This is a genomic window from Sphingomonas sp. J344, from assembly GCF_024700005.1.
GTDB lineage: Bacteria > Pseudomonadota > Alphaproteobacteria > Sphingomonadales > Sphingomonadaceae > Sphingomonas.
The window spans coordinates 1,132,493-1,187,608 of record NZ_JAJONB010000001.1; the positions used below are offsets into that span (position 1 = coordinate 1,132,493).

Below are 55,116 nucleotides of genomic sequence, written 5' to 3' on the forward strand. Positions count from 1 at the left end.
GCGCCCGCGCATCGGCCCATGCCGCCTTCAACAGCAGATGATCGGGCTCGTACTTGCGCAGCACGTCGTAGATCAGGTCGGTCGAGAAGGTGACCTGCCGCCCGGTCTTCTTCTTCCCCGGCTGCTGCCGCTCGACCAGCCCGCCGATGATCGCGACCTCGCGAAATGCGCGCTTGAGTAATGCCGATCCCTGCACCCAGTCGACAAACTCATGCTCGAGGATATCGGGCGAAAACAGCGCCGCCGGATCATCGATCTTCTCGAGCCCGTACACCGCCAGCGCATAGTCATTTGCGACGAAGCCGATCGGCTTGAGCCCCAGCGCCTCCATCCGCCGCGTCACCAGCATGCCCAGCGACTGGTGCGCGTTCCACCCCTCGAAACTGTACACCACCATATGGTGCCGCCCTTCATGCGGGAAGGTCTCGACCAGCAACCGCCCCGGCGCGGGCAGCTGCGAGCGGCGCTGCTGCACCTCGAGCCATTCGCGGACATCGTCGGGGAAGCGCGCCCATTCGCGCGGATCGGCGAGAAACCGCCGCACCCGCTCCGCCAGTGTCGAGCTGATCGACAGCCGCAGGCCCATATAGGACACGATCCGCGCCGGCTTTGCGGTCGCGCGCACGATCACATCGGTCAGCTCGATGCGCTCCACCTCGACCGCCAGTCCCGCGAAGAAGAAACTGTCGCCGGGCGAGAGCTGGCTTCCAAAATTCTCCTCGACCTTGCCGAGCCGCCGCCCGTTCCTGAACCGCACGTCGAGCATCGGCGCCTCGACGATGATCCCCGCATTCAGCCGATGCTGCGCAACAAAGGCCGGCTTGGTCACGCGCCACAGCCCGTCGGGCGTGCGCGTCAGCCGCTTGAACTTGTCATAGGCGCGCAGCGCGTAACCGCCATCGGAGATGAAGTTCAGCACGCGGTCGAACGTCTCGGCATCCAGCGCCGAATAGGGCAACGCCCCCTGCACCTCGCGCAGCAAGTTCGCGGCATCGAACGGCGCGGCGCACGCTACTCCCATCACATGCTGCGCCAGCACGTCGAGCGCACCGGGGCGGAAGATGTCAGTGTCCAGCTCGCCCGCTTCGACCGCATCGAGCGCCGCGCGCGCCTCCAGATATTCGAACCGGTTCCCCGGCACGAGCACCGCCTCGCTCGGTTCGTCCAGCCGATGATTGGCGCGCCCGATCCGCTGCAGCAGGCGCGACGATCCCTTGGGTGCACCCATCTGGATCACGCAATCGACATCGCCCCAATCGACGCCCAGATCGAGGCTGGCGGTGGCGACCAAAGCGCGCAGCTTGCCATCGGCCATCGCCTGTTCGGCCTTGCGCCGCGCCTCCAGGCTCAAACTGCCGTGATGCACCCCGATCGGCAGCTGCAGGTCATTGGCCTTCCACAGATTCTGGAACACCAGCTCGCACAGCCCGCGCGTGTTGCAGAACACGATGGTGGTGTTGTGCGTCTCGATCTCCGCCATCACCTGCGGGATCGCATAGACGCCGCTATGCCCCGACCACGGCACGCGTCCTTCAGGCAGCAGGATCGCGATATCGGGGTCCGCCCCCTTCTCCCCCACCACCAGCTCCACGCTGTCGATATCGCCATGCGGGGCGAGCCAGGCGCGATAGCCGTCCGGGTCCGCCACCGTCGCCGACAGCGCCACCCGCCGCATGTCCGGTGCAATCGCCTGCAACCGCGCCAGCGCCAGCGCCAGCAGGTCGCCGCGCTTGCCGGTGGCAAAGGCATGCACCTCGTCCACCACCACCGTCTTCAGCCCCGCGAACATCCGGAAACTGTCCTCATAGGACAGCAACAGGCTGAGCGATTCCGGGGTGGTCAGCAGAATCTGCGGTGGCCGTGCGCGCTGGCGCACCTTCTTCTCATGCGACGTATCGCCGGTCCGCGTCTCGACCCGGATGTTCAGCCCCATTTCGTCGATCGGGGTCAGCAAATTGCGCTGCACGTCCACCGCCAGCGCCTTCAACGGCGAGATATAGAGGGTGTGCAGCCCCTCGCCCGGCGCTTCGATCAGCTCGCTCAGCGTCGGCAGGAATCCCGCCAGCGTCTTGCCCGCCCCGGTCGCCGCGACCAGCAGCGCATGGCTTCCCCGCCGCGCCGCCGCCAGCATCTCCATCTGATGCCGCCGCGGTGCCCAGCCGCGCGCCGCAAACCAGTCTGCCAACGGGGCGGGAAGATCGCTCACACGCGGCGTCTTAGCGCAGGCTCAAGGCTCGCGTCGCGTGTCCTCTTCATTCTGCGCGTCATACATCGCGCGCGTCGCGTCTTCGGTACGCTCTTTCTCGCGCTTGGTCGTGCGGTTGTTGAAAATCGCCCAAAGGATCACCGCCGCCAGGATGATCGGGCCGAGGATCGTCATCACGCCCCACAGACCGCCGCCGCCAGTATCGACCATGTCACCATCTCCTTCACTGCCCCAACGAAAGGCGGGTGCGATTGATCCTCTGGAACCACGCGGCCCGCTCGCGCATATCGCATCCATGGCATTGGGCGACTGGATCACCCCGCATCCCGAAGGCATCCATGTCCCCGGCCCGGACATCTGGATCGATCCGTCACAGCCCAAGGCGCGCGCGTTCGTCACTCACGGCCATGCCGACCACGCGCGCGGCGGGCATGGCGAAGTGTGGGCGACCCCCGAAACGCTGGCGATCATGGAGGCGCGTTACGGCCCCCAGACCGCCCGCCCGGTCGCCTATGGCGAGACCGTGAAGGCCGGGGACGTCGACATCGGCTTCGTCCCCGCCGGCCATGTCCTGGGCTCGGCGCAGATCGTGCTCGATCATCGCGGCGAGCGGATCGTCGTCTCGGGCGACTACAAGCGCCGCCCCGATCCCACCTGCGAACCCTTTCGCCCGGTCAAATGCGATGTGTTCGTGACCGAAGCGACGTTCGGCCTCCCCGTCTTCCGCCACCCCGAAACCACCGACGAGATCGACAAGCTCCTCGCCGCGCTGCGCGCAGAACCCGAACGCTGCGTGCTGGTCGGCGCCTATGCGCTGGGCAAGGCGCAGCGGGTGATCGCCGAACTGCGCGGCATGGGGTTCGACGACCCGATCTACATCCATGGCGCGCTGCAACGGTTGTGCGACCTGTACATCGACCATGGCGTGCCGCTCGGCGAGCTGCGCCCCGCCACCGGCGTCGCGAAGAAGGAATTGCAGGGACGCATCATCCTCGCCCCGCCCGGCGCGCTCAACGACCGCTGGTCGCGCCGCCTGCCCGACCCGGTCACCGCGATGGCCAGTGGCTGGATGACCGTCCGCCAGCGCGCCCGCCAGCGCAATGTCGAACTCCCGCTGATCCTCTCCGACCATGCCGACTGGGACGAGCTGACCACGACGCTGCGCGAAATCGCCCCGAAGGAAGTGTGGGTCACCCACGGCCGCGAAGACGCCCTGGTCCACTGGTGCCGCACCCACCAGATCAAGGCGCGCGCGCTGGAACTAGCGGGCTATGAGGACGAGGATGACTAAGAATCCCTCTCCCATTGGGAGAGGGAGGGAGCCGACGCAGTCGGCGGAAGGGTGAGGGTGACTGCCCCACCCCCCCACTCACCCTCACCCCTCCCACGCGCTCCGCGCGCGGGCCCCTTCCCTCTCCCAATGGGAGAGGGAGATGGCTACACCACCCCCATGACGCACCCCCGCAACATCGTCATCCTCACTGGCGCAGGCGTCTCCGCCGAATCCGGCGTCGCCACGTTCCGCGGTCCCGGCGGGCTGTGGGAGGGGCATCGCGTCGAGGATGTGTGCACGCCGCAAGCGCTCGCGCACGACCCCGATCTGGTCCACCGTTTCTACGACGAACGCCGCGCCAACCTGGCGAAGGTCGAACCCAATGCCGCGCACCACGCGCTCGCCCGGCTAGACGCGGAGTGGCCCGGCGAGCTGCTGCTGGTCACCCAGAATGTCGACGACCTGCACGATCGCGCCGGATCGAGGCGCATGCTCCACATGCATGGCGAGCTGAAGTCCGCGCTGTGCGCGCTCTGCGGCGTGCAGAGCGAATGGCCCGACCCGCTCCCGCCCGGCACGTCCTGCCCATCGTGCGACGCGCCCGCGCTGCGCCCCGACATCGTGTTCTTCGGCGAGATGCCCTATCACATGGACGTGATCGACGCCGCGCTGGCCCGCGCCGACCTGTTCGTGTCGATCGGCACCTCGGGCGCGGTCTATCCCGCCGCCGGCTTCGTCCGCACCGCGCGCTACCACGGGGCGGATACGCTCGAACTCAACCTTGACCGCTCGGAAGGCAGCGCGTGGTTCGCGGAATCGCGCCTCGGCCTCGCCGGTACGCTAGTGCCGGAGTGGGTGGAGTCGTTGCTGGGCTGACCCAATCAATCCTCCCCCGCCAGGGGGAGGTGGCGCCGAAGGCGACGGAGGGGGAGGACGGCTATGTGCTCGAGCCTCTGGACCATCGTTTCCGCCCCCTCCGTCAGCTGTGCTGACACCTCCCCTGGCGGGGGAGGATTGAAGAAGCCTCAATCCACCCAATCCAGCCCGATCTCGCGGTACAGCGACCGATCCTCCTCCCAGCCCGGCCGCACCTTCACGTGCAGAAACAGCTGGACCTTGACCCCCAGCAGGTTCGCCAGCTCGGCCCGCGCGCGCGATCCGATCTCCTTGATCTTGGACCCGCCCTGCCCCAGCACGATCGCGCGCTGCGTCGGCCGTTCGACCAGGATCTGCTGGTAGATCTCGACCGACCCGTCGGGCTTTTCGGTATAGCGTTCGGTCTCGATCGCGGTCGCATAGGGCAGTTCGGCGTGGAGCAGGTGATAGAGCTGCTCGCGCGTGATCTCCGACGCCAGCATGCGGTCGGTCGCGTCCGACACCTGATCCGCCGGGAAATGCCACGGCCCCTCCGGCATGCGCTTCGCCAGCTCCGCCTTCAGCTCCGCCACCCCGTCCCCGGTCGTCGCCGATACAAAGAACGTATCCTCGAACGCCGCCAGCTCGTTGAGGCTCGCAGCATGGCCCAGCAGGCGCGGCTTGTCGGCGATATCGACCTTGTTGAGGATCAGGATCTTCCGCTCGCGCCGATCCTTCAGCCCCGCGACCACGCTGCGCACCTTCGGCCCGATCCCGCCCTTGCCGTCGACGACCAGCGCGATCAGGTCCGCCCCCTGCGACCCTTCCCACGCCGCCGCGACCATCGCGCGGTCCAGCCGCCGCGCCGGATCGAAGATGCCCGGCGTGTCGACGAGCAACAGCTGGGTCTGATCCTCGATCGCGATTCCCATCAGCCGCGCACGCGTCGTCTGCGCCTTGGGGCTGACGATCGCCACCTTCTGCCCGACCAGCGCGTTCACCAGAGTCGACTTGCCCGCATTGGGCGCGCCGACCACGGCGATCAGGCCGCAGCGTTGTTCATTCTCGCTCATCATCACTCCGTCGCGGCGTTCAGCCGCTCAATTTCGCCAGCAACGCCGCCGCCGCCGCAGTCTCGGCTTCCTGCTTGCTCGACCCCGCGCCTTCGGCCTCGGCCAGCTTGGCGATCTCCGCCTTTACCCGAAAGCGCGGCGCATGGCCCGGTCCCGATCGCTCGACCAGCACATAATCGGGTGCGCGGCGGTTGTTCGCCGCCGCCCATTCCTGCAACGCCGACTTGGGATGCTTGGGTGCCGCCGCCTGCGCGTCGATCCGGCTGTCCCACAATCGCCGCACCAGCGCGCGCGCCGCGTCGAACCCCTGGTCGAGGAAGGTCGCGCCGATCAGCGCCTCCATCACGTCGCCCAGCACATTGTCGCTGTCCGACGCGCCATCGTCACGCGCTTGTTTGCCGAGGCGCAGATGCGTCGACACGCCGATCTCGCGCGCGACCTCGGCGCACATCGCCCCGGTCACCAGCGCGTTGAAGCGGCGCGACAATTTCCCCTCGGGCTCACCGGGAAACCGTTCATACAGCCATTGCGCCAGCGTCAGCCCGAGCACCCGGTCGCCCAGAAATTCCAGCCGCTCGTAATTGTCCGCGCCCTGGCTGCCATGCGTCAGTGCGCGCCGATACACCGCCAGATCGTCCGGCGCATGGCCCAGCACCCCGGCCAGCCAGCCGGGCAGGTCTTCGCTCAAAAGCCTTCCCCGATCCGCTCGAACCGCGCCGCGCTGAACCAGGTCCAGGGCAGTGGCCAGCTCGCGCTGCCATCGGTCGACCAGAAGCTGACCACCGCCTTGCCCTGGATATTCTCCATCGGGACAAAGCGGATACCGCGCTTGTTCTCGCCCCCCACGATCAGCGGCTCGAACCGGCTGTCGCTCGAATTGTCGCGATTGTCCCCCATCAGGAAGACATGGCCGGCAGGCACGGTGAAGATTTCGGTATTGTCGCCTTCGCTCTCCCCGGCGTCGAGCACGTCATAGCTCTTCCCGCCCGGCAGCGTCTCGCGGAAGCGCGGGATTCGGCACACTGCGGTGCCGTCCGCCGCCGCCTCGAGCGTCCCGTCGCACGTGGCATTGGGCGTCATCGGGAGCACGAAATCCGCCACGCGCTGCTTGGGGATCGCCTGTCCGTTGAGGATCAACTGCCCGTCGCGCATCTGCACCGTGTCGCCCGGAACGCCGATCACGCGCTTGATCCAGTCGGTTTTGGCGTCCGGCGGCGCCTTGAACACCACCACGTCGCCGCGCGCCGGATCCTTGGCGAACACGCGCCCGGGGATCAGCGGCATGCTCCACGGCAGCGAATGCTTCGAATAGCCGTAATTCCATTTGGTGATGAACAGATAGTCGCCGACCAGCAGGCGCGGCAGCATCGACCCCGACGGGATGCTGAACGGCGCGAAGACAAAACTGCGCACGATGAACACCAGGATCACCAGCTTCACGAGGAAGCTGATCGTGTCGCGAAGCTCGGAGCGCGGCTTCAGGGTTTCGGTGGCGGCGGCGGGCTGGGCCGGGGCGGTATCGTCCATGGTGCTGCTGTGAATTGGGTGTGTGGCATCGTCAAGGCACCTTTGTTTGGTTTGCGGCACCGGCCCGCTCCCCCACCCGGCCACCCATCGGCAGGATATTCTGAAATGGGTGGCCGGGTGGAGGAACCGGCCGGTGCCGCGCTTCGGCGCAGCCGAAGCCCCAAAACAAAACTCCCCCGCTTTCACTCCCCCACCCATCACGCTACACGCCCCGCGACCCAAAAGGAGACAGGCACATGGCGACCCCCGACTGGAGCGCGATCGAATCGCTGCCGCGCACCCCGCTCAAGGACCTGTTCGCCGCCGACGCGAACCGCCTCGCATCGCTCAGCACCGATGTCGCGGGCATCCATTTCGACTTTTCCAAGACGCATCTCGACGCCGCCGCCCTCGACGCCTTCGCCGCGCTCGCCAAGGCGACCGACCTTGCCGGCAAGCGTGAGGCGCTGTTCGCGGGCGAAGCGGTCAACACCACCGAAGGCCGCGCCGCCGAGCACACCGCCGAACGCGGCGAGGGCGCTGAGGACAGCGTTGCCCGCGCTGCCGCCTATCATGCCCGCATGCGCGGCCTGATCGACGCGATCGAGGCTGAGGCGCTTGGCCCCGTCCGCCACATCCTGCACATCGGCATCGGCGGCTCTGCGCTGGGGCCGGAGCTGCTGATCGACGCGCTCGGCCGCGACATGGACCGCTACGACGTCGCCATCGTCTCCAATATCGACGGCTGCGCGCTCGAGGAGGCGATCGACGCCTTCGACCCCCACGCCACGCTGATCGCGGTCGCGTCGAAGACCTTCACGACCACCGAAACCCTGCTCAACGCCACCAGCGCGCTCGACTGGATGCGCGAACATGGGGTCGAGGATCCCTATGGCCGCGTCATCGCGCTCACCGCCGCCCCGGACAAGGCGGTCGAATGGGGCGTCGACGAAACCCGCATCCTGCCCTTCGCCGAGAGCGTGGGCGGGCGCTATTCGCTCTGGTCGTCGATCGGCTTCCCCGCCGCGATCGCATTGGGCTGGGACGCGTTCGAGGAACTGCTCGACGGCGCGGCGGAGATGGACCGCCATTTCCGCCTGACCGATCTGCGCAGCAACGCGCCGGTCCTCGCCGCCTTTGCCGACCTTTATTACACCCAGAATCGCGGCTGCGAGACGCGCGGCGTGTTCGCCTATGACGAGCGGCTGCGCCTGCTCCCCAGCTATCTGCAACAGCTCGAGATGGAATCGAACGGCAAGTCGGTCACCGCCGACGGCCAGCCCGTCGGCCGCGCCACCGCGCCGGTCACCTGGGGCGGCGTCGGCACCGATGCGCAGCACGCGGTGTTCCAGCTGCTGCACCAGGGCACGCACCTCATCCCGCTCGAATTCCTGGCGGTGATCGAGGGCGGCGACACGCTGGCCGAGGATCACCACCGCGCCCTGCTGCTCAACTGCTTCGCACAGGGTGCCGCGCTGATGGCCGGCCGCGCCAATGACGACCCCGCCCGCGCCTATGCCGGCGACCGCCCGTCGATGACGCTCCTGCTCGACGAACTCGACCCGCGCACGCTCGGCGCGCTGATCGCCTTCTACGAACACCGCACCTTCGTCAGCGCGGCGCTGCTCGGCATCAACCCCTTCGACCAGTTCGGCGTCGAGCTGGGCAAGGAAATGGCCAAGGCGGCCGAGCGCGGCGGACAGGAATTCGACCCGTCGACCGACGACCTGATCCGGCGGGCGTTCGGCTGATGTCCGACGAAGACTATGTCTATGACGAGGCCAGCGGCGAATGGGTCCCCGCCTCGCAGGTGACCGCGGCTCCGGCGGAGGACGTGGTCGAAGTCCGCGACTCGGTCGGCAATTTGCTGGCCGATGGCGATCAGGTGACGCTGATCAAGGACCTGACGGTCAAGGGCGCGGGGCAGACCCTCAAGCGCGGCACCCTCATCAAATCGATCCGCCTCACCGGCGACCCGCAGGAGATCGACTGCAAGTTCGACGGGATCAAGGGCCTCGTCCTCCACGCCGAATTCGTCCGCAAACGGTGACCCCCACCCCATCGTCACCCCGGCCTTGTGCCGGGGTCCACCGGGAGGCGGGGCGCGAAGCAAGAGGTTCAAGCGCTGGAAGCGCGGCACCGTTGACCCCGGAATAAGTCCGGGGTGACTAACTATGGTCTAACTTGGACCCAATCAGCGTCGCGTCCGAACCCTCTCGGCGCATCATCCTCTCAAGCTGGCGCTGGAACTCGGTGACCGAGGGATAGTCGGTCTGGAACCTGCTTTGAGCGAAATTGGCCGGCTCGTAATAGTTGGCGAGAAATACATCGGCGATCAAACCGCCCCTCACCCCAGCGGCACTGAGACTGAGTTTCGTGACCGGCGTAAACTTCGCCTCGTCACCAAAGCCCCATTCGCAGGCGGCTGGGTTCGCGGCATCAAACGGGTATCGCGACAACGACGCGGCAAACTCCGTCAGGTCCTGCCACTGTACCCACATCCCGTTGCGCCCGCTGAAATCGGGCGTTTGCAAGCGCGCGAGGAGCCACCCGAAATCGTCGTCGTCGCGGCTGAACTCATACTCAAAGGTCAGGGTGCAGTTCATCGCCAGGGAATGGCACGCCGATGGCACCTCCGCAATTGCACCACTCGCGTTGGCAATCCCACCCCAGCCCCCTATCTCCCGCTCCGACGACCCAACAGGAGCCCCAAATGGCCGATTACGACTACGACCTCTTCGTCATCGGCGCAGGCTCGGGCGGCGTCCGCGCCTCGCGCGTCGCAGCCGCGCACGGCGCGAAGGTCGCGATTGCCGAGGAATATCGCGTCGGCGGCACCTGCGTCATCCGCGGCTGCGTGCCCAAGAAGCTGCTCGTCTATGGCGCGCATTTCGCCGAGGATCTGAAGGACGCGCGCCGCTTTGGCTGGAACGTCCCCGATTGCGATTTCGACTGGGCGGTGCTGCGCGACAATGTCCTGTCGGAGGTCGACCGGCTCAATGGCGCCTATACCAACACGCTCGACAGCCACGGCGTGGAGATCGTCCACGAACGCGCCACCGTCTCCGGCCCGAACGAGGTCACGCTGGCGAGCGGGCGGAAAGTCACCGCCGGCAAGATCCTGATCGCGGTCGGCGCGCGCCCGCTGGTCCCCTCCTGCCCCGGCCACGAACATGGCATCACCTCGAACGAGGTGTTCCACCTCGACGCGCTGCCCAAGCGCGTGCTGATCGCGGGCGCCGGGTACATCGCCAATGAGTTCGCCGGCATCTTCAACGAATTCGGCAGCAAGGTGACGCTGATCAACCGCTCCGACGTCATCCTGCGCGGCTATGACGAGCAGATCCGCGACCGGCTGCTCCAGATTTCGATGACCAAGGGTATCGATTTCCGTTTCCACGCCGAGTTCAAGGGGATCGAGAAGCAGGCTGATGGCTCGCTCAAGGTCAGCATGACCAACCATGAGGATATGGAGGTCGACTGCGTCCTCTTCGCCACCGGCCGCGTCCCCAACACCGATGATCTGGGCCTGGCCGAAGCCGGGGTCGAGCTCGACGCCAAGGGGGCGGTCGTGGTCGATGCGGACAACAAGTCGAGCGTCGAGTCGATCTACGCGGTCGGCGACGTCACCAACCGCGTCCAGCTCACCCCCATCGCGATCCGTGAGGGGCAGGCGTTCGCCGACACCATCTTCGGCAACAAGCCGACGACCGTCGACTACAACTGCATCCCCGCTGCCGTGTTCAGCCACCCGCCAATCGCGGGGGGTCGGCATGACCGAGAGCCAGGCGAAGCAGAAATTCGGCGCGGTGAAGGTCTACACCTCGGACTTCCGCGCGATGAAGAACGTCCTCGCCAACCGCAACGAACGCGCGCTGTACAAGATGATCTGCGAGCCGACGTCAGGCAAAGTCCTCGGGCTCCACATGATCGGCCCCGACGCCCCCGAAATCCTTCAGGCGGCGGCAGTGGCAGTGAAGGCGGGCCTCACGAAGGACGATTTCGACCAGACCGTCGCGCTGCATCCGAGCATGGCGGAAGAACTGGTGTTGATGAAGTGATATGGCCTTCCCGCGCAAGCGGGAGCAATTCAGAACCCAGACAGCAGCATGTCGATCGCGTTGCCGATCGTCAGCGCCTCATCCTGTAGCGATGCGACACGCTCACGGCACAGCGACGCCGGGACCGCTGCCATGAACTGTGTCGCCATCACATGAGGCACCCCCGCAATCTCGAACACCGGGTTGAGCCGCGCCGCCGGTCGGGGCGCAGCAGCGAGCGGCAGCAGAGGCACAACCAGCCGCGTGTTCAGTCCCGACAACAGGTCGGTCTGGCAATCAAGCAGATAGGTTCCCGCCTCCGGGCCGACACACACGTCGTAGCGCGCCATCAGAACTGGCGATAACGCGCCAGCGGCAGGCCATGCGTCTCGACATGCCGGTTCGACGCCGCAATCGCCTCCGCATTCTCGGCCAGCCAGCGCTGCGCGCGGGTTTCCGCGATCTGTTCCGTCAGCCCGCGCTCGCACGCCCGCGATACGTTAATATCCAACGCGCGCGCGACTTCGAGCAGATCGGTGTCGAGTGAGATGTTGGTCGCCCTACGGCGGACAGCCTGTCGAGTCATATGCGCATCATATATGCGCATAAACCATTTGAGCAAGCCTTACCCCCCTCGCGCAGCAACGCATCCGCCTCGCTGTCGGCCTCGCCCTCGCCCGCAATCGCCCGCGTCGCGCCCACGTCCATCGCGACATTGCCCAACGTGCGGAAGATGTCCGGAATCGTCTCGACCGCGACCAGCAGCCCCAGGGGCGCGATCGGCACGCCCATCGCGATGGCGATCGGCGCGATCGACGAGACGAAGCTGATCGTCCCGGGCAGCCCCACCGCGCCCATCGTGGTGATCGCCGCCGCCGCCCAGCCCGCGGCGATCTGTCCCGCGGTCAGCTCCATCCCGAACCAGTGCGCGACATAGATGGCGACGGCAAAGTTCATCGCCGGCCCGGTCCAGCGGAACAGCGCCACCGCCAGCGGCAGCACCACGCCCGCCCGCGCCACCGGCACGCCGAGCGATTCGGTCGAGCGCAGCATCGCGGGCAGGCTGGCGAGCGAGCTCTGGGTCGATGCCGCCACCACCTGGCTCGGCAGGATCGCGCGCACGAACCGCCCCGGCGACACCTTCGCCACGCCCCAGGCGAACGGCACCGCGAGCAGCCACAGCACGATCCCCACCGCGCTCACGATCGCGACATAATGGAGCAGCGCCCCGAACGCCGACGTCCCCGCCCGCGCCCCGACGACATAGGCGAGCGCGCCGACCCCGATCGGCCCCAGCCACAACACCCAGTTGATCACGACCAGCATCGCATTGCCCAGCGCCTGGAAGAACCCGGTCAGCCGCGCGCGCTCCTCCACCGGCAACCGCGTGATCGCGAAGGCGAAGACGGTGGTGAACAGGATCATCGGCAGGAACGCGTCGTTGACCGCCGACGCGATCGGGTTGGACGGCACCAAGGCGACGAGGAAGGCGGAGAAGGGCGGCACCTCTCCGGTCGGCGGCGCGCTGCCCAATGCCTCGCGCAGCGCATTGGCGAGATCCGCGCCCAGCGGAAATGCCGACAACAGGCCCAGGGTCAGCGCCCCGCCCAAGGCCGAGCTGATCCACAACAGGATGATGAAGGTGATGAACGCCCGTGTCGCCAGCGTGCTCGCCCGCGCGGCTTCGGCAGTCGCGGCGATGCCGGTGATCAGCAGCGACACCACCAGCGGCACGATCGTCATCTGCAGCGCGTGGAGCCACATCGTCCCGATTGGCTGGACCCAGTCGGCGGCGATCAGCGCGCGTTCGGGGGCCAGCGCCGCGGCCGTGACGCCGATGACCAGCGCCAGGATGAGGGCAACAAAGATACGGGTTGCTTGCGACATGCTCGCCCTTGAGAAAAAGCGGCGCTATGACCGCGCCGAAGAGAGTGATGCAACGTCGCAAAGCGGATGAATATGGCAAGAAAATATTTCGGCACCGATGGAATCCGCGGCAAGACCAATGCGGGCCACATGACCGCAGCGATGGCGATGAAGGTCGGCATGGCGGCCGGCAAGCATTTCGTGCGCGGCGATCACCGCCACCGCGTGGTGATCGGCAAGGACACCCGCCTCTCGGGCTATATGATCGAAAACGCGCTGGTCGCCGGGTTCGCCAGCGTCGGCATGGACGTGACGCTCGTCGGCCCGATGCCGACCCCGGCTGTCGCGATGCTCACCCATTCGATGCGCGCGGACCTTGGCGTGATGATCTCCGCCAGCCACAATCCCTATGCGGACAACGGCATCAAGCTGTTCGGTCCGGATGGCTACAAGCTGTCAGACGAGGACGAGGCCGCGATCGAAGCGCTGATCGACGCGGAGGTGGACCTTGCCCCCTCGTCCGAAATTGGCCGCGTCCGCCGCGTCGACGATGTGAAGGGCCGCTACATCCACTTTGCCAAGGCAACCTTCCCCGCCGAACTCAGCCTCGACGGCCTCAAGATCGTGGTCGATTGCGCCAATGGAGCCGCCTATCAGGTTGCGCCCTCGGCTTTGTGGGAGCTCGGCGCCGAAGTCGTCGCGATCGGCGTGTCGCCCAATGGCAAGAACATCAATGACCAGGTCGGCTCCACCGCTCCGCTCACCTTGTGCGAGACCGTGGTCGCATCCGGCGCGCATATCGGCATCGCACTCGACGGCGACGCCGACCGGCTGATCGTCGCGGACGAACATGGCGAGGTGGTCGATGGCGACCAGCTGATGGCGGCGATCGCGGGCGGATGGGCGCGACAGGGGCGGCTCGCCGGCGGCGGCCTGGTCGCCACGGTCATGTCGAACCTCGGCCTCGAACGCCATCTCGCTGCGCAGGGGCTCGGCCTCGTTCGCACCAAGGTCGGCGACCGCCATGTCCTCGAAAAGATGCGCGCCTCGGGCTATAATGTCGGCGGCGAGCAGTCGGGCCACATCATCCTGTCCGACTATGCCACCACCGGCGACGGCCTGATCGCCGCGCTTCAGGTGCTCGCCGAAATCGTCCGCGCGGGTGCACCCGCGAGCGAGGTGCTCCACCGCTTCGACCCGCTGCCGCAGTTGCTCAAGAATGTCCGCTTCGCCGGGGGCAAGCCGCTGGAGCATGGTTCGGTCCAGGATGTGATCGCCGCCGCCGAGGCCGAATTGCAGGGCACCGGCCGCCTCGTCATCCGCCCGTCGGGCACCGAACCGGTAATCCGCGTGATGGCGGAGGGCGAGGACATGGCGCAGGTCACCGCAGTGGTCGATCGTATCTGCGACGCGGTACGCGCGGCGGCAGCCTGATCGCGGTGGCCGATCCCATCGCCCCCGGCACCGTGCACCACGTGTCGAGCGATGTCGCGGCGGCGCTGCGCAAAGACGCTGGTCTGCTCGCGCAATGGGAAGGCCTGACGCCGCTCGGTCGCAACGAGTTTCTCTGCTGGATCGACGATGCCAAGCAGGCGGCGACCCGCGCCCGCCGGATCGAACGGATGGGGGAGGAGCTGCGCGCCGGCAAACGCCGGCCCTGTTGCTGGGCGGGATGCATCCACCGCACCGACAAGGCACCGGGCAAATGGCAACAGGCCGTGCTGATCGACGGCAAGGCGGCGAAGCGACCATGAGCGCCCGCCCCGCATGGCTTTGCATGTGCGCCGCGCTGCCGTAAGGGTCGGCGATGCTCGAAATGCGCCCCGACTGCGAACGCTGCGGCAGCGATCTTCCCGCCGATCAGGGCGGGGCGTTCATCTGCTCGTTCGAATGCACCTTTTGCGCCGACTGCGCCGATGCGCTTGACGAAACCTGCCCCAATTGCGGCGGCGAATTGCTCGACCGCCCGGCGCGCGTCGGCGATGCGCTCAAGAAATATCCGGCCAGCACCGCGCGACGGTTCAGCGGCAACGACAATTGAGCGCAATCGCGGTCGTCGGCACCGGCGCGGTCGGGGCGAGCGTCGCCGCCTGGCTGATCGCCGCGCCGGACCATGACGTCACCCTGTGCGCCCGCACGCCGTTCGACACGCTGCGCGTCGAGACGCCCGACGGGGTTCTCGAAAGCCAGCCCCGCATCCTCACCGACCCCGCCGCCGCGCAGCCGGTCGACTGGGTACTGGTGGTGACCAAGACCTATGACGCCTCCGGCGCACAGCGCTGGCTCGACCATCTGATCGGCCCCGACACCAATGTCGCGATCCTCCAGAACGGGGTCGAACATCGCAGCCGCTTTCCCGGCATCGACCCCGCGCGCATCGTGCCGGTGATCGTCGATATCCCCGCCGAACGCCGCGCCCCCCGGCGATGTCGTGCAGCGCCGCAGCGGCAGCCTCACCGTCCCGAACGACCCCGCCGGAACCGCCTTCGCCGCGCTGTTCGCGCACAGCCCGATCGACACGATCCTGACCGACGACTGGCAAAGCGCCGCGTGGCGCAAGCTCGCGATCAATTGCGCGGGCGCGGTCAACGCGCTCACCCTCCAGCCGTCCGGCATCGCTCGCGACGCAGAAGCCGCCGAACTGATGCGCGCTCTGATCCGCGAATGCATCGCGGTCGGCCGCGCCGAGGGCGCGACCCTTCCCGACGACCTGCCCGACAGCATCGTCGAGGGCTATCGCAACAGCCCGCCGGATTCGATCAACTCGATCCACGCCGACCGCCTCGCCGGCCGCCCGACCGAGGCCGACGCCCGCAACGGCGTGATCGCGCGATTGGGGGCAAGGCACGGCATCGATGCGCCACTGAACCGCATGGCAGATGTGGTGTTGCGGAAGGCGACCAGCCGCTAACGCGCCCTCTCCCCTCCGCAGGAGGGGGAGAGGGATGCGCAGACTTGGGTCTTGCGCAGCAAGGCCCTTAGTCGGAGCTGGGAGAGGGGTGGGCGGCTACGCAGTAGCCGCGCGGAGCAAAGCTCCGCTCTACCCCTCTCCCAACCTTCGCTAGGCAGCACGCTGCCAAGCTGCGGTATCCCTCTCCCCTATCAAGGGGAGAGGGCAACAAGGACGCACCCACCCTTTCCTACAGCCCCCCGCCTGTGTCATGGCTTGACCACAATGTCCGCGACCACCCAACCTCGCCCCCATCGGCCCGACGCCCGCGTCGCGCTTCGGTCGCCCACCTGCCCAGCCACCGTCGCATTCCCGGCCCGGCCCGGTCGCCCACCCGTTGTCAGCCTGTCGCGCCGCCGTCGCGCACCTGTCGCCCCGATGTCGCGCGCGTGTCGTGTCCCCGTCGCGTCACAGCCGCAAACCCGCCCCGTCCCGGTCGCCTCGCCCCAATACACGCCCATTTTCGTCAGAATCGTCCGGACAGCCGCGCCATGAGCATCCCCCGCATCCTGATCATTGCCGGGTCCGACTCGGGCGGCGGGGCGGGCATCCAGGCCGATATCCGCACCGTCACCATGCTCGGCGGCCATGCCATGACCGCGATCACCACGATCACCGCGCAGAACACGCTCGGCGTCACCGCCATTCACCCGGTCCCGGTCGAGATCGTGCTGGCGCAGATCGACGCGGTGACCTCCGACATCGGCTGTGACGCGGTGAAGATCGGGATGATCGGATCGGCCGAGATCGCCAACGCGGTCGCCGATCGGCTGGAGGCGCTCGACTGCCCGATCGTGTTCGATCCGGTGATGATCGCCACCAGCGGATCGGTGCTCGCCGACCCCGAGACGATCGCCGCGTTCGAACGGCTGATGACCATCGCATCCGTGGTGACCCCCAACCTCCCCGAACTCACCGCACTCGGCGGGCGTCAGGCGGTGCTCGCCTATGGCTGCCACCTCGCCGAAAAGGGCGGGCACAAAGAAGGGCCGACGATCGTCGACCAGCTCTATGCGCCCAAGGACCGGCTGGTCATGGAGGTCGAGGCCGAGCGGATCGACACCCCCGACACGCACGGCACCGGCTGCACCTTCGCCGCCGCGCTCGCCACCGGCCTCGGCTCGGGCCTGTCGATCGGGGAAGCGTTCATTCAGGCGGTGCGCTTCGTCCGCCTCGCCATCCTCAACGCCCCCGGATTGGGCGAAGGCCATGGCCCGGTCGGCCATGCGCTCGGCATGGTCCCGTTCGATATCGTCGATGGCGAGGGTGACGACGACGATGCCTGATTTGAGCTACGAACTCCGCCATGCCGTCCGAGGTCCTGTGGCCGGGGTGGACGAAGCAGGTCGCGGCCCGCTCGCCGGGCCGGTGGTCGCCGCCGCAGTCATACTCGATCCCGCCTGCATCCCCGACGGGATCGACGATTCAAAGGCGCTGGCCGCCGCCAAGCGCGCTGCCCTGTGCGAAGCGATCCTCGGCTGCGCCCGCGTCGGCATCGGTATCGCCAGCGTCGAGGAGATCGACCGGCTCAACATCCTCTGGGCAACCATGCTGGCGATGACCCGCGCCGTCGCCGCGCTCGACCTGCCCCCGCCTATGTCCTGGTCGATGGCAATCGCTGTCCCGACTGGCCCCACGCCAGCGAGGCCGTCATCGGCGGCGACGCGCTGTGCCTGTCGATCGCCGCCGCCTCGATCGTCGCCAAGCACCGCCGCGACTGCATCATGGCGGAACTGGACACACTCCACCCCGGCTATGGCTGGGCTAGCAACAAGGGCTACGCCGCCCGCGTCCATCAGGAAGCGCTGAGAACCCTCGGCCCCACCCCCCACCACCGCCGCAGCTTCGCGCCGGTGGCACAGGCGGAACTGGATTTCGGACCGGTGGTTCAGTGCGCCTAGGAGAGTGTGGATGGAAACCCAGCAGCTTCATCGTGGCCGCCTGATCGACCATATCCACCTCGTCGTTGCCGATATCGAGGCGTGCCGCCGCTTCTATACCGCCGTGTTGGGCGTGCTCGGCATCCCGATCGGTGGCGGCGGCGACGACTATTTCTGGGCGGACGAACTGTTCGTCTCGACTGCGGATAGCGAGGCGGCGCTCGGCAAGCTTACCGGCCGCCACCATATCGGGTTTCAGGCAGCCGATCGGGCAGCGGTCGACGCATTCCATCAGGCCGGCCTCGCCTCCGGCGGCACCGACAATGGCGCGCCGGGCAACCGGCCCTATCACCCGGGCTATTACGCGGCGTTCCTGCTCGATCCTGCGGGCAACAACATCGAGGCGGTCCATCACGGTGAAGCACGCAAAAGCGCATCGTCGGTCGTGGTCGAATTTGAGGAATGACGGGACGGAGGTCCCCGCTCTTTGACATGAGGGAAAAGGCCCGCCGCCACGCCAAAGCGTGACGACGGGCCTCCTTTCCTCCCCAGGAAATGTGGAGCGCGAGCCTCAGCGGCTACGCGGCAAATTGATTCATCGTATTGTGGACCCCGCCGGCCTTCAGCGCGGCCTCACCGGCGAAATACTCCTTGTGATCGTCGCCGATGTCGGAACCCGACATGTTCTGGTGCTTCACACAAGCAATGCCCTGCCGGATCTCCTGCCGCTGCACGCCCTTGACGTAGCCGAGCATCCCCATCTCGCCGAAATACTCCTTCGCCAGATTGTCGGTCGACAGCGCCGCGGTGTGATAGGTCGGCAAGGTGATCAGGTGGTGGAAGATGCCGGCCCGCGCCGCCGCGTCCTTCTGGAAGGTGCGGATCTTCTCGTCCGCCTCCTCCGCCAGCGGCGTGCCGTCATACTCCACGCTCATCAGCCTGGCCCGGTCATAGGCCGAAACGTCGAGCCCCTGCTCGCTCCACCGGTCGAACACCTGCTGGCGGAAGTTGAGCGTCCAGTTGAAGCTGGGCGAGTTGTTGTAGACCAGCTTGGCATTGGGAACGACCTCGCGGATCCGGTCCACCATCGACGCGATCTGCTCGATATGGGGCTTCTCGGTCTCGATCCACAGCAGGTCGGCACCGTTCTGGAGCGACGTAATGCAATCGAGGACGCAGCGATCCGCCCCGGTCCCCTCGCGGAACTGGAACAGGTTCGACGGCAGCCTTTTGGGCTTCATCAGCTTGCCGTCGCGGTTGATGACGACATCGCCATTGACGCCCGACAGGTCGGTGACCTCCTCGCAATCGAGGAACGCGTTATACTGGTCGCCCAGATCGCCCGGCTCCTTGGAGTAAGCGATCTGCTTGGTCAGCCCGGCACCCAGCGAATCGGTCCGCGTGACGATGATCCCGTCATCGACCCCCAGTTCCATGAAGGCGTAGCGGCAGGCGCGGACCTTCGCCAGGAAGTCCTCGTGCGGCACGGTGACCTTGCCGTCCTGATGCCCGCACTGCTTCTCGTCGCTCACCTGATTCTCGATCTGGAGCGCGCAGGCCCCGGCCTCGATCATCTTCTTGGCGAGCAGATAGGTCGCCTCGGCATTGCCAAAGCCCGCGTCGATATCGGCGATGATCGGCACGACATGCGTCTCGTAATTGTCGATCGCATTCTGGATTCGCGCCGCCTCGACCGCATTGCCGGCATCCCGCGCCGCATCGAGATCGCGGAACATCATCCCCAGCTCGCGGGCATCGGCCTGTTTGAGGAAGGTGTAGAGTTCCTCGATCAGCGCCGGGACGCTGGTCTTTTCGTGCATCGACTGGTCGGGCAGCGGCCCGAAATCGCTGCGCAGCGCGGCGACCATCCAGCCGGAGAGATAGAGGTAGCGCCGCTTGGTGCTGCCGAAATGCTTCTTGATCGCGATCATCTTCTGCTGCGCGATGAAGCCGTGCCAGCAGCCGAGCGACTGGGTGTAGGCCGCCGGATCGGCGTCATAGGCCGCCATGTCGCGGCGCATGATCCCCGCGGTGTACTTCGCAATGTCGAGCCCCGTGCGGAACCGGTTCTGCAACCGCATCCGCGCGACCGATTCGGCGTCGATGCCGTTCCAGCGGCCGTTCTGCGCATCGATGGGGGCAGCGGCCCGGGCGATCTCGTCGATATAGGTCATTGCGTCACCTCACTGTATTGCGAGTATGACTATTCACTTTGATCAACGATTTCCGGCCAAATCGCGCCGTGCTGCGGTTGCGAAGTCGTTAGATCGGCCCGACAGTTCTGTTTTTTTGTAAATTTATGACTGATGGCAACGAGCCGGAATCGCCCCCGGCGAGTCTTTTCGCCACACCCCAAACCTTGTGCCTGTGGATAACTTTGGGACTCAATATGTGGACCAGTGCCGAAATGTTCCGCCAAGTTAACGGAATCCCAAGCCTTTTCGTTAACCAATGTTCGCTTGACGGAGTCCAGCGTTCGTGGCGTTTCACCGGTTCAACGGGGTTTGGAGTGGTTAATGGGGGTCATCGAAAAGGTCGCTGAGGCGACACGGGCAGCGGTCGAGGTGCGCACCCGCAACTGGGTCGACGTGCTCCCGCTCGATTCGATCATCCAGCAGGATTGTATCGAGGCGATGCGCGCCCTTCCCGCCGCGTCGGTCGACATGATCTTCGCCGACCCGCCCTACAACCTCCAGCTCGGCGGCGATCTCAACCGCCCCGATGGCAGCCATGTCGACGCGGTCACCGACGATTGGGACAAGTTCGATTCGCTGTCCGCCTATGACGCCTTCACCCGCGCCTGGCTGGCCGAGGCGCGCCGCGTGCTCAAGCCCAACGGCACGATCTGGGTGATCGGCAGCTACCACAACATCTTCAAGGTCGGATCGGCGATCCAGGATCTCGGCTTCTGGATCCTCAACGACATCATCTGGCGCAAGGCCAACCCGATGCCCAATTTCAAGGGCACCCGCTTCACCAACGCGCACGAAACGCTGATCTGGGCGTCGATGGGCGAAAAGTCGAAATACACCTTCAACTACCGCAGCATGAAGACGCTCAACGACGAGCTTCAGATGCGCAGCGACTGGGAATTCCCGATCTGCGGCGGGCAGGAGCGGCTGAAGAAGAACGGCACCAAGGTCCACCCGACCCAGAAGCCCGAAGCCTTGCTGTATCGCGTGATGCTCGCTTGCACCAAGCCGGGCGACATCATCCTCGACCCGTTCTTCGGCACCGGCACCACCGGCGCCGTGGCCTGGCGGCTGCGCCGTCACTGGATCGGGATCGAGCGCGAGGGCAATTATGTCGAGGCGGCGCAGGAGCGCATCGCCGCCGCGCTGCCGCTCGACGAGAGCGCGGTCACGACGATGATGGCGCCGCGCCAGGCGCCGCGCGTCGCGTTCGGCACGCTGATCGAGACCGGCTACCTCACCCCCGGTACCGTGCTGAGCGACGCCAAGCGCCGCTGGCGCGCGACGGTGAAGGCCGACGGATCGCTGCTCACCGATTGCGGCGTGGCGGGATCGATCCACAAGGTTGGCGCGACGCTGCAGGGCGCGCCGTCGTGCAACGGCTGGACCTTCTGGCACCATCAGGGCGCCGATCGGCTCGAGCCGATCGACACGCTGCGCCAGACCTATCTGCTCGCGACGCAACCGTAAGTCCCATTGCGCTCCTGCGAAAGCAGGAGCCCAGGGTCACACGCGCTGCCCTTGAAACTCTGGGCTCCTGCTTTCGCAGGCGCGCTGATATGGCTGCGCGATGAGCGAAATTCCCCCCGCCGCCCGCCTCTACCTCCGCCCCGTCGCGCCGGTCGACAGCCCGATCGGTTACGATGGTCAGGTCGCGCGGCTCGCCGGGGGGCTGGGCTGGTTCGCCGCCTATGAGCTGATCGCGGTCGAGAGCGGCCGCCGGGTCGCCCAGCGACTGCTACCCGTCGAGCAACTTCCCGCCCTGCTTACCCAGCTTCCGGACACGCAGGCCGAGCGGCTCCGCACCCTAGCCACGGCCATCTCCGCGCCGCGTCCGGTGATCCGCGCCGGCGAGCGGACCTTGCGGCTCGACCAGCCCTTGGTCGCCGGCATCCTCAACGTCACCCCCGACAGCTTCTCCGACGGTGGCAAGCATGGCGGCGATCCCGAAGCGATCGCACAGGCCGGGTTCGACATGGGGCTCGCTGGCGCGTCTTTGGTCGATGTCGGCGGCGAATCGACCCGGCCCGGGGCGGAGGCGGTGTGGGAGGGCGACGAGATCAAGCGCGTCGTCCCGGTGATCGAGCGGCTCGCAAAGGCCGGGGTCCCCGTCTCGATCGACACGCGCAAGGCAGCGGTGATGGAGGCGGCGCTGGCCGCCGGCGCACATATCGTCAACGATGTCGCCGCGCTCGCCTATGATCCGCGCGCGATTGATGTGGTGGCACGGGCGGCATGTCCCGTGATCCTAATGCACTCGCCCGACCCCGCGCAGTCGCCGCATGGCGGAAGCGGCTATCGCGACCCGCTGATCGACGTGTTCGACTGGCTTGAGGCGCGGGTCGATGCGGTGGTCGCGGGCGGGGTCCAGCGGAGCAACATTCTGGTCGATCCGGGCATCGGTTTCGGCAAGTCGCTCGCCGACAATCTCGCGCTGATGAACGGCCTGACGCTGTTCCACGGCCTGGGCCTGCCGATCATGCTGGGCGCGAGCCGCAAGCGGATGATCGGCGCGCTCGACCATGAGGCCCCGGTCGAACGGCGGCTGGGCGGCTCACTGGCGCTGGCGATGAAAGGGGCGGAGGCGGGCTGCCAGCTGTTGCGCGTCCATGATGTGCCCGAAACGGTGCAGGCGGTACGCGTGTGGCGCGGCATGAAGGATCACGGGCTGGTCGGCCAGCCGGGATAACGCTCAGTTCAGCGGCCCGGGCCGCGTGCGCTGATCGACATAGGTGCGCTGAACGTTGAACGCGCTGGGGCGGGTATCGCGAAACCGGTCGCGGCGGCGCTCCGCCTCGGCCCCGATCTTTTCGAGGCTGTCGACCAGATCCTCCAGATTGCGGCGGCGTTCGCTCGCGGTCGCATCGCGACACTCGTCCATGCAGGCGGCGACCAGATCGGGCACGCGACGGCGGATGACGTTCGCCCAGTCGACCGCATCGGTCGCCAGCGGATCGCCATCGGCGACGGCGAGCAGCCGCGCACAGCTGGTCCGTGCCGCCGCGACGCGGCTGACCGCCCAGTCGGCCTCGGTCGCGGTCAGCGTCCATGCCGCCTCAAGCGGGTCGCCCGGATCGGCGGCCTGCCCGCGGCGCAGGCGATAGCGATCAAGCTTCGCGCGCAGTCGCCGAATGCCGAACCACGCGCCAAAGGCCGCCGCACCAGCGGTGACCAGCATCACGGCGATTACCGCAAGCGCGAGGAAGGCGGCAGCGAAGACGAGGAAGCGCAGCATCGCCCGACTATATGGGAAGCAGCGCGCGCTTCGCCAGCCTCACAATGTGTAGCCGCCGTCGGCAAGCAACGTCGTACCGGTAATCAGCGCACCTTGGTCGCCGAGCAGGAACCCGATCTGCGCCGCCACCTCTTCCGCCTTGGCATAACGACCCAGCGGGGTCGCCATCGCTGCCAACTCGGCAAAGGCGGCATCGCGGCCGATTTCCGCCGCACGCGCCGCGAACATCGGCACGGCATCCCACACGGCCGTCTCGACCCCGGCAGGCGCGATGGCGTTGACGCGGATGCCGTCAGCCGCCCCCTCCTTCGCCGCGACCTTGGCGAGGTGGATCAGCGCAGCTTTCGAGCAGCCATAGGCGGCGACCCCTGGCTCGGCCTTGATCCCCGCCGCCGACGCGGTCAGCACGATGCTGCCTCCGCGCCCTTCCATCGCCCGCATCGCCGCCCGCAGTGTCAGGAACGCGCCGTCGAGATTGACCGACAGGATGCGCCGCCACTCAGCGAAATCGAGCGAGGCGATCGGCCCCGCCCCGGCGACCCCGGCATTGATCACCGCATGATCGAGCGCGCCAAGATCGACGCGATCCCAAAGCGACTCATCGGAAACATCGCCCGCGACACGAATCACCTCGCCCGCGACCCTCAGCGATTCCAGCGCAGCAGCGTCACGATCGACCAGAATCAGCCGCGCCGCACCCGCATCCGCCAGATATTGCGCGACCGCCATCCCGATCCCGGACGCCGCCCCGGTCACCAGCGCAGTCCGCCCTTCAAACCCGTCTCTCATGGGTGTAGCATGCCATGGTTACGACCACAGAGTCGAACCTGGTTTGGGAGGTAGCGATGCGCGAGGCCTATGACCGTTACTCGAACATATCGATCCTGCTCCACTGGCTGATCGCCGGGCTGCTGGTGGCGAACGTGATCATCGCGATTGCCATGAACAGCGACCCCGCCTGGTTCGTCTGGCACAAGTCGATCGGCATTTCGGTGCTGCTGCTGACATTGGTGCGGGTCGCGTGGCGAGTCACCCATCCCTGGCCGCGCTTCCCCGATACGATGCCGAACTGGGAACGCGCCGCGTCGCGCGCAACGCACATCGCGTTCTATGTCCTCCTGCTGGCAGTACCGCTGCTGGGGTGGGCCGCAGTATCCGCAGGCACGCGCGGTACGGGCATGTTGTTCGGCGTAATCCAGTGGTTCGACCTGCCGGTAGGCAAGTCAGTCGAGCTGCGCACGATGTTCGGCGACCTGCACGAACTGGTCGTCTATGCGACCCTCGCGCTGATCGCCGCGCATATCGGCGGGGCGCTCAAGCACCAGTTCTTCGACGAGGATGTGGTGTTCCACCGCATGCTGCCGGGGCTCAAGCAAAGCCACCAGGACGACGAGATCTAGGGCGCTTTTGTTTGGTGCGGGACCGGCCTGCTCCCCCACCCGACTACCCACCGAGTGTACCGTCGGGGTGGCCGGGTGCGGGAGCGGGCCGGTGCCGTGTCCCAACAGGCTACGCGGCGTTCTGGTCGATTCCCAGCTCGCCGAGCTTGCGGTAGAGCGTCGAGCGCCCGATACCGAGCCGGCGGGCGACTTCGGTCATGCGCCCGCGATAATGGCCGATGGCGAGGCGGATGACATCGGCCTCGATCTCCTCTAGCGCGCGCAGATTACCGTCGGGCTTGAACAAGGTGACCCCAGCCCCCCTGCGCCGCGCCGCCATGCGACTGCGCGCCACCCGCAGGACGTCCGCCGGCCAGCTGCGCGATCTGCGGGAAATCGGCGCGGGTCAGCGCGTCGCCGTCGCACAGCACCGCCGCGCGGAACAAAGCGTTCTGGAGCTGGCGGACATTGCCCGGCCAGTCATAGCCGCCGAGCAACGCCAGCGCGTCGTCGGTAATGCCGAGCGGCCGCAGCCCCGGCTGCTCCGCGATCCGCGCGAGCAGATGGCGGGCGAGCGGCGCGACATCGCCGGCGCGGTCGCGCAGCGGCGGGATCGTCACCTGGACGACGTTGAGCCGGTAATAAAGGTCCTCGCGGAAGCGCCCCTGCTCGACCTCGGTCAGCAAGGTCTTGTTGGTCGCAGCGATGACGCGGACATCGACCTGCGAGGCGTGGCGCGCGCCGATCGGCTGGACTTCGCCCGACTGGACGACGCGGAGCAGCTTGACCTGTGCTTCCAGCGGCATCTCGCCAATCTCGTCGAGGAAGATGGTGCCGCCATCGGCCTCCTGAAACCGGCCGATCTTGCGTTCGAAGGCGCCGGTGAACGCGCCCTTTTCATGGCCGAACAGTTCGGATTCGACCAAGTTGGCGGGGATCGCGCCGCAATTGACGCGCACAACCGGCTTGGTGTGGCGCGGCGAAGCGGCGTGGATCGCCTCGGCGACCACTTCCTTGCCCACCCCGCTCTCGCCCTCGATCAGCACGGGCACACGCGCGCGCGCCGCTTTGGCCGCGATCGCCAGCGCGGCGCGGAATTGCGGCGCGGACCCGACGATCTCGTCGAAGGCGAGGTGTGCCGACATCTTCTCGGTCAGCGGGCGCAATTCGCCCCCAACCTTGGCCCCGACCGCACAGTCGAGCGCGGCGAGCAGCCGTTCGGCGGCAAGCGGCTTGACGAGGAAATCGGTGGCACCCGCGCGCATCGCGCTGACCGCCGCCGCGACCGAGCCATTTGCGGTCAGCAGCAGGATCGGGAGCATCGGGCGGTTGAGACGCAGCTCGGCGATCAGCGACGCCGCATCGAAATCGGGCGCCCAATGATCGAGGATAATCGCGTCGAGCGCCATCCCGTCGGGCGTGCCCAATGTCGCCACCGCCGTCTCATGGTCGCTGGCAAAGATTGTGCGCCAACCGCGACGCGCGGCGATGGCCGCGATCAACCGGCGCTGTGCCGGTTCCTCGTCGATCAGCATCAGCTGGCGCTGTCCGTTGCGCGTCATCTTTGCGTCCTCCGCCTGTCCCGGCTGTCCCAACTTCGGTCACCCAGCATAGAACGGTCGGGTAAAGACGGGCTTAAGGCTGCCTAAAGCGCACAGGGGTTGAGGGGCGGGCGAGCGCTGTCTAAGACGGGCCGCAACGAAGCGTGTTTAGGGGAAGACGCATGGCCCAGAGCGGTGACATGAAGGCACATGAAGCGACCTATGGCGGGTTCATGCGCCTGTTGAAGGTCGGCACGATCATTTCCGTGATCCTCGCCGCGATCGTCGTCTGGCTGATCGCCTGACGTGAAGATCGCGGTCCTCAAGGAGACCGCCGCCGGTGAGCGGCGGGTCTCCGCGACGCCGGAAACCGTCAAGAAATTCGTCTCGCTGGGTGCTGCTGTCGCAGTCGAACTCGGGGCGGGTGACACCGGTTTCCTATCCGATGCAAGCTTCGAAGCTGCGGGCGCGACCATCGGTTCACGCGCGCAGGTGCTGGCCGATGCCGATATCGTGCTGGGCGTGCAGGGTCCCGATCCAGCGACGCTGGCGGGGATCAAGCCCGGTGCTTGGCTGGCGGCTGGCCTCAACCCGTTCGGTGAGCGCGCCCGCGTCGATGCTTATGCGGCGCTGGGGATCGAGGCGCTGGCGATGGAGTTCATGCCGCGCATTACACGCGCGCAGTCGATGGACATCCTCTCCTCCCAGTCGAACCTCGCGGGATACAAGGCAGTGCTCGACGCCGCGTCCGAATATGGCCGCATCTTCCCGATGATGATGACGGCTGCAGGCACCGTGTCCGCGGCCAAGGTGTTCGTCATGGGCGTCGGCGTCGCCGGGCTTCAGGCGATCGCCACCGCCCGCCGCCTCGGCGCGCAGGTGTCGGCAACCGATGTGCGCTCGGCCACCAAGGAACAGATCCAGTCGCTCGGCGCCAAGCCGATCTTCGTCGAAAATGTCGCGGGGATCGAGGGCGAAGGCTCGGGCGGTTACGCCACCGAGATGAGCGACGAATACAAGGCGGCGCAGGCCGAGCTGGTCTCGTCGCACATCGCCAAGCAGGACATCGTCATCACCACTGCGCTGATCCCGGGCCGCCCGGCCCCGCGCCTCATCACCGACGCACAGATCGCGTCGATGCGGCCGGGCAGCGTCATCGTCGACCTAGCGGTCGAAGCCGGCGGCAATGTCGAGGGCGCGGTCGCGGGTGAGGTGGTTGAGCGCCACGGCGTCAAGATCGTCGGCCACCGCAACGTGTCCTCACGGCTGGCGAGCGATGCCTCGGCGCTGTTCGCGCGCAACCTCTACAACTTTCTCTCGGCCTTCTGGGACAAGGAATCTGGCAAGCCGGTGCTCGATGAAGAGATCGGCGACGCGATCCGGCTGACCAAGGATGGCAAGGTAGTGAACGAGCGTCTGCTCGCCTGATTTTTGCGCAAGGGGGCGCTGACATGGACTTCATCTCGATCCTGTCGATCTTCGTGCTGGCGTGTTTCGTCGGCTATTATGTCGTGTGGTCGGTGACCCCGGCGCTGCACACGCCGCTGATGGCGGTCACCAATGCGATTTCCAGCGTCATCATCGTCGGCGCGCTGATCGCTTCGGCCGCTGCCGGCAGCCCGACCGCCAAATGGCTGGGGCTGATCGCGGTGGCACTGGCCAGCGTCAATATCTTCGGCGGGTTCGCCGTGACCGAGCGGATGCTCGCCATGTACAAGAAGAAGGGCTGAGCCGATGCATGAAGTTGCTCCGCTGAACCCCTGGGTCGCGCTCGCCTATCTGATTGCAGGCGTGTGTTTCATCGTCGCGCTGCGCGGCCTGTCCTCGCCCGCGACTAGCCGTCGCGGCAACCGTTTCGGCATGGCGGGCATGCTGATCGCGGTGGTGACCACGCTGGTCACGCATACCCCGACGCTTTCGGACGGCATCGGCCGCACGATGTTCGAACTTGATGTAACAACGCTCATCGAGATTTTGGCAGCGATCGCGATCGGCGGCGGGTTCGGCTGGATCGTCGCGCGCAAGATCAAGATGACCGACATGCCGCAGCTGGTGGCGGGCTTCCACTCGCTCGTCGGCCTTGCCGCGGTGCTGGTCGGCGTCGCCGCCTATCTCAACCCCGAAGCGTTCGGCATCGTCTTTCCCGCCGGATCGCCCAATGCCGGCCTGATCCTGCCGGTCAGCCGGATCGAGCTCGGCCTGGGGGTCGCGATCGGTGCGATTACCTTCTCCGGATCGGTCATCGCGTTCCTGAAGCTCAACGGGAACATGGGCGGCGCGCCGATCATGCTGCCCGGGCGCCATGTCATCAACCTCGGCACGCTCGCCGCGATCCTCGGCCTGATCGCGTTCCTGACGATTGAGCTGCGCGCGCCCGAATGGGTGTTCTGGACTGTGCTGGTCCTGTCCTTCGTCATCGGCTTCTTGCTGATCATCCCGATCGGCGGCGCCGACATGCCGGTCGTGGTGTCGATGCTCAACAGCTATTCGGGCTGGGCCGCCGCCGCGATGGGCTTCACGCTCGGCAACACCGCGATGATCATTACCGGCGCACTGGTCGGCAGCTCGGGCGCGATCCTCAGCTACATCATGTGCAAGGCGATGAACCGCAGCTTCATCAGCGTGATCGCGGGCGGTTTCGGCGGCGACAGCGGCGGTGGCGCTGCTGCGGCCAAGACCGATCGTCCGTGGAAGCGCGGCTCCGCCGAGGACGCCGCCTTCCTGATGCAACAGGCAGAACAGGTCATCATCGTCCCGGGATACGGCATGGCGGTGGCGCAGGCTCAGCACGTCCTTCGCGAAATGGGCGACAAGCTCAAGGAACATGGCGTCCGCGTCAAATACGCGATCCATCCGGTCGCGGGCCGTATGCCCGGTCACATGAACGTGCTGCTCGCCGAAGCCAACGTCCCCTATGACGAGGTGTTCGAGCTGGAGGACATCAACAGCGAGTTCAGCCAGACCGACGTCGCCTTCATCATCGGCGCGAACGACGTGGTCAATCCGGCGGCGAAGACCGATAAATCCTCGCCGATCTATGGCATGCCGGTGTTCGACGTGAACAAGGCCAAGACGGTGTTGTTCATCAAGCGCAGCATGGGCGGGGTCGGCTATGCCGGTGTCGACAACGACGTCTTCTACCAGGACAACACCATGATGCTGCTCGCCGACGCGAAGAAGATGGTGGAAGAGATCGTCAAGTCGCTCGACTGAATGTGTCTGATTCCGGACGCCCGTAATCGCTTGATATCCGGGCGCGATCGGGACAGCATCTCCCAGCAATCATTTGGGGGGATGAGCAATGCTGAGTGTCGGGCGGATTCTGGAGGGCGCGTTCGGGCTGGTGCGCGAGCGTTTCGTCGCCGTCGCGGTGTGGATCGGCATCTATATGGCCTGCAACATCGCGTTCATGCTGACATTGATGCCGATGATGGGAGCGGCGATGAACCCCGCTGCGGCGTCCGATCCCGGCGCGATGCTCGCGGCGATGCTGCCGATGTTCGCGATGATCCCGGTCTTCCTGCTGATCGCGACCGTGCTCTACGCTGCGGCGATGCGTGCCGTGCTTCGGCCCGACGCGGGCGGGCTCGCCTTTCTGCGGTTGGGGATGGATGAGCTGCGCCTGATCGGGTTGTGCATCATCTTCGCTATTGTCGGGATGGTGCTGATGTTCGGTATTTCGATGGCGTTCGGCCTTGTCAGCGTGGGCATCATGGCAAGCACCGAAGCCGGGATGGGTTCGGTGCTGATGAGCTTCCTGCTCATGATCGCAGTGTTCGCGATCTTCATCTTCTTCATCGTCCGCTTCTCGCTGGCCTTTCCGCTCACATTGTACCGCGGGAAAATCGTGATTGGCGAGGCGTGGACGCTCAGTCGAGGGCGGTTCTGGAGCCTGTTCGGAGCGACGTTCGTCATCACGCTGATCCTGGTGATCCTCAACATCGCCGTCTCGGTCTTCACCATGGGCAGCTATTTTTTCGACCTGATGGGTGCAGCAGGCAACCCTGAGGCCGTGGCCCTGGCGGCGGAGGCGCAGGCGCAATCCTATGCGCAGTTCAGTCCGGTGATGATCCTGTCCTCGCTCGGCACGGCGATCGTGGCAGGACTTGGCGTCGCGCTGACCGGCGGGAGCGTCGCTACTGCCGCGAAGCTGCTGCTTCAGGACGAAATGGACGACGCCGAGGACGTGTTCGGCTGAGGCCTTGCGTTCTTGATCCGTTCTGGAGATAACTGGCGGCAGGCCGGTTGATATCGGAGCCACCTTGTGCTGACGCGCCACCTCGCCCCGCGATTACATCCGCATTGCAGCGCAAAGCGGAGGGATTGCGATGAATGACGCCATGCCGGTTGCCGAACCTGCCATCGCCCGCGCGCTGATCGTCGCGCCGGTTGCCGCGCAGGATCGGCATGCCACAGCACTCGCAGCAGGCGGAGCGCGGGTGTTGCGCACAGTCGTTCCAGATGGACTGGAGGTGGCGCTCGAGTCGCTGATCGTCGTCGAGCTGATCCTGATCGACGGCGTCGGTCTCGCCCCCGATCGCGCGGCGGCGAGTGCAGAGCGGATCGTCGACTGGGCGCGAGGCGGAGATTGCAGGATCGTCGCCCTGCTCGATCGGGACGCGCTCGACCTCGCCGCGCCGGTATTGCTGGATGCGGGCGCGATGTTGCTGTGCGATCCAGCCGCATCGGACTATGCCGCCGCGCTGGCCCTGGCGACGGTGCCGCCGGGTGCCCGACTGTACGACGCGACGCGTGAGCGCGAGACGGAGCGGTTGCGGTTGCTCAACGAGGAAGTCGCGCGGCTCGCCGCCGTATTGTCCGATTTCGCCGCCGACCCGGTCCGACGCGAACTGCGCGAACGCGGTCCCAGTTTTCGCGCGGAGCCGAGCGCAGTCCCCGATCCCGATCCGCGCACCGTTCGCGCCACGATCCGCGCTCGGCGGCTGCGCGACCAGCATTTCGCGCCCGAGCTGTTCGCCGATCCCGCCTGGGACATGCTGCTCGACCTTTACGCCGCGCGGCTGGAAAGGGGCCGGGTGTCGGTGTCCAGCCTGTGCATCGCCGCGTCGGTCCCGCCGACCACTGCGCTGCGCTGGATCGGGACGATGCACGATGCGGGGCTGTTCGAGCGCGAGGCCGATCCCGGCGATCGGCGTAGAGCGCACATCATGCTGTCGGCGCGGGCGGCGGATGCAATGCGGGGATATTTCGCGGCGGTCGCGCGGCTGGGGCTGATGCCGGCCTGAACTGGTGAGCCCTGATGGATTCGAACCATCGACCTACTGATTAAAAGTCAGTTGCTCTACCGACTGAGCTAAGGGCCCCCATGCTGGGTCAGGCGCTGCACCTAGGGGCGCGGACGCGGCGGGTCAACCGGGGAGGCGGGCCGCAAGCTGGCGAATGGTGCGCGCCGTCAGCGGATCGCGCCACTCGGGGACGATGCTGGCGAGCGGGTGCAGGACGAAATCGCGCTGGCGGAACAGCGGGTGCGGGACGGTGAGGCCGGGGCTGCTCCACGCGCCGCCCGACCAGAGGATCAGGTCGAGGTCGATCACCCGCGCGTCCCAGCGACGACCGCGGCGGCGGCCGAAGCTGCGCTCGATCTGCTTGAGGCGGGCGAGCAGTTCGGTCGGAGATTCGGCGGTCTGGATCAGGATCGCGGCATTGGCGAAGCGGCGGCGGGAGGGGCCGAGCGGGGCGGTTTCGATCACGGAGGAGCGCGCGACCACCCCGCCGATCGCCGCGACCGCCGCCGCCAGTTCCTGACGCGGCGAGCCGTGGCGGCCGCGCCGGTTCGATCCCAGCGCAATGACATAATGGTGGGTTGAGGCGCTCACCTGCCCCGCCTATCCCGGCTGCATGATCCCGCCAAGCCCGTTGCCCGATACCGAGCCGCCCCGCGATTGCCCGCGCTGCCCGCGCCTCGTCGCGCTGCGGCAGGAGTTGCGGGCGGAGTATCCCGACTGGTGGAACGCGCCGGTCCCGGCGTTCGGCGATCCGACAGGCTGGCTGGGCATTATCGGCCTGGCCCCCGGCAAGCATGGCGCGAACCGGACCGGGCGGCCCTTTACCGGGGATTTCGCGGGCGACCTGATGTTCGCGACGCTGGCCAAGTTCGGGTTCACCAGCGGAACCTATGAGAGCCGCGCCGATGACGGCTTGCAGCTGAACGGCGCGATCATCGTCAATTCGGTCAAATGCCTGCCGCCCGAGAACAAGCCGACGCCCGAGGAAGCACGAACCTGTCGCCCCTTTGCCGAGGCGCAGGTCGATGCGCTGCCCAATGCCCGCATCTTCATCGCTTTGGGCCAGATCGCGCACCAGAGCGCGGTCAAGATCCTCGGCGGCAAGCTGCCCAAGTGCCGCTTCGGGCATCTGGCGGAACATCGCATGCCGGATGGGCGGGTGCTGATCGATAGCTATCACTGCTCGCGCTACAACCAGAATACCGGGCGGCTGACGGCGGAGATGTTCGAGGCGGTGTTCGCGCGGGCGCTCGAGTTGCGCGGAACGGTGTGAGCGTCCGACGAAGCTGACGTTTTCGATGGCGTTTCCGGCTGAGGCGACCGTGAAGCGACCGGTTCGAGACTGCAACGCGACACCGGCGCGACGGCTGCGCGACGCCGGGTGGCGGGGTGTCAGGCTGTTAGCGAAGGGCATGGTGGCTGTCCCCGAGTGTCGAAGGGGCAGATGAGATATGCCTGATCAGGGTCTGTAGGAAAGCGGGTTCTGGGGGCCACAGCAGCGAAGTCTGGCCCATCATGCCTCCCCTCCCTGAAAGGGAGGGGTCGGGGGTGGGTTGGCGGGCGAAGCACGCCATTCTACGCTCACCCCATGCGACGCCGGATCGACCCAGAGCTGACCCGAAGGGCACGTGAGCTGCGCAACAATCCGACGTCCGCAGAGAAAGCGATCTGGCACCGTATCGCGCGCTATCGCCCCGCCTTCACGCGACAGCTGGTCGTCGCGCCGTTCATCATCGACCTGGCCTGCCGACAGGCACGACGTGGCATCGAGTTCGACGGCAGCCACCATCTGGATGCGTTGGACGCCGATGCGCGGCGGACGCAGTATCTGGAAACCCAGGGCTGGCGCATCATCCGACTGTGGAATTCGGACGTGCTGGCGAACCCCGATGGCGCGGCCCTGCATATTCTGGCGACAGCCGCCGAGTGCCTCGGCGGCACCCACCCCCAACCCCTCCCTTCCAGGGAGGGGAGAGAAAGACGCCGCCGCTTCGACTGATCAGACGTCCTCGACCATGCGCCGGTACAGCTCCGGCCGGCGGTCGCGGAAGAAGCCCATGCCGGCGCGGTGCTTGCGCGCGCGGTCGAGGTCGAGCGTGGCGGTGAGGACGCCGGTTTCCTCCGCGCCGAATTCGGCAAGGATGTCGCCCCATTCGTCGCAGATGAAGCTGTGGCCGTAGAAGCGCTGGTCGCCCTCGGTGCCGATGCGGTTAGAGGCGATGACGGGGACGACGTTGGACACGGCATGGCCGATCATCGCGCGGCGCCACATGCGGCTGGTGTCGAGATCGGCGTCATAGGGCTCCGACCCGATCGCGGTGGGGTAGAACAGCAGCTGCGCGCCCATCAGCATCATCGTGCGCGCGGTTTCGGGATACCATTGGTCCCAGCAGATGCCGACGCCGAGCGCCGCGTCCTCCGCGGGGCCGTCCCACACCTTGAACCCCGTATTGCCGGGGCGGAAATAATATTTCTCTTCATAGCCGGGGCCGTCGGGAATGTGGCTCTTGCGATAGACCCCCGCGACCTTCCCGTCGGGTCCGATCATCGCGAGGCTGTTGTAGAAATGCGGCCCGTCCGCCTCGAAGAAGCTGGTCGGGATGTGAATCTGCAGCTCCGCCGCGAGTTTTTGCATCGCGGTGACGGCGGGGTGGCTGGCGAGCGGTCTGGCGGTCGCGAACAGCGCCTCGTCCTCGACCCGGCAGAAATATTCGCCTTCGAACAATTCGGGGGGAGGACGACCTGCGCGCCCTTCCCTGCCGCCTCGCGCACGAGGTCGGTGACGTTGGCGATGTTCTGCGCCGTGTCGGTGGTGAAAGCGAGCTGGAGCGCGGCGACGGTGATCTGGGTCATGCGGGGGTATTTAGGGCGTGGGCCTCCCTTCGTCACCCCGGACTTGTTCCGGGGTCCACCGGGCGGCGGGCGCATCGGCATGACGGCGAGCGGTGCGCTGGCGGCGGGGTGGACCCCGGCACGGGGGCCGGGGTGACGATTGTGGGGAAGGCCGCCCTCTACCATCGTCGTCCCGGGCTTGACCCGGGACGGGGCTGTTCTTCTCTCCCGTAGCGCGAAGAAGAAGCCTTGGCCCGGCTCAAGGCCGGGCTGACGAGCGGGGTTGGGGATCGCCTAAACGCGAGCGCCCGGCACGATAGCCAACCAGCGCAGCACCGACCCACAGCATCGTAGGGACACTGATCAAGGCGAGCCCGGCCACATACCAAGAGAACCAAGACGGATCAGCAACCCGTGCGGCCAAGAAGACAGTCGTGTAGATCGTCAACGGAGCCACAGCCAGCGCTGCCAGCATCGCCCGCCGGGTCCGACGCATCCGAAGCTGCGCCAAAGCGAAACCCAATATGGCGGGCCCTAGGAGGATCGTCGCCCAGAACCACCAGTCAGCGTAAAGGCCGCCGTCCGAGTTCACTTCGGAATCTGCTGCGAGATGCAGTGGAAACTCCCGCCGCCGGTCAGGATATGGTCCGCGCGCAAGCCCACTGCCTCGCGGCCCGGGAAGAGCGCGCCGATCGTTTCCACCGCCTTGCGGTCATTGGGTTGGCCGTAGACGGGCACGACCACCGCGGCGTTGCCGATGTAGAAGTTCATGTAGCTTGCCGGCACCACCTCATCGCCATGGATGACGCGGCCGGGCGAGGGGATGGGGACGACCTCGACCCCGAAGGCTTCGGCGCGGCGTTTGGCGTCGGCATAGACCAGCCAGTTGGGGTCGTTTTCCTCCGGCACCGGGATCGCCAGGCGGTTCTCGCCGACGAAGCGGGCGAGATTGTCGACATGGCCGTCGGTGTGATCGTGGGCGAGGCCGTTGCCGAGCCACAGCACGCGATCCAAGCCGAGATCCTCGCGCAGCCGCCGCTCCGCCTCCCATTGCGACAGGCCGGGGTTGCGGTTGCGGTTGAGCAAGCACTGTTCGGTGGTGACGACGAGGCCCGTGCCGTCCCAGTCGATCGATCCGCCCTCGAGGATCCAATCATGCTCGACCGTGTCGATCCGGCGCTTCGCGGCGAGGCGGCGGCCGATATCCTCGTCGCCGTCATATTCATATTTCCCGCCCCAGCCGTTGAAGCCGAAGGCGTGGCCAACGCCCTTGTCGTCGACGATCACGCCCGTGTCGCGCAGCCAGATGTCGCCGAACGGGGCGACCACGACCTTGGCGGTATCGCCCACGAGCAGGGATGCGGCCCCCGCCGCTTCGTCATCGGCGGCGACCAGCAGCACCTGTTCCCCCGCCCCATCGGCATGGACCGCGCGGGCGAAGGCCGCGACCTCGGCGCGCGCGGCGCCGAGCGAGTCCCAGAGTTCGGGATGGCTGGGAAAGCCGATCCACACCGCCTTGTGCGGTGCCCATTCGGGGGGAAGGTGCGGGGTCGTCACGTGTTTACTTGGCTCCTGCGCGGGATTTGTCGCGGGCGGCACGGAATTCGTCGCCCTCGACCCAGTTGGGCCAGGCGGCGCTCATCGCGAGCATGCGGCCGACCGCGTAATAGATTTGCAGGTCCTTTTCCGCGCCCGCCCAGTTCCAGTTGGGATCGAACTCATCCTTCGGACCGTGGTACTTGTTCTTCTCATAGTCCGCGGCGGCGGCGCGGCCCGCGTCGCGCCCGCCCTCGATCAGGTCGTCGCCCGCGTCGAAATAGAGCATCGGCACGCCATGCTTGGCGAGCATGAAATGGTCGGAGCGATAGTAGAATCCCTTTTCCGGGGTCGGTTCGGCATTGGCCATGCGGTTCTGCTTGGCGAGCGCGGCCTTGAGATAGGTGTCGAGTTCCGACTTGCCCATGCCCATGACGACCACATTCTTTGCAGGCGGCGTCAGGTTCATCGCGTCGATGTTCACCCCGCCCACGGTCTTGGCGAGCGGATAGACCGGGTTGTCGCCATAATATTTGGAGCCGAGCAGGCCCGATTCCTCGGCGGTGACGGCGAGGAAGACGAGGCTGCGGTCCGGCGCACCGGCGTCCTTGTTCGCCTTTGCGATCGCGATCAGCGCGGCGGTGCCGGTGGCATTGTCGATCGCGCCGTTGCAGATGTCGTCGCCATCGGGCGCGGCCTGGCAGCGACCGAGATGGTCCCAGTGCGCGGTGTAGAGGACATATTCGTCGGGCCGCTTGGCACCGGGGAGGATGCCGATGACATTCTTCGACGCATGTTTGCGGATGCTGTTGTCGAAGCTGACCGATGCCTTGACGTCGCCCAGCGGCACGGCCTTGAAGCCCTTGACCTTCGCGGCGGCGGACAGCTTGTCGAAATCCTGGCCCGCGCTGGCAAACAGCGCCTTGGCCTTGTCGAGCTGGATCCAGCCATTGGCGGCGGTCTGGTCCATATGGCCGTTGGCGGCGTCGGCGACCTGCTGCTCGCCGGTCCAGCTCGATTCGACGACATTCCAGCCATAGGCCGCGGGCTGGGTGTCGTGGACGATGATCGCGGCGGCGGCACCCTGACGCGCGGCTTCCTCGTACTTGTAGGTCCAGCGGCCGTAATAAGTCATCGCCTGGCCGCCGAAATCGCCCTGAAGCCCCGCAGTCTCCCAGTCGGGATCGTTGACGAGGATGACGACGGTCTTCCCCTTCACGTCCACCCCGGCATAGTCGTTCCAGCCCTTTTCCGGCGCGTTGATGCCGTATCCGACGAACACGACGGGGCTGTCCTTGACCGCGATCCTGGGCGTGACGCGATAGGTGCTGACGACCATTTCGGAGCCGTATTTCAGGCTGATCGGCGCGGTGCCGCCGGTGAAGCTCAGCGGCGAGACATTCTGCGCAGTGATCGCGACCAGCGGCACGTCCTGAAACCAGCTGCCGTTGTTGCCCGGCTGAAGCCCCGCCTTCTGGAACTGGTCGACGAGATAGGCGAGCGTCTTTTCCTCGCCCGGCGTGCCGGGGGCGCGGCCTTCGAACTCATCCGACGACAGCGTCTGGGTGGCCGCCTTCATCAGGTCCATCGGCATGGCGGGCAGCGCGACGTCCGGCACCGTCGCGGTGTCGGAAGCGGTCGAACAGGCGGCAAGGCCCAGCAGGGCGAGCAACGCGAGGCGCATGGGGCATCGTCTCCACAGATACTTGTGATGCGGGGACTATTGGCAGGGGGCGGCAGCGGGGGCAAGCGGCGGGTGCGACGCGCCCGCGCCGTGCCAATCGCCGCAATCTCCGGCTGCCATCACCCGGCTTGCCGAATACTCAAACCGGCAATAGCCTGACCCGGCAAAGGGGGTATTATGCGATTTTCGATTATTCTGGCCGCGCTTGCCGTGGCTGCGTCTCCGGCTGCCGCGCAGAATTTCGACGCCGCGAAGGCGTTCGGTGCGCGCGAATCGGTGAGTCAGGTCAGCCTGTCGCCCGACGGGACACGCATCGTCTATGTCGCGCCCCATGCTGGCCGGGGATCGGCGGTCTATGTGGCAAAGCTCGACGGCTCTGCCCCGCCGGTGCGCGTCGGGGTCACCGACGGCAAGCCCGATCGCGTCGGCTATTGCCGCTGGGCGAGCAACACGCGGCTGCTGTGCAGCGCCTGGGGGATCATCGCCAATCCGCTGTTGATGACCGTCTCGCGCCTGATCGCGATGGACGCGGACGGGAAGAATGTCGGGGTGATCGAACAGCCGGGTACCGGACGCGAACTGCTGGGCGATACCAGCTATGGCGGATCGGTCATCGACTGGAACCCCGGGACCGACGGCAGCGTGCTGATGATGCGCGGCTATGTCCCCGAATATGATACCGGCACGCGGCTGGCGCAGACCAGACGCGGGGTGGGCGTCGACCTGATCGACGTGACCACGATGAAGGTGCGCAATGTCGAGCGGCCCGCCGAGGACGTGACCCGCTACATCACCGATGGGCGGGGCAATGTCCGCATCATCGCGCGCGTGGTGCTGCGCGACGGCTATTCGACCGGCCCCCGCCTCTATTCCTTCCGCCGCAAGGACAAGCAGCAATGGGAGGCGCTGAGCCGCACCGATTCGACCGACCAAACCGATCCGGCATTCATGCCCCAGGCGGTCGATCCGACGCTGGACATCGCCTATGGCTTCAAGCGCCACAACGGACGGCTGGCGGTGTTCAGCAAGGCGCTGGACGGGAGCGGGACGGAGACGCTCGTCTATGCCCACCCCGCAGTCGATGTCGATGGGCTGGTCCGGATCGGTCGTAACCGCCGCGTGGTCGGGGTGAGCTATTCCACCGACAAGAGCCATGTCCATTATTTCGACAAGGACGTCGCGACGCTGCGCACGATGCTGGCCCGGGCGCTGCCCAAGCTGCCATTGCTCGACATCGTCGATTCGAGCGAGGACGAGAAACGGATGCTGGTGTGGGCCGGCAGCGATACCGATCCGGGCCGCTATTTTCTGTTCGACCGCACGACCAAGCAATTGTCCGAGGTGATGCTGACCCGCCCCGAGCTGGAAAATGTCGCGATGGGGACGATGCGGCACATCAGCTACCCCGCCGCCGACGGTACGATGATCCCGGCCTATCTGACTTTGCCGCCGGGCAGCAGCGGCAAGAACATCCCTGCGATCGTGCTGCCGCATGGCGGGCCAGGCGCACGCGATTATTGGGGCTTCGACTGGCTGTCGCAATTCTATGCCAGCCAGGGTTTTGCCGTGCTGCAGCCCAATTTCCGCGGGTCGGCGGGCTATGGCGATGCCTGGTTCCAGCGCAACGGATTCCAGGACTGGAAGGTTGCAATCGGCGATGTGTCCGATGCCGGGCGCTGGCTGGTCAAGCAGGGGATCGCCGATCCGGCACAGCTCAACATCCTTGGCTGGTCGTATGGCGGCTATGCGGCGCTGCAATCGGCAGTGGTCGATCCCGACCTGTTCAAGCGGGTGGTGGCGATCGCCCCGGTAACCGATCTGGAAAAACTCAAGTCGGACAACGAGGGTTATTCAAGCTATGTCGTGGTGTCGCGCTTCGTGGGATCGGGACCGCATGTCATCGAAGGGTCGCCCGCCCGGCAAGCCGCGAAGATCAAGGCACCGGTGCTGATGTTCCATGGCGATCAGGACCTGAATGTCGCGATCGGCCAGGCGCGGCTGATGCAGGACAAGCTGAAGGCCGCAGGTGCCACCAGCGAGCTGATCGAGTATCCGGGCCTCGACCATTATCTGGAGGACAGCGCCGTGCGCGAACAGATGCTGCGCAAGACGGCAGCGTTCCTGAAGGCACCGGTGAAGTGAATTCGAGGGCGGAAGGGGCCGGCGTCGCGCCCCTTCCGCCCCGGCCCGATCCGGAACGATCCACACAACGAAAAAGGGCGGCCCTTGCGGACCGCCCTTTTGCTTGTTCAGCTGACGCCGAAACTTAGCGCGAGTAGAATTCGACGACCAGATTCGGTTCCATCTTCACCGGATAGGGCACCTCGTCGAGGGTGGGCACGCGGGTGAAGGTGATCTTCGACGCGCCATCCGGAGCGATGTAGTCGGGGATGTCGCGCTCGGCCAGGCTCTGCGCTTCCATCACCAGCGCCATCTCGCGCGCCTTGCTGCCCAGCTCGACGGTTTCGCCGACCTTGATGCGGCGCGAACCGATGTTGCACTTCTCGCCGTTGACCTTGACGTGGCCGTGGTTGACCAGCTGGCGCGCGGCGAAGATCGTCGGCGCGAACTTGGCGCGATAGACGATCATGTCGAGGCGCATTTCGAGCAGGCCGATCAGGTTCTGACCGGTATCGCCCTTCATGCGCGACGCATCTTCATAGGCGCGCTTGAACTGCTTCTCGGTCACGTCGCCGTAGTAGCCCTTGAGCTTCTGCTTGGCGCGCAGCTGGATGCCGAAGTCCGACATCTTGCCCTTGCGACGCTGACCATGCTGGCCGGGGCCGTACTCACGCTTGTTGACGGGCGACTTGGGACGACCCCAGATGTTCTCGCCCATCCGGCGGTCGAGCTTGTACTTGGCGCTGGAGCGCTTCGACATGATAAATTCCTAACAATTGCTACGACGTTGACCCGGCAGCGAACTGCCTGATCGCGATTCCGGTATCGCCTGTGCATGCGCACAGGGCCGCTGCTTCACCGGAGTGCAGGGCCGATTGCGAAGGCGCGCGCTTAGCTGCGGCGTGGCGGCGAGTCAATCGGGCTTGGTCCGACGACGCTCCTTGCGTTCCTCGACCATGCCGGTCGGATCCTCGAGCGCGCGCCATTCGGCCGCGGTCTTGCAGATCTTGCGCACGCCCATGCGACTGCCGGTTTCCTCGTCAATGCGGCAGATCTTGGGCTCTTTGGTCGGCTTGGGTGCCGGTGCCTTGGCCTCATCGATCGGGGCGGCGGCAAACAGGGCGAGAATAATGGCGCCGAACATGGCAAACTCCTGCTACAGATCAACGCCTTGTACCGCGACATTGACGCGCTGCAACCCGTCAGGCGCGGCTGCGCTTCTTCCCCTCCAGCGCCGACAGCACGCCGCGCATCGTGCGCAATTCCTGTTCGGTCCAGCCCGGCTTGGTCAGCAGGTTGCGCAGCGTCAGCCGCGTCACGCCGACGCGCTCGGGCGGGTAATAATAGCCGCTGTCGGCGAGAAGCCGTTCGAAATGACCGATCAGTCCCTCCAACTCGGCCTGCGGAGCCGGGACGTCGAGGTCGGTGCGCGGCGGCTGGGCGAGACCTTGCGCCTTCGACCATTCATAGGCGACGAGGATCACCGCCTGGGCAAGGTTGAGCGAGCCGAACTCAGGATTGATCGGCACGGTCAGGATCGTGCGGGCGAGGTTGACGTCTTCGGTCGCGAGGCCCGAACGCTCGGCACCGAACAGGATCGCGCTGCGACCCGGCGCGGCGTGGATTTCCGCCGCCGCCTCTGCCGGGTTCACCACCGGCTTGGTCACCCCACGCTTGCGCACGGTGGTGGCATAAACATGCGGGCAATCGGCGACGGCCTCCGCGACACTGTCGAACATCTGCGCCTTTTCAAGCACGATGTCCGCGCCGCTCGCCGCCGGACCCGCCGATGGATTGGGCCAGCCATCGCGCGGCGTCACCAGGCGCATTTCGGTCAGCCCGAAATTGAGCATCGCGCGCGCCGCCTTGCCGATATTCTCGCCAAGCTGGGGCCGCACCAGAACGATGACCGGGTTCACTGCTTCCCGACCTCGCTGATATTGCTCGCGAATTCCTCGAAATCCCTGGCCTCGCGGAAATCGCGATAGACGCTGGCGAAGCGGATATAGGCGACCGAATCGAGGTGCTTGAGTCCCTCCATCACCATCTCGCCGATGCGCTGCGACGGGATTTCGGGGTCGCCCAAAGTCTCGAGCTGGCGCTGGATGCCCGAGACGAGCTTTTCGACCTGATTGGCGTCGATCGGCCGCTTGCGGCACGCGAGCGAGACCGACCGGATCAGCTTGTCGCGGTCGAACGGCTCGCGCTTGTCCTCGGACTTGAGCACGAACAGTTCGCGCAGCTGGATGCGTTCGAACGTCGTGAAGCGGGCGGCGCACGCCTCGCACTGGCGCCGACGACGGATCGCCGCCCCGTCTTCGGTGGGGCGGCTATCCTTTACCTGTGAGGCTTCATGTCCGCAGAACGGGCAGCGCAATCCTCACGCCTCCGGGTAGATCGGGAAGCGTTCGCACAGGGTGCGGACGCGCTGACGGACATTCGCCTCGACCTCGGGGTCGCCGCCCTCGCCCTTGTTCCGCAGGCCGTCGAGCACGTCGGCGACCATGTTGCCGATCTCGCGGAATTCGGCCGGGCCGAAGCCGCGGGTGGTGCCGGCGGGCGATCCGACGCGGATGCCGCTGGTCTTGACCGGGGGAGCGGATCGTTGGGGATACCGTTCTTGTTGCAGGTGATCGCGGCGCGTTCGAGCGCCTCGTCCGCATCCTTGCCGGTGACGCCGAGCGGGGTGAGGTCGATCAGCGCGAGGTGGGTGTCGGTGCCGCCCGAGACGACCGCTGCGCCACGCTCGGTCAGCGTCGCGGCGAGCACCTTCGCATTTTCGACCACCGCGGCGGCATAGCTCTTGAACTCGGGGCGCAGCGCTTCGCCAAACGCGACCGCCTTGGCGGCGATCACGTGCATCAGCGGGCCGCCCTGCAGGCCGGGGAACACCGCCGAGTTGATCTTCTTCGCGATGGCTTCGTCATCGGTCATGATCATGCCGCCGCGCGGCCGCGCAGCGTCTTGTGCGTGGTGGTGGTGACGACATGCGCGTGGCCGAACGGGGTCGGGTGGACGCCGCCGGCGACGAGCCCCGCGAAATGCGCCATGTCGACCATGAACAGCGCGCCGACCTCATCCGCGATCGCGCGGAACTTGGCGAAGTCGATATGGCGCGGATAGGCCGATCCGCCGGCGATGATCAGCTTGGGCTGATGTTCCCGCGCCTTGGCCGCGACCTCGTCGAAGTCGATCAGGTGGGTAACCGGATCGACGCCGTACTGGACCGCGTTGAACCACTTGCCGCTCATCGCCGCCCTGGCGCCGTGGGTCAGGTGACCGCCCGAGTCGAGGCTGAGGCCCATGATCGTATCGCCGGGCTTGGTCAGCGCAAGCATCACCGCACCATTGGCCTGTGCGCCCGAATGCGGCTGGACGTTGGCGAAGCCGCAGTTGAACAGCTGCTTGGCGCGGTCGATCGCGAGCTGCTCGACTTCGTCCGAGGGGTGGCAGCCCTGATAATAGCGCTTGCCGGGATAGCCCTCGGCATATTTGTTGGTGAAGACGCTGCCCTGGGCCTCCAGCACCGCCTTCGACACGATATTCTCGCTGGCGATCAGCTCGATCTGATACTGCTCGCGCTCCAGCTCGTGCGCGACGCCCGCGAATACGGCGGGATCGGCATCGGCAAGCGCGGTGGTGAAGAAGCCGTCCGAGCGGATGGCGCTGATTGGATTGGTGCTCATAGTCTGGTCCTTCAGAGAGCCGGGGACGTCAGCTTGTCCACGCGGCGCTGGTGCCGGTCGCCGCCGAATTCGGTGGCGAGAAATGCGGTGATGCAGGCCTTTGCCATCTCGACCCCGATCAGCCGGGCGCCCATGGCGATGACGTTCGCATCATTATGTTCGCGCGCGAGGGTGGCGGAGAGCGGCTCCGAAACCAGCGCGCAGCGCGCAGCGGGGTTGCGGTTGACCGCGATCGAGATGCCGATGCCGCTGCCGCACAGCGCGATGCCGCGTTCCGCACTGCCGTCGGCAATCGCCGAAGCGAGCTTGTAGCCGAAATCAGGATAATCGACGCTGGCGTTGCTGTCCGGGCCGAGATCGGCGACGTCATGGCCCGCGCCGCGCAACCAGTCGGCAAGCGCCGCCTTGAGGTCGATGGCGGCGTGGTCCGAAGCGATGGCGATACGCATGGGAAGAGCGGTTCGACCCTTGAGCTGAATGGATGACGCGCTCTCTAGGCGTTCGCCGCGGCGATGGCTACACCGGATCGCACGATTCAAGCTGTGGAGGGTGCAAGTGCGGCTTTTGCTGTGGATGGGTGCAGTGGCGTTGTTGTCCGGATGCGGCGGGGAGTTGAGCAACGATCAGCAGGCGGCCCTAGTCGAGAATGCCATCGCCAATGCGGAGGCGGCGGCGCAGAATGTGACGCGCGAGGCCCGGCGCGACCGACTGGCCGAACGGGCGCCGCAGCGCGATGCGTGGATCGGCAAATGGGTCGGCGTCGAGGGGTTGGTGCTGGAAATCGCCAAGGGCGACGAACCGGGCCGCTATCGCATCACCAACAGCTGGAGCCTGGACGAAGGCGATACAGGGACATTCGACGGCCGCGCGAGCGAGGACGGCATCGTGTTCCGGCGCGGTGAGACGCGGGTCGAGCTGGTCGCGGGCGATGGCGACGCGACCGGCATGAAGTGGCTGGCGGGCAAGAAGGATTGCCTGATCGTCGCCCCGGGCGAGGGTTATTGCCGGGATTGATCCGTGACGGTTCGGTTACGGCGGCGGTCACGTAGCTGACACGCAACCACCATATGCGCGCCCCGGAGGGAAGCCGGTTTCCCGGGGAGCCGATCGCATGGGTTCAACTGCCAGCCAGCCGCGCAACGAGGCTGTCCGCAATGCCGTCCACCGCCATGAGCATCTGAGCAAGGAAGGGCTGCTCGAGCGCGCCTTTACCTTCGCGTTCCGGGGGCTGGTCTATGCGCAGATCTGGGAAGACCCCGAGGTCGATATGGAGGCGCTGGCGATCACGCCCGATTGCCATGTCGTCACGATCGCGAGCGGCGGGTGCAACGTCCTGTCCTACCTGACCGCGAACCCGGCGAAGATAACGGCCGTCGACCTCAACACCGCGCATATCGCGCTAAACAAGCTGAAGCGCGCGGCGGCGATTCACCTGCCCGATCATGCGACGTTCCATCGATTCTTCGCGCAGGCCAACCGGCCCGAGAATGTCGCGGCGTATCAGGAATGGCTGCGTCCCCATCTCGACGATGCGACGCGGCGCTACTGGGAGGGCCGCGACCTGGCCGGGCGGCGGCGGATCCGCGGCTTTGCCGGGGGCTTCTACAAGCGCGGGCTGCTCGGCGGATTCATTGGCGCGGCGCATCTGCTGGCCAAGCTCTATCGCATCGACCCGCGCGAATTGCTCGCGGCGAAAAGTGTCGAGGAGCAGCGCGCGATCTTCGAGACGCGCCTCGCCCCGGTGTTCGACAAGAAGTTCGTGCGCTGGCTGATCGACCAGCCGGCGTCTTTGTTCGGCCTGGGAATCCCGCCCGCGCAGTACGAAGCGCTGGCCGGGGACGATCCGCGCGGAATCGGCGCGGTGCTGCGCGCGCGGCTGGAAAAGCTCGCCTGCGATTTCGACCTGTCGGACAATTATTTCGCGTGGCAGGCATTCGGGCGTGGCTATGGCGCGGGCGAGAATGCGCCGCTGCCGCCCTATCTGCGCGCGGCGAATTACGACATGGTCCGCGACCGGGCGGAGCGGGTCGAGGTGCTGCACCAGAATTTCGTCGAGTATCTCGACTCGATGCCGGACGGGTCGCTCGACCGCTATATCCTGCTCGATGCCCAGGACTGGATGACCGATGCGCAGCTGACGCGGCTGTGGGATACGATGACGCGGACGGCTAAACCGGGTGCGCGCGTTCTGTTCCGGACCGCCGCCGCGCCGACCCTGTTGCCGGGGCGCGTGCCGGACGCGATCCTCGATCGTTGGGACTATGCAGAGGCGGAGTCGCGCGACTTTACCGCGCGCGACCGTTCGGCCATTTATGGCGGCGTGCACCTCTATCGCCTCAAGCCGTGACAGCGAATTCCGGTCATGCCGGGCGCATGGACGCCGTCTATGCAATGCAGCGGCACATTTATGACGCGACGCGCAAATATTATCTGCTGGGGCGCGACCGGCTGATCGAGCAGCTCGCGCCCCCGCCGGGCGGGACGGTGCTGGAGGTCGGGTGCGGCACCGCGCGCAACCTGATCGTCGCGTCGCGGCGCTGGCCGCAGGCGCATTTCTTTGGGCTGGATATTTCCGAAGCGATGCTGGCGACCGCGCGGGTGAAGGTGGCGAAGGCCGGGCTGGCCGACCGGATCACGCTGGCGCAGGGCGATGCGACGGCGTTTGATCCGCAGGCGCTGTTCGGGCGCGACGGGTTCGACCGGGTGTTCCTGTCCTACACGCTGTCGATGATCCCCGATTGGGTCGGCGCGATCGAGCAGGGCGCACGCGCGCTGGCACCGGGCGGGCAGCTGCATCTGGTCGATTTCGGGCAGCAGGAGCGGTTGCCGCATTGGTGGCGCACCATGCTGTTCGGCTGGCTCGCCCGGTTCCACGTCACGCCGCGCCGCGAGCTGCCGGTCGCGCTACGCCATGTCAGCCGCGAACAGGGGCGCGAGTTCGGGTTCGAGACACTGCTGCGCGGCTATGCCTGGGCGGGGACGATCCGGGCCTAGTCGGTCCAGCCCCATGGCATCGGCGGCGGCGCGACCGGCCGGGTCAGATCGAACTCCACCCGGAAATGGCGGCCGGGGCGGCGCAGTTCATAGGCGAAGCGGGTCGGCGTCACCTCCATCGCCCAGACATTGGTGACCGACACCGCACGATCATTGGCGCGGAACAGCGCGATCGAGTCGGCATCGACCGGGAAGTCTTGCCGTTCCGCCGTGCCGGGCGTGGCGGTGTCGCCACCGTACATCGTCAGCACGTCGCTCGACCCGTCCTTGTGCCGGTGATCGTGCTTCAACCGAACGCCGTCCGCGGTGCGGGTAAGCACCCAAGTGCGCGAGCGATCCTCGCCGACATGGAAGGGGATGCGGACACGGTCGGATTCGCAGGATGCGACATGCATCACCAATGGCTGGCTGGCGAAGCTAGCATCAGCCGCGTCGGTGGTGACGACACGCCCGGCATAGGCCTTGCCACAATGCGCGGCGATGGCGCGCATGAAACCGTCCTGCGGGTTGGGCGGACGATCCTGTCCGGCACAGCCCGTCAGCGCGAGCGCGGCGGTGGCGAGCAGCGCGGCCTTCACTTGCCACCTCGCGCCTGTTTGCGCATCGACCCGCGCATGAAGCGCGACGCGAACCACATGCGGCGCGCAGTCTTGCCGACCAAGGTGTGCAGCTGGTCGCCATGCACCGCTTCCCAGGCGAGCCGCGCCGCCTCTTCGACGGGCGTGAATTCCAGCCGTGCCGCCTTGACCCGTTCGCGCATCGTCGAGTTGCTGCCCACCGGCATCCCGTCGAGGATCGCGGTGTCGATGAAGCTGGGGAGCAATGCCCGCACACGGATGCCGTCGGCGACCCATTCGGCGTCGAGCGATTCGGTGAAGCCGCGCACCGCGAATTTGGTCGCCGAATAGATCGCCACCCCGCCCGTGCCATAGATCCCCGCCGCCGAAGCGGTGTTGAGCAGGCAGCCCCCGCTGGCTTTCAGATATTTGTACCCGGCATGCGCGCCCCACACGACGCCCATCAGATTGATGTCGACGCAGCGTTGCAGTTCATCCACCGGCGTATCGGCGAACACCCCGCCGACGCCAATCCCGGCATTGTTGAACAATACGTCGAGCCGCCCGCCGCTCGCCGCCGTGAAGTCCGCGAGCGCGCCGTCCCATGCCGCACGGTCGCGCACATCGAGCTTGTGGGTCGTCACCGGCGCATCGCCGAGCAAGGCCGCGGTCTCCGCCATCCCCGTCTCGCTCACATCCGCCAGCCCGATCCGCCAGCCACGCGCCGCGAAGTAGCGGGCGACCGCACGACCGATCCCCGATCCGCCCCCGGTGATGAAGATCGCCTGCATACCCACTCCCCCATGTTTTGACCTTGGCGCGATCATTCCCCATCATGCCCGCCGATGCCAGCGCAAACCGGTCCTTCGGTCGCCCTTGCGGGCGTGACCAAAAAGCTATGGCGTGACACGGGCGCTGGACGGGGTGTCGCTGGAGATCGCGGCGGGCAGCTTCGTAGCGTTGGTCGGGCAATCGGGGTCGGGCAAGTCGACCCTGCTCAAGACGATCAACCGGCTGGTCGAACCCGATACCGGGCGGGTCGCGATCGGCGGTGCGGATGTACGTGACGGCGCGCCACATCTGATGCGCCGCCGGATCGGTTATGTGTTCCAGAATGTCGGGCTGTTCCCGCACATGAATGTCGCCGAGAACGTCGCGATCGGGCTGCGCATCGCGGGTGAGCTCGACAGAACAGCGCGGGTGGCGGAATTGCTGGCGCTGGTCGACCTGCCCGGGGATGTCGCAGAGCGGATGCCCGATCAGCTGTCGGGCGGGCAGCGCCAGCGGGTCGGCGTCGCGCGTGCGCTGGCGACACAGCCGGGCCTCATGCTGATGGACGAGCCGTTCGGCGCGCTCGATCCCGTGACCCGCGACGAACTGGGGCGCGCGGTGCGCGCATTGCACGACCGGCTTGGCCTCACCACCCTGATGGTCACGCACGACATGGCCGAGGCACTGTTGCTGGCCGAGCGGGTGCTGGTGATGCAGGACGGGCAGATCGTCGCCGATGCCACGCCGACGGTGCTGGCGCGCGGCGGCGGCGGGGCGGAGGCGCAGGCGCTGATCGCAGTGCCGATGGCCCAGGCCGACGCGCTCGAGGCGCTGAAGGGATGAGCGACGCCTTTGCCCGCGTGCCCGAACTGATGGCGAGCCATTTGCTGCTGGCGATGGCGGCGATGGCGCTGGGGATTGCGATCAGCCTCCCGCTGGCGGTCGCGGCGGCGCGGCATCCGCAACTGGGGCGCGTCGTGCTGGGCGCGGCGAGCCTGATCCAGACGATCCCGTCGCTCGCGCTGCTCGCGCTCTTCTATCCGGTGCTGCTGGCGTTGCGTGGAGTGGTTGGCGACTGGCTGCCCGCGCTCGGCTTTCTCCCCGCCCTGCTTGCGCTGACGCTGTACGCCATCCTGCCGGTGCTGCGGAACGCGGTCACGGCGCTGACGACGCTCGACCCGGCGCTGCGTGAGGCGGCGGACGGCGTGGGGATGACCGCGCGGCAGAAATTGTGGCTGGTCGAAGCCCCGATCGCAGCGCCGGTGGTGATGGCGGGCATCCGCACCGCAGCAGTGTGGACCATCGGCGCGGCGACACTCTCCACCACGGTCGGCCAGCCCAGCCTGGGCGATCTGATCTTTGCCGGATTGCAGACGCAGAATTGGGCGCTGGTGCTGGCCGGGTGCATCGGCGCGGCGGCGCTGGCGCTGGGCGTCGATTTGATTCTGTCGGTGGCGGAGGGCGGCATTCGCAACCGCAAGCCATTGCTGGTGCGGATGAGCGCAGGGGCGCTGCTCGCCGCGCTCTGTGCCGCCGCCTTCGCGCTGGCTCCGGCGACGGGCGGCAAGACGGTGGTGGTGGGTGCCAAGGGCTTTTCCGAACAGTTCATCCTCGCCCGGCTGATCGGCCAGCGACTGGAAGCGGCGGGATATCGCGTCGAATATCGCGAGGGGCTGGGCTCAGCGGTGGCGTTCGGCGCGCTCGCGGCGAGCGATGTCGACGTCTATGTCGACTATTCCGGGACGATCTGGACCAACCAGATGGGGCGCCGCGACGTGCCGCCGCGCGATGCGATCGTGGCGGGGGGTCGGTCGGTGGGTTGAGTCCGAGCACCGCGTGACCCTGTTGGGGTCGCTGGGGTTCGAAAATGCCTATGCCTTTGCGATGCGGGGCGACGATGCGGCAAGGCGCGGGATTTCGACGCTGGCCGACCTTGCCGCGCAGGCGCCGCAGCTGAACCTGGCCACCGATGTCGAGTTTCTGGAGCGGCCCGAATGGCGCGCGGTGCGCGATGCCTATGGGCTGCGCTTCCGGTCGGCGCGACCGTATCAGCCGACCTTCATGTATCGCGCGCTGGCGAGCGGCACGGCGGATGTGATCCCGGCCTTTTCGTCCGACGGGCGGATCGCGGCGGACAAGTTGACCGTGCTGGACGATCCCAAGGGGGCGATCCCGGGATATGACGCGATCCTGCTGGTCGCGCCGGATCGAGCCGGGGATTCCCGGTTCGCTGCGGTGCTGCGCCCGCTGGTCGGCGCGATTCCGGTGGAGGCGATGCGCGAGGCGAATCTGATGGTCGACCGCGATGCCGACAAGCGCTCGCCGGATCAGGCCGCGCGATGGCTGGCAGCGAAGGTCGGACTATAGTGCTCCTGCGCAGGCAGGAGCACGGGAGTTCAATCCACTAGCGCGTCGATTGCCCTCGCCATGTCGATATCGCGGCCGGACAGGCCGCCGGCGTCGTGGGTGGTGAGCAGGATGTCGACGCGGTTCCAGACGTTTGACCATTCGGGGTGGTGGTCGGCCTTTTCGGCGAGCAACGCGACCTGCGTCATGAAGGCGAAGGCCTGGCTGAAATCGTCGAAGGTGAAGCTGCGCGTGATCGCGTCGCGACCGGTGTCGTGATCCCATTCAGGCAGCCCTTCGAGCGCGTCGTCGCGTTCCGCCTGGCTCAGTTGTTCGACCATTCTTCCCCTCCGCAGTTCCGTGCGGCATAGCCGGGGCCATGACCGCTGTGACCGAGACCTTTGCGCCAAGTGCCGAACAGATGGAAGCACTCGCGCGCGCGGCGCTGGCGCGGATTCCCGAACCGTTCGCCAGTCATCTGCCCGACATCGTGCTGATCGTGGAGGATTTCGCGGACGAGGACACGCTGCGCGAGATGGGGATGGAGGATCCGTTCGAGCTGACCGGCCTCTATTCGGGGCGGCCGGTGGGCGAGAAACAGGGCTTCGCGCCCGGCGAAATCCCGCAGCCCGACACGATCCACCTCTACCGCGTCCCGCTGCTCGCCGAATGGGTCGAGACGGGCGTGAGCCTGGAAGCGCTGGTCACGCATGTCGTGGTGCATGAGGTGGGGCATCATTTCGGCCTGTCGGACGACGATATGCACGCGCTGGAAGACAGCGTCGCGTGAGCGATTGCGGCATCCGGCTGGAGGGCGTGGCGTGCGCGCGCGGCGGGCGGATGCTGTTCGAGGGGCTCGACCTGAACCTCGAGCCGGGGGCGGGGCGCTGGTGACCGGGCCGAATGGCGCGGGGAAGTCGAGTTTGATCCGGATCATCGCGGGGTTGCTGAAGGCGAGCGCGGGGCGGGTTTCGGTGACGGGGGAGCGCGCATTGCTGGCCGAGGCGGCGGGGCTGGACCCGGAATTGCCGGTGGGTGAGGCGCTGCGCTTCTGGGCCGGGCTGGATGGGCGGCGGGATGCGGTCGAGGGGGCGCTGGACGCGGTCGGCCTACTGCATCTCACTCCGGTGCCGGTGCGGATGCTGTCGACCGGACAGCGCAAACGCGTCGGGATTGCGCGGGTGGTGGCGAGCGGGGCGCCGATCTGGCTGCTCGACGAGCCGGCCAATGGGCTCGACCATGGCGCGATCGGGGTACTGGGTGGACTGATCGCGGCGCATCGCGCGGCGGGCGGGATTGCGGTGGTGGCGACGCATCTGCCGATCCGGATGCAGGGCGCGGGCGAGATTGTGATCGGGGGTGGCGCGTGAGCGGATTCGGCGCACTGGTCGCGCGCGAACTGCGCCGGGCGTGGGCGGCGGGCGGGCTGACGCTGCCGATCGCCTTCTTCCTGCTGGTGGCCGTGTTGTTTCCGTTCGCGGTGGGGCCGGAGCCGAAATTGCTGGCGCGGATCGGCGGCGGGGTGATCTGGGCGGCGGCGTTGCTGGCGGCGTTGCTGCCCGTCGAGCGGCTGGTGGCGCCCGATCTGGAGAGCGGGGTGCTGGATCAGTTGGCGGTGCGCGGCTGGAACGACGCGAGCGTCGCGGCGGCGAAGATCGTCGGGCATTGGCTGGGCTTTGCGCCTGCCCTGCTGCTGGCGTGCGCGGTGGCGAGCGGGTTGCTGGGCCTCTCGCTGGAACAGGCGCTGGCGGCGGGGGTGAGTTTGGCTGTAGGCACGCCGGGACTGGCGGCTTTGGGCGTCGCGACGGCGGCGCTGACCGCAGGGCTGCGCGGCGCGGGCGCGGTGGCGGGGCTGGTAATGCTCCCCTTCGCTGTGCCGCTGCTGATCTTTGGCGCGGGCGCGATGGGGAATGATCCGAGCGCGGTGAAGCTGCTGGGCGCGGTGAGCTTGCTGCTGGTGGCCGGGTGCCCGTTCGTAGCGGGGGGCGGCGATGCGGATGGGGCGGGGTTAGGGGAAATTCTTTCGGTCCGACCTTCGGGCAAGTGCATAGATGTCACTTGGACCATAGACTGCCCCATTTGCCATGCGAATCCGCATGTCTTCAACCGATCCCATATGACCTTGTTTGGCGGTCGTGACCAAGATCCAGAGCGGGTCGGTCCGAATCTCATAGCCACCGACCACATCGTCAAGAGTGCCGAGTTCGTCCCAGTCAACCATTGCCAACTCTCCTCGCACTACGGCTTCACCGACTCCACCGCGCAAAGATCGCGGTCGGCAGCACCAGCCCCCTAGCCTCTTCGCGCACGCCGAGCTCGCCGCACTCCACCTTGCCGCCAAGGTCGGCGAAATGCTGGTTGAGCAGTTCGCCGATCGCCAGCGCGGACATGCGGATCGCGTAAACGGTCAGGAACAGGAGGCGCGAATCGGCGTCCAATAGCTGGCGGCAATCGGCGATCAGGCCGGGGAGGTCGCGTTCGAGCTGCCAGACTTCGCCGGTCGGGCCGCGGCCATATTTGGGCGGGTCGAGCAGGATGCCGTCATAGCGGCGGCCGCGGCGCACCTCACGCGCGACGAACTTGGCGGCGTCGTCGATGATCCAGCGCACCGGCTTGTCGGTCATGCCCGACAGCGCGGCATTGCCCTTGGCCGCTTCGACCGATTTCTTCGACGCATCGACATGCACCATCTGCGCGCCCCTTGCCGCCATCGCCAGCGTGCCGACGCCGGTATAGCCGAACAGGTTCATCACCGTCGGCGCATCGACCCCCTGCGGTCTGTTCGCGCATCCAGCTCCACACCGGGGCCATGTCGGGGAAGAAGCCGAGATGGCGGAACGGGGTGGTCTGGGCGGTGAACTTCGCCTCGTTCCACGCGAGCGGCCAGCCTTCGCGCGGGACCGGCTTGGTGAACACCCAGCGCCCGCCGCCTTCGTCATCGGGCGCGGGCATGAATTCGCCATGCGCGTCCCAGTCGGGCGACGCGGGCGCCCACATCGCCTGCGGCTCGGGGCGGATGAAGCGGTAATCGCCATAGCGTTCGAGCTTGCGGCCATGGCCTGAGTCGACAAGGCCGTAGTCGGCCCAAGGCTCGCCGGTGAGGGTGATGAGGTTCATGGGGCCTTTAGCGCTTGTCCGCAGCCAAAAATCAACCGTCACCCCGGACTTGTTCCGGGGTCCACCGGGAGGCAGGCGCGGCGCAAGCGGCCTCGAGCTTCGCGCGGGAGGCGGAGTGGACCCCGGCACAGGGCCGGGGTGACGATCAGGATTTGGGCGTCGCGCGGGCCGCCACATACTCAGTGACCGCCGCGAACGTCGCGGGCAGCACGTCGTAGCGTTCCTCGCGGTCGAACAGGTCGCCGACGCGCGGGGGCAGAGTCGGGCGGATGCCAGTGGCGCGTTCGACCGCGTCGTCGAACTTGGCCGGGTGCGCCGTCGCGAGGGTGACGATCGGGATATGCGGCGCGAGCTCGACCCGGCGCGCGGCGGCGAGGCCGATGGCGGTGTGGGGGTCGAGGATCTCGTCCGCGCGGGCATGCGCCCAGGCCATGGCGCGCGACATGTCGTCCGCCTCGATCCGGTCGCTGGCGAACAGCGATGCCGCGCCCTGTTGCTGGGCGTTGGTGAGGCGCATCGCCTTGCTCGATCTGAATCCGGCCATTTGCGCGGCGAGCGCGGGGGCCGTCGCGCCCGGCCAGGTCGAACAACAGGCGTTCGAAGTTCGAGCTGACCTGAATGTCCATGCTCGGCGCGGCGGTTGGGGTGACGGTGCCGGCCGAATAGTCGCCGCTCGACAATGCGCGGTGGAGGATGTCGTTGACGTTGGTCGCGACGATCAGCTTGGCGACCGGAAGCCCCATCTTCGCCGCGACATAGCCGGCGAACACGTCGCCGAAGTTACCGGTGGGGACGCTGAACGCCACTTCACGCGCCGGGGCGCCAAGGCGGACGGCGGCGTAGAAATAATAGACGACCTGCGCCATCAGCCGCGCCCAGTTGATCGAATTGACCGCGGTGACGTGGAAGCGGCCCGAAAAGTCCGCGTCGTTGAACATCGCCTTCACCAGCGCCTGCGCGTCGTCGAAGCTGCCTTCGATGGCGATGTTGTGGACGTTGGGCGCGAGAACCGTGGTCATCTGGCGACGCTGAACGTCGCTGACCCGCCCCCTTGGGATGGAGCATGAAGATGTCGATCCCCTCACGCCCGGCCACCGCGTCGATCGCCGCCGACCCGGTGTCGCCGCTGGTCGCGCCGACGATGGTGAGGTGGCGGTCGGTGCCGGTCAGGAACTTTTCGAACAACAGGCCGAGCAATTGCAGCGCGACATCCTTGAACGCCAGCGTGGGGCCGTGGAACAGTTCGAGCAGGAAATGGCGGTGGTCGAGCTGAACCAGCGGGGTTACCGCATCATGGCTGAACCGGCCATAGGCGCGGGTGCACAGATCGCGCAGCTCGGCTTCGCTGAGGCTGCCCGCGACGAACGGGGCCATGACGCGCACCGCCGTCTCGACGTACGACAGGCCGGCCATGTCCGCGATCTGGTCGGCGGTGAAGCGCGGCCATTCGACGGGAATGTACAGGCCGCCGTCGCTGGCCAGCCCGGCCAGGGTGACTTCACGGAAATCGAGTTCGGGCGCGGTGCCGCGGGTGCTCTGGTAGCGCATGGGCGCGGGACTAGCTTCCGCAGCGCAGTGCGGCAAGAAAGTCTAGCTTTTCGGTGGCGCGGGTGGAGGCGTGGCGCGCCGGGCGCGGTGACGAAGTGCCAACAGGTAGATCACCACAGCGATCCCCGCGAACAGGAACCATTGTACTGCATAGGCGAGGTGGTTGTTCGGCACGCTCGACGGGTCGGGCGAGGCGCTCGCCGACAGGCCCGCAGCAGGCGCATCGGCGACGAGCATCAGGTTGCGCGGCGGGCGCGTGCCGAACAGCGAGGCGAGCAACGGCGTCGAATCGGGCGCGTGGGTGATCGTGCCGGTGACCGCGCCGCCCTTCCACGCCGGGGTGGTGCCGGGGGCGGTGGTGACGCCCATATCGACCCGGACCGTCATCCCCTCTGCCCCGGTGCGGCATTCGGCAAGATGGCGCCAGCCCTTGCCGCCCTTGGCGTCGCGCCCCGCCTGTTCGGTCCAGGCTACGACTTCCAGACACATGAACCCGGCGCGGCGGAACAGATATTCGTCGCCGACCGGCGGGCTGGGAAAGGCCATTTGCGGTGCGTTGTGATTGGCGGCGAGGCGGGCGATCAGCGCCTCCTTCTCCCCGCGTCGGTCGAGCTGCCAGATACCCAGCCCGATCATCGCCGCGACGGCGAGGCCGACCAGCATAGTGGGAACGAGCAGGAAC

At 66.9% G+C, this 55,116-nt stretch carries 53 protein-coding genes, 1 tRNA gene and 10 pseudogenes (2 of these 64 only partly in view); 34 read left to right on the forward strand and 30 right to left on the reverse strand.

The genetic code is table 11. From position 1 onward, the window contains the following. Together LRS12_RS05715 and LRS12_RS05720 are read right to left on the reverse strand one after the other, a co-directional pair. Nucleotides 1-2,206, reverse strand: the 5' portion of a protein-coding gene (locus tag LRS12_RS05715) for a ligase-associated DNA damage response DEXH box helicase (RefSeq protein ID WP_257843711.1). 203 nt of this gene lie to the left of the window's left edge; 2,206 of the gene's 2,409 nt are visible here — the first part of the coding sequence; it begins with the start codon at nt 2,204-2,206; the stop codon falls past the left edge of the window. A 21-nt stretch (nt 2,207-2,227) separates the two neighbouring features. Then, entirely contained in the window at nt 2,228-2,416 is a 189-nt protein-coding gene (locus LRS12_RS05720) for a hypothetical protein (protein ID WP_257843712.1), read from the reverse strand. Between the two features lie 85 nt (nt 2,417-2,501). Between LRS12_RS05720 and LRS12_RS05725 the strand changes: the two genes are divergently transcribed. Both LRS12_RS05725 and LRS12_RS05730 read left to right on the forward strand, forming a co-directional pair. After that, nucleotides 2,502-3,497 (forward strand): ligase-associated DNA damage response exonuclease, encoded by a 996-nt coding sequence (locus tag LRS12_RS05725; protein WP_257843713.1) that lies wholly within the window; start codon nt 2,502-2,504, stop codon nt 3,495-3,497. A gap of 159 nt (nt 3,498-3,656) precedes the next feature. After that, on the forward strand, nt 3,657-4,355 hold the full coding sequence (locus LRS12_RS05730) for an NAD-dependent deacylase (RefSeq protein ID WP_257843714.1): 699 nt from the start codon (nt 3,657-3,659) through the stop codon (nt 4,353-4,355). Between the two features lie 149 nt (nt 4,356-4,504). Here LRS12_RS05730 and era read toward each other — a convergent pair whose 3' ends face one another. From era to lepB, 3 genes are read right to left on the reverse strand one after another with little or no spacing between them, the layout of a single operon-like run. Further along, complete coding sequence (gene era / locus LRS12_RS05735) at nt 4,505-5,407, reverse strand: GTPase Era (RefSeq protein ID WP_257843715.1); 903 nt, start codon at nt 5,405-5,407, stop codon at nt 4,505-4,507. Nucleotides 5,408-5,426: 19 nt separating this feature from the next. Next, the gene (gene rnc, locus LRS12_RS05740; protein WP_257843716.1) at nt 5,427-6,095 is read right to left on the reverse strand and encodes a ribonuclease III; all 669 of its coding nucleotides are present in this window, start codon (nt 6,093-6,095) and stop codon (nt 5,427-5,429) included. Further along, on the reverse strand, nt 6,092-6,934 hold the full coding sequence (lepB, locus tag LRS12_RS05745; RefSeq protein ID WP_257843717.1) for a signal peptidase I: 843 nt from the start codon (nt 6,932-6,934) through the stop codon (nt 6,092-6,094). The genes rnc and lepB overlap by 4 nt, the downstream gene beginning before the upstream one ends. Nucleotides 6,935-7,170: 236 nt before the next feature. Between lepB and pgi the strand changes: the two genes are divergently transcribed. Together pgi and LRS12_RS05755 are read left to right on the forward strand one after the other, a co-directional pair. After that, nucleotides 7,171-8,664, forward strand: coding sequence for a glucose-6-phosphate isomerase (gene pgi, locus LRS12_RS05750; RefSeq protein WP_257843718.1), 1,494 nt, complete (start codon nt 7,171-7,173; stop codon nt 8,662-8,664). Beyond that, the gene (locus tag LRS12_RS05755; RefSeq protein WP_257843720.1) at nt 8,664-8,963 is read left to right on the forward strand and encodes an alkylphosphonate utilization protein; all 300 of its coding nucleotides are present in this window, start codon (nt 8,664-8,666) and stop codon (nt 8,961-8,963) included. The genes pgi and LRS12_RS05755 overlap by 1 nt, the downstream gene beginning before the upstream one ends. A gap of 118 nt (nt 8,964-9,081) precedes the next feature. Here LRS12_RS05755 and LRS12_RS05760 read toward each other — a convergent pair whose 3' ends face one another. After that, nucleotides 9,082-9,519 carry a hypothetical protein gene (locus tag LRS12_RS05760; protein WP_257843721.1) on the reverse strand — a complete coding sequence of 146 codons (438 nt, stop codon included), beginning with the start codon at nt 9,517-9,519 and terminating at the stop codon, nt 9,082-9,084. Nucleotides 9,520-9,626: 107 nt separating this feature from the next. Here LRS12_RS05760 and gor point away from each other — a divergent pair. Further along, nucleotides 9,627-10,974 (forward strand): annotated as a pseudogene (gor, locus tag LRS12_RS05765) (glutathione-disulfide reductase). Nucleotides 10,975-11,003: 29 nt separating this feature from the next. On the opposite strand, the gene LRS12_RS05770 reads toward gor, so the two are convergent. Genes LRS12_RS05770 through LRS12_RS05780 form a run of 3 tightly spaced genes read right to left on the reverse strand, consistent with a single transcriptional unit; the run spans nt 11,004 to nt 12,840 of the window. Beyond that, the gene (locus LRS12_RS05770; RefSeq protein WP_257843722.1) at nt 11,004-11,303 is read right to left on the reverse strand and encodes a CcdB family protein; all 300 of its coding nucleotides are present in this window, start codon (nt 11,301-11,303) and stop codon (nt 11,004-11,006) included. After that, nucleotides 11,303-11,539, reverse strand: coding sequence for a type II toxin-antitoxin system CcdA family antitoxin (locus LRS12_RS05775; RefSeq protein ID WP_257843724.1), 237 nt, complete (start codon nt 11,537-11,539; stop codon nt 11,303-11,305). The genes LRS12_RS05770 and LRS12_RS05775 overlap by 1 nt, the downstream gene beginning before the upstream one ends. Further along, entirely contained in the window at nt 11,536-12,840 is a 1,305-nt protein-coding gene (locus tag LRS12_RS05780) for a dicarboxylate/amino acid:cation symporter (protein ID WP_257843725.1), read from the reverse strand. Before LRS12_RS05780 ends, LRS12_RS05775 begins: the two co-directional genes overlap by 4 nt. A gap of 72 nt (nt 12,841-12,912) precedes the next feature. Here LRS12_RS05780 and glmM point away from each other — a divergent pair, with 72 nt between their 5' ends. The 8 genes and pseudogenes from glmM (at nt 12,913) to LRS12_RS05820 (ending at nt 18,115) form a co-directional block, all read left to right on the forward strand. Then, a complete protein-coding gene (gene glmM, locus LRS12_RS05785) occupies nt 12,913-14,253 on the forward strand; it encodes a phosphoglucosamine mutase (RefSeq protein ID WP_257845441.1) in 1,341 nt (446 codons plus the stop codon). A gap of 5 nt (nt 14,254-14,258) precedes the next feature. After that, nucleotides 14,259-14,573: a YdeI/OmpD-associated family protein gene (locus LRS12_RS05790; RefSeq protein WP_257843726.1), complete on the forward strand. Its 315-nt coding sequence runs from the start codon at nt 14,259-14,261 to the stop codon at nt 14,571-14,573. Between the two features lie 53 nt (nt 14,574-14,626). Further along, nucleotides 14,627-14,860, forward strand: a complete 234-nt coding sequence (locus tag LRS12_RS05795; RefSeq protein ID WP_257843728.1) for a DUF1272 domain-containing protein — start codon at nt 14,627-14,629, stop codon at nt 14,858-14,860. Further along, nucleotides 14,857-15,198, forward strand: a pseudogene (locus tag LRS12_RS20265) (ketopantoate reductase family protein); the annotation flags it as partial. The gene LRS12_RS05795 and the pseudogene LRS12_RS20265, both read left to right, overlap by 4 nt. Before the next feature lie 52 nt (nt 15,199-15,250). Beyond that, nucleotides 15,251-15,730 (forward strand): ketopantoate reductase family protein, encoded by a 480-nt coding sequence (locus LRS12_RS05805; protein WP_257843734.1) that lies wholly within the window; start codon nt 15,251-15,253, stop codon nt 15,728-15,730. A gap of 530 nt (nt 15,731-16,260) precedes the next feature. Continuing rightward, on the forward strand, nt 16,261-17,055 hold the full coding sequence (gene thiD, locus LRS12_RS05810) for a bifunctional hydroxymethylpyrimidine kinase/phosphomethylpyrimidine kinase (protein ID WP_257843735.1): 795 nt from the start codon (nt 16,261-16,263) through the stop codon (nt 17,053-17,055). Next, a pseudogene (locus tag LRS12_RS05815) lies at nt 17,048-17,670 on the forward strand (ribonuclease HII). The gene thiD and the pseudogene LRS12_RS05815 overlap by 8 nt, the downstream one beginning before the upstream one ends. Before the next feature lie 10 nt (nt 17,671-17,680). Next, nucleotides 17,681-18,115: a VOC family protein gene (locus LRS12_RS05820; protein WP_257843736.1), complete on the forward strand. Its 435-nt coding sequence runs from the start codon at nt 17,681-17,683 to the stop codon at nt 18,113-18,115. A gap of 112 nt (nt 18,116-18,227) precedes the next feature. Here LRS12_RS05820 and LRS12_RS05825 read toward each other — a convergent pair whose 3' ends face one another. After that, nucleotides 18,228-19,823, reverse strand: coding sequence for an isocitrate lyase (locus LRS12_RS05825; protein ID WP_257843737.1), 1,596 nt, complete (start codon nt 19,821-19,823; stop codon nt 18,228-18,230). Between the two features lie 342 nt (nt 19,824-20,165). On the opposite strand from LRS12_RS05825, the gene LRS12_RS05830 reads away from it, so the two are divergent. After that, nucleotides 20,166-21,311: a site-specific DNA-methyltransferase gene (locus LRS12_RS05830; protein WP_308222977.1), complete on the forward strand. Its 1,146-nt coding sequence runs from the start codon at nt 20,166-20,168 to the stop codon at nt 21,309-21,311. A 100-nt stretch (nt 21,312-21,411) separates the two neighbouring features. After that, nucleotides 21,412-22,530, forward strand: a complete 1,119-nt coding sequence (folP, locus tag LRS12_RS05835) for a dihydropteroate synthase (protein ID WP_257843738.1) — start codon at nt 21,412-21,414, stop codon at nt 22,528-22,530. Between the two features lie 3 nt (nt 22,531-22,533). On the opposite strand, the gene LRS12_RS05840 is transcribed toward folP, so the two are convergent. Beyond that, complete coding sequence (locus LRS12_RS05840; protein ID WP_257843739.1) at nt 22,534-23,076, reverse strand: hypothetical protein; 543 nt, start codon at nt 23,074-23,076, stop codon at nt 22,534-22,536. Nucleotides 23,077-23,115: 39 nt separating this feature from the next. Next, nucleotides 23,116-23,865 (reverse strand): SDR family NAD(P)-dependent oxidoreductase, encoded by a 750-nt coding sequence (locus LRS12_RS05845; RefSeq protein ID WP_257843740.1) that lies wholly within the window; start codon nt 23,863-23,865, stop codon nt 23,116-23,118. Between the two features lie 56 nt (nt 23,866-23,921). Here LRS12_RS05845 and LRS12_RS05850 point away from each other — a divergent pair, with 56 nt between their 5' ends. Then, a complete protein-coding gene (locus tag LRS12_RS05850; protein ID WP_257843742.1) occupies nt 23,922-24,476 on the forward strand; it encodes a cytochrome b in 555 nt (184 codons plus the stop codon). A gap of 109 nt (nt 24,477-24,585) precedes the next feature. Here LRS12_RS05850 and LRS12_RS05855 read toward each other — a convergent pair. Continuing rightward, nucleotides 24,586-26,017 (reverse strand): annotated as a pseudogene (locus tag LRS12_RS05855) (sigma-54-dependent transcriptional regulator). 161 nt (nt 26,018-26,178) lie between these two features. On the opposite strand from LRS12_RS05855, the gene LRS12_RS05860 reads away from it, so the two are divergent. The 6 genes from LRS12_RS05860 to LRS12_RS05885 all read left to right on the forward strand — a co-directional run bounded on the left by LRS12_RS05860 (nt 26,179) and on the right by LRS12_RS05885 (nt 31,242). Continuing rightward, nucleotides 26,179-26,301 carry an aa3-type cytochrome c oxidase subunit IV gene (locus LRS12_RS05860; protein WP_257843743.1) on the forward strand — a complete coding sequence of 41 codons (123 nt, stop codon included), beginning with the start codon at nt 26,179-26,181 and terminating at the stop codon, nt 26,299-26,301. A 1-nt stretch (nt 26,302) separates the two neighbouring features. After that, a complete protein-coding gene (locus LRS12_RS05865; RefSeq protein ID WP_257843744.1) occupies nt 26,303-27,424 on the forward strand; it encodes an NAD(P) transhydrogenase subunit alpha in 1,122 nt (373 codons plus the stop codon). Nucleotides 27,425-27,447: 23 nt separating this feature from the next. Further along, complete coding sequence (locus LRS12_RS05870) at nt 27,448-27,726, forward strand: NAD(P) transhydrogenase subunit alpha (RefSeq protein ID WP_066579070.1); 279 nt, start codon at nt 27,448-27,450, stop codon at nt 27,724-27,726. Between the two features lie 4 nt (nt 27,727-27,730). Then, entirely contained in the window at nt 27,731-29,209 is a 1,479-nt protein-coding gene (locus LRS12_RS05875) for an NAD(P)(+) transhydrogenase (Re/Si-specific) subunit beta (protein ID WP_257843747.1), read from the forward strand. Nucleotides 29,210-29,297: 88 nt separating this feature from the next. Further along, nucleotides 29,298-30,194: a hypothetical protein gene (locus tag LRS12_RS05880; RefSeq protein WP_257843748.1), complete on the forward strand. Its 897-nt coding sequence runs from the start codon at nt 29,298-29,300 to the stop codon at nt 30,192-30,194. A 130-nt stretch (nt 30,195-30,324) separates the two neighbouring features. Beyond that, entirely contained in the window at nt 30,325-31,242 is a 918-nt protein-coding gene (locus LRS12_RS05885; protein ID WP_257843749.1) for a hypothetical protein, read from the forward strand. A 2-nt stretch (nt 31,243-31,244) separates the two neighbouring features. Here LRS12_RS05885 and LRS12_RS05890 read toward each other — a convergent pair. Both LRS12_RS05890 and folK read right to left on the reverse strand, forming a co-directional pair. Beyond that, nucleotides 31,245-31,320: transfer RNA gene (locus LRS12_RS05890), tRNA-Lys, on the reverse strand. 45 nt (nt 31,321-31,365) lie between these two features. Then, the gene (gene folK / locus LRS12_RS05895; protein ID WP_257843750.1) at nt 31,366-31,833 is read right to left on the reverse strand and encodes a 2-amino-4-hydroxy-6-hydroxymethyldihydropteridine diphosphokinase; all 468 of its coding nucleotides are present in this window, start codon (nt 31,831-31,833) and stop codon (nt 31,366-31,368) included. Nucleotides 31,834-31,855: 22 nt separating this feature from the next. Here folK and LRS12_RS05900 point away from each other — a divergent pair, with 22 nt between their 5' ends. Next, entirely contained in the window at nt 31,856-32,515 is a 660-nt protein-coding gene (locus LRS12_RS05900) for a uracil-DNA glycosylase (protein ID WP_257843751.1), read from the forward strand. A 315-nt stretch (nt 32,516-32,830) separates the two neighbouring features. Then, the gene (locus tag LRS12_RS05905) at nt 32,831-33,241 is read left to right on the forward strand and encodes an endonuclease domain-containing protein (protein ID WP_257843752.1); all 411 of its coding nucleotides are present in this window, start codon (nt 32,831-32,833) and stop codon (nt 33,239-33,241) included. Here LRS12_RS05905 and aguB read toward each other — a convergent pair. Then, nucleotides 33,242-34,095, reverse strand: a pseudogene (gene aguB, locus LRS12_RS05910) (N-carbamoylputrescine amidase). On the opposite strand from aguB, the gene LRS12_RS05915 reads away from it, so the two are divergent. After that, the gene (locus LRS12_RS05915) at nt 34,022-34,231 is read left to right on the forward strand and encodes a hypothetical protein (RefSeq protein ID WP_257845541.1); all 210 of its coding nucleotides are present in this window, start codon (nt 34,022-34,024) and stop codon (nt 34,229-34,231) included. The pseudogene aguB and the gene LRS12_RS05915 overlap by 74 nt on opposite strands. A 431-nt stretch (nt 34,232-34,662) precedes the next feature. On the opposite strand, the gene LRS12_RS05920 is transcribed toward LRS12_RS05915, so the two are convergent. Beyond that, complete coding sequence (locus LRS12_RS05920) at nt 34,663-35,631, reverse strand: agmatine deiminase family protein (protein WP_257843753.1); 969 nt, start codon at nt 35,629-35,631, stop codon at nt 34,663-34,665. 4 nt (nt 35,632-35,635) lie between these two features. Then, entirely contained in the window at nt 35,636-37,294 is a 1,659-nt protein-coding gene (locus LRS12_RS05925) for a M28 family metallopeptidase (RefSeq protein ID WP_257843754.1), read from the reverse strand. Between the two features lie 177 nt (nt 37,295-37,471). On the opposite strand from LRS12_RS05925, the gene LRS12_RS05930 reads away from it, so the two are divergent. After that, the gene (locus LRS12_RS05930) at nt 37,472-39,436 is read left to right on the forward strand and encodes a S9 family peptidase (RefSeq protein WP_257843755.1); all 1,965 of its coding nucleotides are present in this window, start codon (nt 37,472-37,474) and stop codon (nt 39,434-39,436) included. 124 nt (nt 39,437-39,560) lie between these two features. Here the strand turns inward: LRS12_RS05930 and rpsD are convergent, their stop codons facing one another. The 6 genes and pseudogenes from rpsD to rpiB all read right to left on the reverse strand — a co-directional run bounded on the left by rpsD (nt 39,561) and on the right by rpiB (nt 43,550). After that, nucleotides 39,561-40,175, reverse strand: a complete 615-nt coding sequence (gene rpsD, locus LRS12_RS05935; protein WP_257843756.1) for a 30S ribosomal protein S4 — start codon at nt 40,173-40,175, stop codon at nt 39,561-39,563. A gap of 153 nt (nt 40,176-40,328) precedes the next feature. After that, nucleotides 40,329-40,559, reverse strand: a complete 231-nt coding sequence (locus tag LRS12_RS05940; RefSeq protein WP_257843757.1) for a hypothetical protein — start codon at nt 40,557-40,559, stop codon at nt 40,329-40,331. A gap of 58 nt (nt 40,560-40,617) precedes the next feature. Beyond that, nucleotides 40,618-41,334, reverse strand: a complete 717-nt coding sequence (locus LRS12_RS05945; protein WP_257843758.1) for an RNA methyltransferase — start codon at nt 41,332-41,334, stop codon at nt 40,618-40,620. Then, the gene (gene nrdR, locus LRS12_RS05950) at nt 41,331-41,792 is read right to left on the reverse strand and encodes a transcriptional regulator NrdR (protein ID WP_257843759.1); all 462 of its coding nucleotides are present in this window, start codon (nt 41,790-41,792) and stop codon (nt 41,331-41,333) included. The genes LRS12_RS05945 and nrdR overlap by 4 nt, the downstream gene beginning before the upstream one ends. Before the next feature lie 3 nt (nt 41,793-41,795). Beyond that, nucleotides 41,796-43,101, reverse strand: a pseudogene (gene glyA, locus LRS12_RS05955) (serine hydroxymethyltransferase). A gap of 11 nt (nt 43,102-43,112) precedes the next feature. Continuing rightward, nucleotides 43,113-43,550: a ribose 5-phosphate isomerase B gene (rpiB, locus tag LRS12_RS05960; RefSeq protein WP_257843760.1), complete on the reverse strand. Its 438-nt coding sequence runs from the start codon at nt 43,548-43,550 to the stop codon at nt 43,113-43,115. A 106-nt stretch (nt 43,551-43,656) separates the two neighbouring features. On the opposite strand from rpiB, the gene LRS12_RS05965 reads away from it, so the two are divergent. The 3 genes from LRS12_RS05965 (at nt 43,657) to LRS12_RS05975 (ending at nt 46,095) form a co-directional block, all read left to right on the forward strand. Beyond that, complete coding sequence (locus LRS12_RS05965) at nt 43,657-44,115, forward strand: hypothetical protein (protein WP_257843762.1); 459 nt, start codon at nt 43,657-43,659, stop codon at nt 44,113-44,115. A gap of 97 nt (nt 44,116-44,212) precedes the next feature. Continuing rightward, the gene (locus LRS12_RS05970) at nt 44,213-45,448 is read left to right on the forward strand and encodes a DUF3419 family protein (protein ID WP_257843764.1); all 1,236 of its coding nucleotides are present in this window, start codon (nt 44,213-44,215) and stop codon (nt 45,446-45,448) included. 26 nt (nt 45,449-45,474) lie between these two features. After that, nucleotides 45,475-46,095 (forward strand): class I SAM-dependent methyltransferase, encoded by a 621-nt coding sequence (locus tag LRS12_RS05975; protein WP_257845443.1) that lies wholly within the window; start codon nt 45,475-45,477, stop codon nt 46,093-46,095. Here the strand turns inward: LRS12_RS05975 and LRS12_RS05980 are convergent. Next, nucleotides 46,092-46,673, reverse strand: a complete 582-nt coding sequence (locus LRS12_RS05980; RefSeq protein ID WP_257843765.1) for a hypothetical protein — start codon at nt 46,671-46,673, stop codon at nt 46,092-46,094. The genes LRS12_RS05975 and LRS12_RS05980 overlap by 4 nt on opposite strands. Beyond that, a complete protein-coding gene (locus LRS12_RS05985) occupies nt 46,670-47,443 on the reverse strand; it encodes an SDR family oxidoreductase (protein ID WP_374580416.1) in 774 nt (257 codons plus the stop codon). The genes LRS12_RS05980 and LRS12_RS05985 overlap by 4 nt, the downstream gene beginning before the upstream one ends. A 112-nt stretch (nt 47,444-47,555) precedes the next feature. Here LRS12_RS05985 and LRS12_RS05990 point away from each other — a divergent pair, with 112 nt between their 5' ends. Continuing rightward, nucleotides 47,556-48,266, forward strand: coding sequence for an ATP-binding cassette domain-containing protein (locus tag LRS12_RS05990; protein ID WP_257843767.1), 711 nt, complete (start codon nt 47,556-47,558; stop codon nt 48,264-48,266). Further along, nucleotides 48,263-49,790 (forward strand): annotated as a pseudogene (locus LRS12_RS05995) (ABC transporter permease/substrate-binding protein). The gene LRS12_RS05990 and the pseudogene LRS12_RS05995 overlap by 4 nt, the downstream one beginning before the upstream one ends. Before the next feature lie 29 nt (nt 49,791-49,819). Here LRS12_RS05995 and LRS12_RS06000 read toward each other — a convergent pair. Beyond that, on the reverse strand, nt 49,820-50,110 hold the full coding sequence (locus LRS12_RS06000) for a 4a-hydroxytetrahydrobiopterin dehydratase (protein WP_066660334.1): 291 nt from the start codon (nt 50,108-50,110) through the stop codon (nt 49,820-49,822). 38 nt (nt 50,111-50,148) lie between these two features. Between LRS12_RS06000 and LRS12_RS06005 the strand changes: the two genes are divergently transcribed. The 3 genes and pseudogenes from LRS12_RS06005 to LRS12_RS06015 form a co-directional block, all read left to right on the forward strand. Continuing rightward, a complete protein-coding gene (locus tag LRS12_RS06005) occupies nt 50,149-50,559 on the forward strand; it encodes a metallopeptidase family protein (protein ID WP_257843768.1) in 411 nt (136 codons plus the stop codon). Between the two features lie 100 nt (nt 50,560-50,659). Then, nucleotides 50,660-51,139, forward strand: coding sequence for a heme ABC exporter ATP-binding protein CcmA (ccmA, locus tag LRS12_RS06010; RefSeq protein ID WP_374580420.1), 480 nt, complete (start codon nt 50,660-50,662; stop codon nt 51,137-51,139). Continuing rightward, a pseudogene (locus LRS12_RS06015) lies at nt 51,136-51,753 on the forward strand (heme exporter protein CcmB); the annotation flags it as partial. The gene ccmA and the pseudogene LRS12_RS06015, both read left to right, overlap by 4 nt. Nucleotides 51,754-52,015: 262 nt before the next feature. Here LRS12_RS06015 and LRS12_RS06020 read toward each other — a convergent pair. The 3 genes and pseudogenes from LRS12_RS06020 to LRS12_RS06030 all read right to left on the reverse strand — a co-directional run. Continuing rightward, nucleotides 52,016-52,886: pseudogene (locus tag LRS12_RS06020) on the reverse strand (class I SAM-dependent methyltransferase). Between the two features lie 145 nt (nt 52,887-53,031). Then, nucleotides 53,032-54,434, reverse strand: a pseudogene (gene thrC, locus LRS12_RS06025) (threonine synthase). A gap of 42 nt (nt 54,435-54,476) precedes the next feature. Next, nucleotides 54,477-55,116: the 3' portion of an SURF1 family protein gene (locus LRS12_RS06030; RefSeq protein ID WP_257843769.1), read on the reverse strand. It continues 5 nt past the right edge of the window; only the last 640 of its 645 coding nucleotides appear in the window; the start codon falls outside the window, past its right edge — the gene reads right to left on this strand; its stop codon occupies nt 54,477-54,479.

What these genes read in the sequence shown, in the direction of transcription:
- rpiB (WP_257843760.1), bottom strand. Translation starts at nt 43,550, where the DNA reads ATGCGTATCGCCATCGCTTCGGACCACGCCGCCATCGACCTCAAGGCG.
- lepB (WP_257843717.1), bottom strand. Translation starts at nt 6,934, where the DNA reads ATGGACGATACCGCCCCGGCCCAGCCCGCCGCCGCCACCGAAACCCTG.
- LRS12_RS05905 (WP_257843752.1), top strand. Translation starts at nt 32,831, where the DNA reads ATGCGACGCCGGATCGACCCAGAGCTGACCCGAAGGGCACGTGAGCTG.
- LRS12_RS05940 (WP_257843757.1), bottom strand. Translation starts at nt 40,559, where the DNA reads ATGTTCGGCGCCATTATTCTCGCCCTGTTTGCCGCCGCCCCGATCGAT.
- rpsD (WP_257843756.1), bottom strand. Translation starts at nt 40,175, where the DNA reads ATGTCGAAGCGCTCCAGCGCCAAGTACAAGCTCGACCGCCGGATGGGC.
- folP (WP_257843738.1), top strand. Translation starts at nt 21,412, where the DNA reads ATGAGCGAAATTCCCCCCGCCGCCCGCCTCTACCTCCGCCCCGTCGCG.
- LRS12_RS06000 (WP_066660334.1), bottom strand. Translation starts at nt 50,110, where the DNA reads ATGGTCGAACAACTGAGCCAGGCGGAACGCGACGACGCGCTCGAAGGG.
- LRS12_RS05825 (WP_257843737.1), bottom strand. Translation starts at nt 19,823, where the DNA reads ATGACCTATATCGACGAGATCGCCCGGGCCGCTGCCCCCATCGATGCG.
- LRS12_RS05870 (WP_066579070.1), top strand. Translation starts at nt 27,448, where the DNA reads ATGGACTTCATCTCGATCCTGTCGATCTTCGTGCTGGCGTGTTTCGTC.
- LRS12_RS05875 (WP_257843747.1), top strand. Translation starts at nt 27,731, where the DNA reads ATGCATGAAGTTGCTCCGCTGAACCCCTGGGTCGCGCTCGCCTATCTG.
- LRS12_RS05925 (WP_257843754.1), bottom strand. Translation starts at nt 37,294, where the DNA reads ATGCGCCTCGCGTTGCTCGCCCTGCTGGGCCTTGCCGCCTGTTCGACC.
- LRS12_RS05795 (WP_257843728.1), top strand. Translation starts at nt 14,627, where the DNA reads ATGCTCGAAATGCGCCCCGACTGCGAACGCTGCGGCAGCGATCTTCCC.
- LRS12_RS05845 (WP_257843740.1), bottom strand. Translation starts at nt 23,865, where the DNA reads ATGAGAGACGGGTTTGAAGGGCGGACTGCGCTGGTGACCGGGGCGGCG.
- LRS12_RS05830 (WP_308222977.1), top strand. Translation starts at nt 20,166, where the DNA reads ATGGGGGTCATCGAAAAGGTCGCTGAGGCGACACGGGCAGCGGTCGAG.
- LRS12_RS05760 (WP_257843721.1), bottom strand. Translation starts at nt 9,519, where the DNA reads ATGAACTGCACCCTGACCTTTGAGTATGAGTTCAGCCGCGACGACGAC.
- LRS12_RS05985 (WP_374580416.1), bottom strand. Translation starts at nt 47,443, where the DNA reads ATGCAGGCGATCTTCATCACCGGGGGCGGATCGGGGATCGGTCGTGCG.
- LRS12_RS05755 (WP_257843720.1), top strand. Translation starts at nt 8,664, where the DNA reads ATGTCCGACGAAGACTATGTCTATGACGAGGCCAGCGGCGAATGGGTC.
- pgi (WP_257843718.1), top strand. Translation starts at nt 7,171, where the DNA reads ATGGCGACCCCCGACTGGAGCGCGATCGAATCGCTGCCGCGCACCCCG.
- glmM (WP_257845441.1), top strand. Translation starts at nt 12,913, where the DNA reads ATGGCAAGAAAATATTTCGGCACCGATGGAATCCGCGGCAAGACCAAT.
- LRS12_RS05860 (WP_257843743.1), top strand. Translation starts at nt 26,179, where the DNA reads ATGGCCCAGAGCGGTGACATGAAGGCACATGAAGCGACCTATGGCGGG.
- LRS12_RS05725 (WP_257843713.1), top strand. Translation starts at nt 2,502, where the DNA reads ATGGCATTGGGCGACTGGATCACCCCGCATCCCGAAGGCATCCATGTC.
- LRS12_RS05820 (WP_257843736.1), top strand. Translation starts at nt 17,681, where the DNA reads ATGGAAACCCAGCAGCTTCATCGTGGCCGCCTGATCGACCATATCCAC.
- LRS12_RS05880 (WP_257843748.1), top strand. Translation starts at nt 29,298, where the DNA reads ATGCTGAGTGTCGGGCGGATTCTGGAGGGCGCGTTCGGGCTGGTGCGC.
- LRS12_RS05850 (WP_257843742.1), top strand. Translation starts at nt 23,922, where the DNA reads ATGCGCGAGGCCTATGACCGTTACTCGAACATATCGATCCTGCTCCAC.
- LRS12_RS05970 (WP_257843764.1), top strand. Translation starts at nt 44,213, where the DNA reads ATGGGTTCAACTGCCAGCCAGCCGCGCAACGAGGCTGTCCGCAATGCC.
- LRS12_RS05975 (WP_257845443.1), top strand. Translation starts at nt 45,475, where the DNA reads ATGGACGCCGTCTATGCAATGCAGCGGCACATTTATGACGCGACGCGC.
- LRS12_RS05775 (WP_257843724.1), bottom strand. Translation starts at nt 11,539, where the DNA reads ATGACTCGACAGGCTGTCCGCCGTAGGGCGACCAACATCTCACTCGAC.
- era (WP_257843715.1), bottom strand. Translation starts at nt 5,407, where the DNA reads ATGAGCGAGAATGAACAACGCTGCGGCCTGATCGCCGTGGTCGGCGCG.
- LRS12_RS05930 (WP_257843755.1), top strand. Translation starts at nt 37,472, where the DNA reads ATGCGATTTTCGATTATTCTGGCCGCGCTTGCCGTGGCTGCGTCTCCG.
- LRS12_RS05885 (WP_257843749.1), top strand. Translation starts at nt 30,325, where the DNA reads ATGAATGACGCCATGCCGGTTGCCGAACCTGCCATCGCCCGCGCGCTG.
- LRS12_RS06005 (WP_257843768.1), top strand. Translation starts at nt 50,149, where the DNA reads ATGACCGCTGTGACCGAGACCTTTGCGCCAAGTGCCGAACAGATGGAA.
- LRS12_RS05730 (WP_257843714.1), top strand. Translation starts at nt 3,657, where the DNA reads ATGACGCACCCCCGCAACATCGTCATCCTCACTGGCGCAGGCGTCTCC.
- LRS12_RS05770 (WP_257843722.1), bottom strand. Translation starts at nt 11,303, where the DNA reads ATGGCGCGCTACGACGTGTGTGTCGGCCCGGAGGCGGGAACCTATCTG.
- LRS12_RS05840 (WP_257843739.1), bottom strand. Translation starts at nt 23,076, where the DNA reads ATGCTGCGCTTCCTCGTCTTCGCTGCCGCCTTCCTCGCGCTTGCGGTA.
- LRS12_RS05900 (WP_257843751.1), top strand. Translation starts at nt 31,856, where the DNA reads ATGATCCCGCCAAGCCCGTTGCCCGATACCGAGCCGCCCCGCGATTGC.
- thiD (WP_257843735.1), top strand. Translation starts at nt 16,261, where the DNA reads ATGAGCATCCCCCGCATCCTGATCATTGCCGGGTCCGACTCGGGCGGC.
- LRS12_RS05780 (WP_257843725.1), bottom strand. Translation starts at nt 12,840, where the DNA reads ATGTCGCAAGCAACCCGTATCTTTGTTGCCCTCATCCTGGCGCTGGTC.
- LRS12_RS05720 (WP_257843712.1), bottom strand. Translation starts at nt 2,416, where the DNA reads ATGGTCGATACTGGCGGCGGCGGTCTGTGGGGCGTGATGACGATCCTC.